This is a genomic window from Nocardia sp. NBC_01730, from assembly GCF_035920445.1.
Lineage (GTDB): Bacteria > Actinomycetota > Actinomycetes > Mycobacteriales > Mycobacteriaceae > Nocardia.
The window spans coordinates 3,907,774-3,965,444 of sequence record NZ_CP109162.1 but is presented as its reverse complement, the minus strand read 5'-3'; the positions used below and the strand labels follow the sequence as shown (position 1 = coordinate 3,965,444).

At 66.2% G+C, this 57,671-nt stretch carries 23 protein-coding genes and 1 pseudogene (2 of these 24 only partly in view); 18 read left to right on the top strand and 6 right to left on the bottom strand.

Going from position 1 to position 57,671, the window contains the following annotated elements:
- The 10 genes and pseudogenes from OHB12_RS15690 to OHB12_RS15650 form a co-directional block, all read left to right on the top strand.
- Positions 1-4,173 carry the 3' portion of an SDR family NAD(P)-dependent oxidoreductase gene (locus tag OHB12_RS15690; RefSeq protein ID WP_442800048.1) on the top strand. 2,394 nt of this gene lie to the left of the window's left edge, so 4,173 of the gene's 6,567 nt are visible here — the last part of the coding sequence; its start codon lies beyond the left edge, outside the window; its stop codon occupies positions 4,171-4,173.
- Positions 4,170-11,501: an SDR family NAD(P)-dependent oxidoreductase gene (locus OHB12_RS15685; RefSeq protein WP_327120212.1), complete on the top strand. Its 7,332-nt coding sequence runs from the start codon at positions 4,170-4,172 to the stop codon at positions 11,499-11,501. Before OHB12_RS15690 ends, OHB12_RS15685 begins: the two co-directional genes overlap by 4 nt.
- A 163-nt stretch (positions 11,502-11,664) precedes the next feature.
- Positions 11,665-29,148 carry an SDR family NAD(P)-dependent oxidoreductase gene (locus OHB12_RS15680; RefSeq protein WP_327120210.1) on the top strand — a complete coding sequence of 5,828 codons (17,484 nt, stop codon included), beginning with the start codon at positions 11,665-11,667 and terminating at the stop codon, positions 29,146-29,148.
- Positions 29,149-29,157: 9 nt separating this feature from the next.
- Positions 29,158-29,739, top strand: coding sequence for a PaaI family thioesterase (locus OHB12_RS15675; RefSeq protein WP_327120208.1), 582 nt, complete (start codon positions 29,158-29,160; stop codon positions 29,737-29,739).
- 672 nt (positions 29,740-30,411) lie between these two features.
- The gene (locus OHB12_RS15670; protein ID WP_327120206.1) at positions 30,412-30,915 is read left to right on the top strand and encodes a hypothetical protein; all 504 of its coding nucleotides are present in this window, start codon (positions 30,412-30,414) and stop codon (positions 30,913-30,915) included.
- Positions 30,916-31,006: 91 nt separating this feature from the next.
- Positions 31,007-31,315 (top strand): DUF3467 domain-containing protein, encoded by a 309-nt coding sequence (locus OHB12_RS15665; RefSeq protein ID WP_327120204.1) that lies wholly within the window; start codon positions 31,007-31,009, stop codon positions 31,313-31,315.
- Positions 31,316-31,333: 18 nt separating this feature from the next.
- Positions 31,334-31,492: a hypothetical protein gene (locus OHB12_RS15660; RefSeq protein WP_327120202.1), complete on the top strand. Its 159-nt coding sequence runs from the start codon at positions 31,334-31,336 to the stop codon at positions 31,490-31,492.
- Positions 31,493-31,651: 159 nt separating this feature from the next.
- Positions 31,652-32,404: pseudogene (locus OHB12_RS15655) on the top strand (KUP/HAK/KT family potassium transporter); the annotation flags it as partial.
- 52 nt (positions 32,405-32,456) lie between these two features.
- Positions 32,457-32,672, top strand: coding sequence for a KUP/HAK/KT family potassium transporter (locus OHB12_RS36320; protein ID WP_442800047.1), 216 nt, complete (start codon positions 32,457-32,459; stop codon positions 32,670-32,672).
- 108 nt (positions 32,673-32,780) lie between these two features.
- A complete protein-coding gene (locus tag OHB12_RS15650; RefSeq protein WP_327120200.1) occupies positions 32,781-33,857 on the top strand; it encodes a magnesium and cobalt transport protein CorA in 1,077 nt (358 codons plus the stop codon).
- A gap of 124 nt (positions 33,858-33,981) precedes the next feature.
- Here OHB12_RS15650 and OHB12_RS15645 read toward each other — a convergent pair whose 3' ends face one another.
- The 5 genes from OHB12_RS15645 to OHB12_RS15625 form a co-directional block, all read right to left on the bottom strand.
- Positions 33,982-35,205, bottom strand: a complete 1,224-nt coding sequence (locus OHB12_RS15645; protein ID WP_327120198.1) for a dihydrolipoamide acetyltransferase family protein — start codon at positions 35,203-35,205, stop codon at positions 33,982-33,984.
- 18 nt (positions 35,206-35,223) lie between these two features.
- Complete coding sequence (locus OHB12_RS15640) at positions 35,224-36,210, bottom strand: alpha-ketoacid dehydrogenase subunit beta (RefSeq protein WP_327121149.1); 987 nt, start codon at positions 36,208-36,210, stop codon at positions 35,224-35,226.
- Between the two features lie 39 nt (positions 36,211-36,249).
- A complete protein-coding gene (gene pdhA / locus OHB12_RS15635; RefSeq protein WP_327120196.1) occupies positions 36,250-37,293 on the bottom strand; it encodes a pyruvate dehydrogenase (acetyl-transferring) E1 component subunit alpha in 1,044 nt (347 codons plus the stop codon).
- Positions 37,294-37,304: 11 nt separating this feature from the next.
- A complete protein-coding gene (lpdA, locus tag OHB12_RS15630; protein WP_327120194.1) occupies positions 37,305-38,753 on the bottom strand; it encodes a dihydrolipoyl dehydrogenase in 1,449 nt (482 codons plus the stop codon).
- Between the two features lie 144 nt (positions 38,754-38,897).
- A complete protein-coding gene (locus OHB12_RS15625; RefSeq protein ID WP_327120192.1) occupies positions 38,898-40,028 on the bottom strand; it encodes a PucR family transcriptional regulator in 1,131 nt (376 codons plus the stop codon).
- A gap of 361 nt (positions 40,029-40,389) precedes the next feature.
- Here OHB12_RS15625 and OHB12_RS15620 point away from each other — a divergent pair, with 361 nt between their 5' ends.
- The 6 genes from OHB12_RS15620 (at position 40,390) to gatB (ending at position 46,098) form a co-directional block, all read left to right on the top strand.
- Positions 40,390-41,175 carry a serine hydrolase gene (locus OHB12_RS15620; RefSeq protein WP_327120190.1) on the top strand — a complete coding sequence of 262 codons (786 nt, stop codon included), beginning with the start codon at positions 40,390-40,392 and terminating at the stop codon, positions 41,173-41,175.
- 125 nt (positions 41,176-41,300) lie between these two features.
- The gene (locus tag OHB12_RS15615) at positions 41,301-42,335 is read left to right on the top strand and encodes an ATP-dependent 6-phosphofructokinase (protein ID WP_327120188.1); all 1,035 of its coding nucleotides are present in this window, start codon (positions 41,301-41,303) and stop codon (positions 42,333-42,335) included.
- A 60-nt stretch (positions 42,336-42,395) separates the two neighbouring features.
- Positions 42,396-42,653, top strand: coding sequence for a type II toxin-antitoxin system Phd/YefM family antitoxin (locus OHB12_RS15610; protein WP_327120186.1), 258 nt, complete (start codon positions 42,396-42,398; stop codon positions 42,651-42,653).
- Positions 42,643-43,050 carry a type II toxin-antitoxin system VapC family toxin gene (locus OHB12_RS15605; RefSeq protein ID WP_327120183.1) on the top strand — a complete coding sequence of 136 codons (408 nt, stop codon included), beginning with the start codon at positions 42,643-42,645 and terminating at the stop codon, positions 43,048-43,050. The genes OHB12_RS15610 and OHB12_RS15605 overlap by 11 nt, the downstream gene beginning before the upstream one ends.
- A gap of 94 nt (positions 43,051-43,144) precedes the next feature.
- Positions 43,145-44,527, top strand: coding sequence for an alpha/beta hydrolase family protein (locus tag OHB12_RS15600; RefSeq protein WP_327120182.1), 1,383 nt, complete (start codon positions 43,145-43,147; stop codon positions 44,525-44,527).
- A gap of 65 nt (positions 44,528-44,592) precedes the next feature.
- Entirely contained in the window at positions 44,593-46,098 is a 1,506-nt protein-coding gene (gatB, locus tag OHB12_RS15595; protein WP_327120180.1) for an Asp-tRNA(Asn)/Glu-tRNA(Gln) amidotransferase subunit GatB, read from the top strand.
- A 274-nt stretch (positions 46,099-46,372) separates the two neighbouring features.
- Here the strand turns inward: gatB and OHB12_RS15590 are convergent, their stop codons facing one another.
- Positions 46,373-47,479: a PQQ-dependent sugar dehydrogenase gene (locus OHB12_RS15590; protein WP_327120178.1), complete on the bottom strand. Its 1,107-nt coding sequence runs from the start codon at positions 47,477-47,479 to the stop codon at positions 46,373-46,375.
- A gap of 121 nt (positions 47,480-47,600) precedes the next feature.
- On the opposite strand from OHB12_RS15590, the gene OHB12_RS15585 reads away from it, so the two are divergent.
- Together OHB12_RS15585 and OHB12_RS15580 are read left to right on the top strand one after the other, a co-directional pair.
- Complete coding sequence (locus OHB12_RS15585; RefSeq protein ID WP_327120176.1) at positions 47,601-48,461, top strand: DoxX family protein; 861 nt, start codon at positions 47,601-47,603, stop codon at positions 48,459-48,461.
- A gap of 1,357 nt (positions 48,462-49,818) precedes the next feature.
- Positions 49,819-57,671 carry the beginning of a non-ribosomal peptide synthase/polyketide synthase gene (locus tag OHB12_RS15580; protein WP_327120174.1) on the top strand. 35,569 nt of this gene lie beyond the right edge of the window, so the window shows 7,853 of its 43,422 coding nt (coding positions 1-7,853); it begins with the start codon at positions 49,819-49,821; the stop codon falls past the right edge of the window.

Sequence of the window (57,671 nt, the reverse complement as noted above, 5' to 3'; positions counted from 1 at the left end):
TTCCGGGAGCCGCAGCTGCCGATCGTGTCGAACGTGACCGGTGTCGTGGGTGAGAAGTTCACCGACCCCGCGTACTGGGTCCGCCAGGTGCGTGCCGCGGTCCGGTTCGCACCCGGAGTCCGGTCGCTCGCGGACATGGGCGTGCGCCGGTTCCTCGAAATCGGACCCGACGCCGTGCTGACGGCCATGACCCGGCAGTGCCTCGACGGTCTGAGCGGGACCGGCGATGCTGCGGCCGGATGGCTGGTGGCCGCCGCGAGTCGTCGTGGGGTCGACGAGGCGGCTCAGATCGTGACGTTCCTGGCGCAGCTGCACGTCGCCGGGGGGAGCGTGGACTGGCGGTCGTGGTACGCGGGGAGCTCGGTTCATCGAGTTCCGTTGCCGACGTATGCGTTTCAACACCAGCGGTATTGGTTGGCGGCTGCCGCCGACACGGGAGATGTCCGGACTTCCGGCCTCGACAGCGTGGACCATCCGCTGTTGGGTGCGGCGGTGTGGCTGCCGGACTCAGAGGGGGTAACGCTGACGGGTCGGTTGTCGTTGTCGAGTCATCCGTGGTTGGCCGATCACGCCGTCGGCGGGGTGGTGTTGCTGCCCGGCACGGCATTTGTGGAGTTGGCGTTGCATGTCGGGGGGATGGTCGGCTGTGCGCGGTTGGCGGAGTTGGTGGTGTCCGCGCCGTTGGTTGTGCCTTCGGTGGGTGCGGTGGAGTTGCGGGTGATGGTGGCCGGTCCTGATGATGCGGGTTCGCGGGTGGTGTCGGTGTATTCGCGTCCGCAGGGTGACGGCGAAGCGGAGTGGGTTCGCCATGCCACCGGGACTCTTGTCGCGTCATCACCGTCGGCCCAGGTCGGGCCGACCGAGGCGAGTTGGCCGCCGGCGGGCGCGGTGCCGGTGGAGATCGGTGACGTTTACGCGGAGCTGGCCGAGCGCGGTTATGAGTACGGGCCGTTGTTCCACGGATTGACCGCGCTGTGGCGGCGCGACGGCGAGGTTTTCGCGGAGGTGGATCTGCCGGAGCAGGCGCAGTCGTCGGCGGATCGGTTCGGGATGCATCCGGCGTTGTTGGACGCGGCTTTGCACGCGATCGCTCCTGGCCTGTTGGTCGAGCCACCTGCCGTGGGTGCGGTTCTGGCGCCCTATTCGTGGGAGAACGTCGACTTGCATGCTGTCGGTGCGGGATCGGTGCGGGTTCGGCTGACCACGGCCGAGTCTGGTTCTACCGGGGCGGACAGTCGGCGGATCATGTTGACGCTCGCTGATTCTCGAGGTGTGCCGGTGGCCGAGGTCGGAGTGTTGACTCTGCGTCCGATCACGCTGAAGGCATTGGGCTCCGCCACGGCTGCTGCTACGGGTGGCGGTGTCCACCGGCTCGACTGGGTCTCATGGTCTGCGGCGAAGCGGGGCGATCTCGTCGCGGATGCGCAGTGGGTGAACACGGGCGAAGGGGAGACGGTGACGGTCGACGGCCGAGCGGTGGCGGTGATTCGCCTCGAGGATTCGTCTGCAGAGGTGGACGTGCCGGCTTCGGTTCATGGTCGGCTCGCCGATGTGGCGGCGCGGGTGGCCGAGCTGTTGGCGCGGTATGAACGTGTCGTCGTGGTGACCAGGTATGCGGTTGCCGTGGATGCGGGCGAGCCGGTGGATCTGATCGGCGCGGCGGTGTGGGGTCTGTTGCGTAGTGCTGAGAGCGAGAATCCCGGCCGTATCGCGATCGTCGATGTGGATCGTTGGGACGGCTACCGTGACGGCGTCGCCGTGGCTCTGGCCATCGTGGATGAGCCTCAGGTGGTATTGCGGCAGGGTGTGCCGTTTGTGCCGCGGTTGAGTCGCGGGGGGACGGACACCGTGGGGGCCGGTGAGCTGTTGGGTGCTCCGGCGTCGGCGTTGACTCAGCTCGGGAAGGGCACGTTGACCGGGGACAATCTTGTTCTTGCGGAGACGCCGACTGCGTTGCGGGCGTTGGGGCCTGGTGAGGTCCGGGTGGGTTTGCGTGCGGCAGGTATCAATTTCCGCGATGTGTTGATCGCGCTGGGAATGTATCCGGACGCGGACGCCGCCATCGGCGGCGAGGGCGCGGGCGTGGTGCTGGAGGTGGCACCCGATGTCACCGAGTTCTCGCCGGGTGACCGGGTTTTCGGGTTCGTTGCCGATATCGGTTCGGTTGCGGTGACGGACCGGAGGTTGCTGGCACGGGTGCCGCGAGGTTGGTCATTCGCTCAGGCCGCCGCCGTGCCGGTGGTGTTCGTCACGGCATATTACGGCCTGGTCGACTTGGCGCAGGCGCAGCGCGGCGAGACGTTGCTGCTGCATGCCGCGACCGGTGGTGTGGGTATGGCCGCGGTGCAGCTGGCGCGTCACCTACGTTTGCGTCTGTTGGTGACTGCGAGTCGACCGAAATGGGATGTGCTGCGGCGCATGGGGTTCGATGACGGGGTTATCGGGGATTCGCGCACACTCGAGTTCGAACGGACGTTCCTGGAGGTGACCAACGGTCACGGGGTCGATATTGTTCTCGATTCGTCGGCGGGTGAGTTCGTGGACGCGTCGTTGCGACTATTGCCGCGTGGTGGACGGTTCCTCGAAATAGGGTTGACCGATCGTCGCGACCCGGCCGAGGTCGCTGAGCGGCATCCTGGTGTGCATTACCGCGGTTTCCATCTCAGCGAGATAGACCCCGACCGGATGCGTGGGATTCTGAGTGTGCTCGTCGAGCTGTTCGACACCGGCATGTTGGCGCCGCTTCCGGTTACCGGATGGGATTTGCGGCAGGCGCCCGAAGCCTTCCGGTACCTCGGCCAGGCTCGGCACATCGGTAAGAACGTACTCACCATTCCGTCGGTGCCGCAGCTTGGGGGCACGGTGTTGATTACCGGCGGCACCGGTGGGTTGGGTGCGGTGGCGGCACGGCATCTGGTGGTCGAGCACGGTGTGCGGAGGCTGGTGCTCGCGGGCAGGCGCGGCCCGGACGCACCCGGCGCCGACGATCTGGTGGTCGAGTTGACCGCGCTCGGTGCAGAGGTGGACGTGGTTGCCTGCGATGTGGCCGATCGGGTGGCGCTCGACGGGTTGTTGTCGAGGATTCCGCCGGAGCATCCGTTGACCGGCGTGCTGCATGCGGCGGGGGTGTTGGCCGATGGTCTGTTCACCGACATGACCTCGCAGCAGTTCGAGACGGTGTTGCGGCCCAAGGTCGATGCCGCGTGGAATTTGCATGAGGCGACGAAGGATCTGGACCTGTCGATGTTCGTGCTCTACTCCTCCATCGCAGGCACGATCGGCAGCCCGGGCCAAGGCAACTACGCGGCCGCCAACACCTTCCTCGACGCGTTGGCTCAGTACCGGCACCGCAACGGCCTGCCCGCGACGTCCATCGCGTGGGGTCCCTGGTGTGTCGACAGCGGCATGATGAGCACCCTCAGGGAGGTCGACTTCGCGCGAATGCGACGAAACGGCCTGGTCTCCCTCGACGACCAGCACGGGATGTCGCTGTTCGACATCGCCATGGCCGCCGGTCACCCGACGAGCGTAGGCGTTCGTTTCGACACCGCTGCGCTCACTGCGCAGGCAGGCGCGGGGTTGTTGCCCAAAACGCTCAGCTCCCTGGTCACCACCACGACACGTCGTGCCGACAGCGTGATATCGCCGGCGCGGCGACTGGACCGGATCCCAGAGGCCGAGTGGGAGCAGGCTCTGCTCGACATCGTCCTCGAACAGGCCGCCACGGTGCTGGGCCACTCGTCCGCCGACGACATCAGACCGGAGAAGGGATTCGACGAAATCGGATTCGATTCGCTTGCCGGGGTGGAACTCCGGAACCGACTCGTCAAAGCCACCGGCCTCGAGCTGCCTTCCACGCTGATTTTCGACTACCCCAACGCGGTCGACATGGCGGGCTATCTGCACGAGCAGATAGGGATGTCGAGGCCGACTTCCGAACCATCCGTTGTCGCGACCGCGGCTGCCGATCTCGCTCGCTTGGAGGCGATGGTCGAACGTGTTCTCGCTGTGGCGGGCGACGATGACGCGACCGTCACCGCACTGCTCGGCATCAGTGATCGTCTTCGGTCTCATTTCGGCGATCGACAGCAGAGCGAGGGATACGACGACTTTGCCGCGCATTCCGGCAGTGAGTTGTTGGATCTGATTGATGAGGAGTTTGGTCGAGCATGAGTATCGAGGAACGACTCACCCGGTCTCTGCAGAGACTCGCCGGAGATCTACGCGCCGCCAACCGGCATATCCGGGAGTTGGAGGAGCGTGCGCGGGAACCGATCGCGATCGTCGGGATGAGCTGCCGCTATCCGGGTGGTGTGGAATCCCCCGCGCAACTGTGGGATCTGGTTGCCTCCGGCACTCACGCGGTCGGTGGGTTTCCGACCGACCGGGGGTGGGACCTGGAGCGGTTGTACAACCCGGATCCGGATGTGCCGGGCACGGTCTACACCCGTGCGGGTGGATTTCTCTATTCGGCGGGTGATTTCGATGCGGGCTTCTTCGGAATCAGTCCTCGTGAGGCCGCGGTGATGGATCCGCAGCAGCGGCTGATGTTGGAGGCGTCCTGGGAAGCGTTGGAGGACGCGGGTATCGACCCGGGGTCGCTGCGTGGCAGCGACACCGGCGTCTTCGCCGGCGTCTTCCACCAGTATTACGGTCCTCGCGTCGGCTCTCCGACGTTGACGGCCGAGGCGGAAGGCCATGCCGGCCTCGGCGTTTCGATGAGTGTGCTGTCCGGTCGGATCGCGTACACCCTTGGCTTCAAGGGCCCGGCGATTTCGGTCGACACCGCGTGCTCGTCGTCGCTGGTGGCGCTGCATCTGGCGTGTCAGGCGTTGCGGCAGGGGGATACGTCGCTCGCGTTGGCGGGTGGGGTGACCGTGATGTCGGATCCGTCCGTGCTGATCGGGTTGGCGCGCCAGCGTGCGCTGTCGTCCGATGCGCGCTGCAAGGCGTTCGCGGCGGCCGCCGACGGGACCGGCTTCTCCGAAGGCATCGGAGTGCTGGTCGTCGAACGGCTGTCGGATGCTTGGCGACTCGGCCACACTGTGTTGGCGGTGGTGCGTGGCAGCGCGGTCAATCAGGATGGCGCGAGCAAGGGTTTGACTGCGCCGAACGGTCCGTCGCAGGAACGCGTCATCAGGCAGGCGTTGGCCAATGCCGATCTGGCTCCGTCGGATATCGACGTGGTGGAGGCGCACGGCACGGGCACGATGCTCGGGGATCCGATCGAGGCGCGGGCACTGATAGGCGTCTACGGTGCGCGGCCCGAGAACACGCCGCTGCGTCTGGGATCGCTCAAGTCCAATATCGGCCATACTTCGGCCGCGGCGGGCGTCGGGGGTGTCATCAAGATGGTCCAGGCCATGCGGCACGGCGTTCTGCCGAAGACGCTGCACGTGGATGCCCCCACCCCTCATGTGGATTGGTCGGCGGGCACGGTGCAGCTGCTTCAGGAGAGCGAGCGATGGCCTGCGGGGGAACGGATCCGGCGTGCGGGAGTGTCGTCCTTCGGGGTCAGCGGTACCAACGCCCACCTGATACTCGAGGAAGCGCCCGCCGTAGAGGAGACCGGGGCTTCCGGGGGCAATTCGGCGCGGGTCGATTCCGAGGAGACGGTGTCCGCGGGGCCCAGCGTGCCTGCCCCGCAGTGTTCCCCGGGCGAAGGCATGCCGGGGCATGCTTATGCGGGGTCCGATTTCGTTCCGTTGCTGGTGTCGGCGAAATCCGAGTCGGGTTTGCGGGCGCAGGCGGATCGGTTGCGGCGGTGGGTGGTCGGTAATCCTGATGCGGATGTGTGGGATATCGCGCACTCGTTGGTGACGTCCCGTTCCCGGTTGGACTGGCGCGGAGTCGTCGTCGGTCGTGATCGGGAGCAGCTTTTGGCTGGTCTGGCGGATTTGGCGGTGGGTGTGGTGTCTTCTGGTGTTGTCGAGGGGGTGGTGGGGTCGGGTAGGACGGCGTTCCTGTTCACGGGGCAGGGTGCGCAGCGTGGTGGGATGGGTGCGGGCTTGTATGGGTCGTTCGGGGTGTTCGCGGCGGCGTTCGATGAGGTGTGTTCGGGGTTCGATCCTCTGCTTGGGCGGTCGTTGAAGGATTTGGTGTTCGATCAGGGTGGGGCGGTGTTGTTGGATCGGACGGAGTTCACTCAGCCCGCATTGTTCGCGTTCGAGGTGGCGTTGTTCCGGTTGATGGAATCGTTCGGGATCGCGGCGAACATGCTGATCGGGCATTCGATCGGTGAGCTGGCGGCTGCGTATGTGGCCGGGGTGTGGTCGATGTCGGATGCCTGCCGTCTGGTCGCGGCACGTGGTCGGTTGATGGGGGCGTTGCCTGAGGGTGGGGCGATGGTGGCGGTGGCTGTCGGGGAGGCGGACGCGGCGGGAATCATCGCCGGGTATGGGGGCAGGCTGTCGGTTGCGGCGGTGAACGGTCCGTCGTCGGTGGTGTTGTCCGGGGATGTGGATGCTGTCGACGAGGTGGAATTGCGCGTGGCTGCGGAAGGCCGGAAAACCAACCGGTTGCGGGTCGGCCACGCGTTCCATTCGGCGCGGATGGATGCGATGTTGGCTGAGTTCCGGTCGGTGGCCGAGGGAGTGACCTACCATCTGCCGAACGTTCCGATCGTGTCGAATGTCAGTGGCGCTGTTGTCGGTGTGGAGTTGACCGATCCGGGGTATTGGGTGGAGCAGGTGCGTGGTTGTGTCCGGTTCGCGCCCGGGATCGACACCCTGGTCAAGGCCGGAGTGCGGCGGTTCCTGGAGTTGGGTCCTGATGCGGTGTTGGCGGCGATGAGCTTGCAATGTCTGCCTGAGGATGTCGAGTCGAGGTCGTTGGTGGCGGCTGCGGGTCGGCGTGATGTCGATGAGGTGGGGCAGTTCCTGACGTTCCTCTCGCAGGTTCACAACGTGGGGATCGAGGTGGATTGGGGCTCGTTGTTCGTGGGCCATGACGTGCGACGAGTTGGGTTGCCGACGTATGCGTTTCAGCGGCAGCGGTTTTGGTTGGCTGCCGCTGCTGCGGGTGATGTTCGGACGTCGGGTCTGGAGGGTGTGGAGCATCCGTTGTTGGGTGCGGCGGTGTGGTTGCCGGATTCCGAGGGGGTGGTGTTGACGGGTCGGTTGTCGTTGTCGAGTCATCCGTGGTTGGCCGATCACGTGATCGGCGGGGTGGTGTTGTTGCCGGGGACGGCGTTTGTGGAGTTGGCGTTGTATGTCGGGGGGATGGTCGGCTGTGCGCGGTTGGCGGAGTTGGTGGTTTCCGCGCCGTTGGTTGTGCCGTCGGTGGGTGCGGTGGAGTTGCGGGTGATGGCGGCTGGTCCTGATGATGCGGGTTCGCGGGTGGTGTCGGTGTATTCGCGTCCGCAGGGCGATGGTGAGGGGCAGGTGGAGTGGGTGCGTCATGCGTCGGGGACTGTTGTCGGGCAGGCGCCGTCGTCGCAGGTCGTGTCGTCGGGGGTGGCGGTGGGCGGCATGAGCGTCAGGTCCGAGGCGGCAGCGGAACCCTGGACGAATGCACTCCGGGGCAGGTTCCACGATGAGGGCCGAGTGGATGCCGCAATCCAACACAGTTGGCCGCCGGTTGGGGCGCTGTTGGTGGAGGTCGGTGATGTGTATGCGGAGTTGGCTGAGCGTGGTTACGGCTACGGACCGCTCTTCCGAGGGTTGACCGCGTTGTGGCGGCGCGGTGACGAGGTGTTCGCGGAGGTGACTCTGCCGGAGCAGGTGCAGTCGTCGGCGGGGTTCGGGGTGCATCCGGCGTTGTTGGACGCGGCTTTGCATGCGGTCGCTTTCGGTGGGTTGGCCGAGCCTGCCGCGGCAGGTGAGGTTCTGGTGCCATATTCGTGGGAGAACGTCGACATACGCGCTGTCGGTGCCGCGTCGGTGCGGGTCCGGCTACGGGCCGGTGGGCCCGAAGCGGGGAATCAGCGAATCACGTTGACGCTCACCGATTCTGAGGGTGCGCCGGTTGTCGAGGTCGGGGCGTTGACTCTGCGTCCGATCCCTCTTGGCGCCCTCGGCGCGACTTCGCATCCGAACAGCGGCCTGCACCAGCTTCGTTGGGTTCCGTTGCCCGCGCCGGAGCCGAGTGACCTTGTCGCGGACGAGCATTGGGCGAGTACGGACGAGGGTGAGGCGGTGATCGTCGATGGCAGGCCCGTGACAGTGTTGCGGGTAGAGCAGACACACGTGGATGGGGATGTGCCGGGTGCGGTTCACGGTCGGGTCGTCGAGGTAGCGGCGCGGCTGCGGGAGCTGCTGGCTCAGCATGAGCGGATCGTCGCCGTGACCAGGCGTGCGGTCGCGGTGGAACTCGGCGAACCGGTGGATCTCGTTGGCGCGGCGGTGTGGGGTTTGCTGCGTAGCGGGCAGAACGAGAACCCCGGCCGGATCGCGATCGTCGACGTGGACCGCTGGCAGGACTACCGTGCCGGCGTTGTCGTCGCTTTGGCTATCGGGGATGAACCTCAGGTGGCGTTGCGGCGCGGGTTGCCGTATGCGGCGCGGTTGAGTCGTGGTGTCGGCGATCTGGTGGGTGCGAGTGATCTGGTGGGTGCTCCGGCATGGGCGTTGACTCAGCTCGGCAAGGGCACTCTGACCGGTGACAACCTCGTGCTGGTCGAGACGCCCGCGCTGGGGGCGCTCGGTCCCGGTCAGGTTCGGGTGGGCCTGCGCGCGGCAGGCGTCAACTTCCGTGACGTGCTGATCGCGTTGGGTATGTATCCGGACGCGGATGCCACCATTGGTGTCGAGGGTGCCGGGGTGGTGTTGGAGGTGGCGTCGGATGTCACTGAATTCGTGCCTGGTGATCGGGTTTTCGGGTTCGTCTCTGATATCGGTTCGGTGGTGGTGACCGACAGCAGGCTGCTTGCTCGGGTGCCGCGGGGTTGGTCGTTCGCGCAGGCGGCGGCGGTGTCGGCGGTGTTCGTGACGGCGTATTACGGTGTGGTCGATCTGGCCGGTGCGCGACCCGGAGAGACGTTGTTGTTGCATGCCGCGACTGGTGGTGTGGGTATGGCGGCTGTGCAGTTGGCGCGTTATCTGGGTTTGCGGTTGTTGGTGACGGCGAGTCGGCCGAAGTGGGATGTGTTGCGGGGTATGGGGTTCGAGGACGCGGTGATCGGTGATTCGCGCACGCTGGATTTCGAGCGGAAGTTCCTCGAGGTCACCGATGGTCGTGGTGTCGATATCGTGTTGGATTCGTTGGCTGGTGAGTTCGTGGATGCCTCGCTGCGATTGTTGCCTCGTGGTGGTCGTTTCCTGGAGATGGGGTTGACCGATCGCCGTGATCCGGCTGAGGTCGCCGAGCGGCACCCGGGTGTGCACTATCGGGGCTTCCATCTCAACGAGATCAGCCCCGACCGGCTGCACGAGATTCTGAACATCCTCGTCGACCTGTTCGACACGGGTGTGCTGGCCTTGCCCCCGATGACCGGGTGGGATGTGCGGCAGGCGCCGGAAGCGTTCCGATTTCTGAGTCAGGCCCGGCATATCGGCAAGAACGTGCTCTCTATTCCGGTGCCGTCGCGACCTGAGGGCACGGTGTTGATTACCGGTGGTACTGGTGGGTTGGGTGCGGTGGCGGCTCGTCATTTTGTTGTGCAGCGTGGTGTGCGGCGGTTGGTGTTGGCCAGTCGGCGTGGTCTGGATGCCGACGGCGCGGCCGATCTCGCGGCTGAATTGACCGCGTTGGGTGCGCATGTGGATGTGGTTGCGTGTGATGTGGCTGATCGTGCGGCGCTGGATGGGTTGTTGTCGGCGATCCCGCCCGAGTATCCGTTGACCGGTGTCGTGCATGCGGCAGGTGTGTTGGCTGATGGCTTGTTCACCGATATGACGCCGGAGCAGTTCGTGACGGTGTTGCGTCCGAAGGTCGATGCCGCGTGGAATTTGCATGAGGCCACCAAGGATCTGGATCTGTCGATGTTCGTGCTCTACTCCTCGATCGCGGGCACACTCGGCGGTCCGGGGCAGGCGAACTATGCGGCGGCCAATGTTTTCCTGGATGCGTTGGCTCACCACCGGCACCGTGCCGGGTTGCCCGCGACGTCGGTGGCGTGGGGTCTGTGGCGCCCAGCCAGTGGTATGACGAGCACTCTCACCGAGGTTGACTTCGCGCGGATGCGGCGTGAGGGTTTGATCGCGCTCAGCGAGGGCGAGGGGATGTCGCTGCTGGATGCTGCTTTCGCTGTCGGTGTCCCGGCGGTCGCTGGGATGCGTCTGGACGTGGCGGTGCTGACGGCGCAGGCTGCTTCGGGTTCGCTGCCCAGGGTGCTGAGCTCTTTGGTCACCGTTCCCGCAGCGCGTCGCGCCGGCAGCGTGGGGTCGTCTGCCGGGCGGCTCGCCGCCACACCCGGACCCGACCGTGCGGGTGTCGTGCTCGCCGTCGTCCAGGAACACGTCGCGGCAGTCCTGGGACACGAGTCCGGGGACATGATCGATCCCGCGGTGCCGTTCACGGAGTTGGGTTTCGATTCACTGACGGGCATCGAGTTCCGCAACCGGCTCGCCAAATCCACCGGACTGACACTGCCCTCCACCCTCGTCTTCGACCACCCCAACGCTCGGGCACTGGCCGACTATCTCTGTTCCCGCCTCGCGGAAACCGCGCCCGCAGTGCCGCCCGCGGAATCCGGGACTCGAGGAGGGCTCACGGATCTGGTTTCGGCCGCGCACCGGCGTGGACAGGTGGGTGCGGCGATACCGCTGCTGCTGGAGAGCGCCAAGCTCGCTGAGACCTTCACCATCGACGACGAGTTGCTCGCCGCACCAGCGCTGATGCCGTTGAGTAGAGGCACGTACGAACCCGCGCTCATCTGCGTTCCGTCATTCCTGGTCGGTACCGGACCGCACCAGTTCGCTCGGCTGGCGCGTGAGCTCGGCGCCGACCACGCGATAACCGCGGTGCGTTTGCCGGGAACCCGTTCCGGGGAACGGCTGCCCGAATCATGGGATGCGCTGCTGGATTTCCTGGCGATGACCGTGAAAGAGCTGCCAAGTCGCTCCGCAGGCTCCGCTCCCGTCGTTGGGGAGCAGCGGCCGATCGTGCTTGTCGGCTACTCGATCGGCGGTGTGATCGCACACGCTCTGGCGCACCGACTCGAGAAAAACGGGCGTGGGCCCGCAGGGGTCATTTTGCTCGACCCCTATTCGTCGGACGATGCGGACCAAGGCCGTCGGGTACTGGTGAGCGCGCTGGGCTCGGTGCTCGACCTCGGGAACGAGATGGCGCAGATCGGTGATCACGGCCTGGTCGCCATGGCGAAGTACACGCAGATATTCGACGAACGGCAACCCGCGCCGATCGCTGCGCCGACGCTCAACCTGCGGGCCTCGACGCCGTTGCCCGGGCTGGATCTCGCCGAGCGGGTGCCCGCATGGCTGCACACGGGCGAGACGGTCGAGATCGACGCGGACCACTTCTCGATCGTCGAAGCGGCGTCGTCCGCCGCGGCGGGCGAGATACGTCGCTGGCTTGCCGAGCGCAGCAGCTTGGAGCCGTGAAATCCATGAGCATGAAATCCCAATTCTTGGCATCGAATAAAGGCGCGATAGAGGAATGCCATGGTCGAATCAGCGAATGAGATCGCCATTGTCGGAATGTACCGTGAGCTTTTCGACTTCATCGACCCCCTCAGCTGAATTGATATGAGTAGGAGTTCTTTCGGTGGCTGACAACGACGAGCTACGCCGGTATTTGAAGAAGACCGCGAAGGAGCTGTACGAGACGAAACAGCAGCTGCGTGAGCTCACCGACCGGTCGCAGGAGCCGATCGCCATCGTCGGCATGGCCTGCCGGTACCCCGGTGGCGTGCGGTCACCAGAGGCTCTGTGGCGCATGACCGCGCACGGCGTGGACGCTGTCGGGGACTACCCGTCTGATCGAGGGTGGGACTTGGAGCGGCTGTTCAATCCGGATCCGGATGTGGCGGGCACGGTCTACACCCGTGCGGGCGGTTTCCTCGACTCGATCGGCGACTTCGACGCAGCCTTCTTCGGGATCGGCCCACGCGAGGCCGCGGCGATGGATCCACAGCAGCGTCTGATGTTGGAGGCGTCCTGGGAGGCGTTGGAGGATGCGGGTATCGACCCGGTGTCGTTGCGCGGCAGCGAAACCGGTGTTTTCGCTGGTGTCATTCACCAGTACTACGGTCCCCGTATCGGCTCCCCGACCATCAGCGCCGAGACGGAAGGCCATGCCTACCTCGGTGTTTCGAACAGCGTGCTGTCCGGTCGGATCGCGTACACCTTCGGTTTCAAAGGCCCGGCCATCTCGGTCGACACGGCGTGTTCGTCGTCGCTGGTGGCGTTGCATTTGGCGTGTCAGGCGTTGCGGCAGGGCGATGCCACAGTGGCTTTGGCGGGCGGTGTCACTGTGATGTCGGATCCGTCCCTGCTGATCGCGTTCGCGCGTCAGCGTGCACTGTCGTCGGATGCGCGTTGTAAGGCGTTCGCGGCGGCGGCGGATGGGACCGGTTTCTCCGAGGGGCTCGGGATGCTGGTGTTGGAGCGGTTGTCGGATGCCCGGCGGCTCGGTCATACCGTGCTGGCGGTGGTGCGTGGCAGCGCGGTGAATCAGGATGGCGCGAGTAATGGTTTGACCGCGCCGAATGGTCCGTCGCAGGAGCGGGTCATCGCGCAGGCGTTGGCGAACGCTGGACTGGATCCGTCGGATGTGGATGCGGTGGAGGCGCACGGCACGGGCACGATGTTGGGGGATCCGATCGAGGCGTCGGCGTTGATCAGCGTTTACGGGAAGCGGGGTGCGGGCGGGCCGTTGCGTTTGGGTTCGCTGAAGTCGAATGTCGGTCATACGTCGGCTGCGGCGGGTGTCGGTGGTGTGATCAAGATGGTGCAGGCTATGCGGCACGGTGTGTTGCCGAAGACGTTGCATGTGGATGCGCCGACGCCGCATGTGGATTGGTCTGCGGGTACGGTGCGGCTGCTCCAAGACAGTGAGCCGTGGCCGGTGGGGGAGCGGGTGCGTCGGGCGGGTGTGTCGTCGTTCGGGGCCAGTGGCACCAACGCTCATGTGATTCTGGAGGAGGCACCTGCCGAACCGGTCGCAGCCCAGGTGGGAGGCGAGTCCCCGGATGAGAGCACTCCGGGGCAGGCCGCCCAGGTGGGAGGCAATGCTGAGCAGGTGGCGGTTGTGGAGCCTAGCGGGGCGGATGTGGTTCCGCTGGTCTTGTCGGCCAAGTCCGCCGATGCGCTGGCAGCGCAGGCGGATCGCTTGCGGCAGTGGCTGATCGACCGACCGGATATCGATGTCGCGGATGTCGCGTATTCGTTGGTGACGTCACGGGCGTTGCTGGATCGGCGTGGGGTCGTTGTCGGGCAGGATCGAGACGAGTTGCTCGCCGGCCTGGCCGCGCTCGCGTCGGGTTCGGTGCTGCCGGGCCTCGTCGAAGGCGTGACTGCTCCGGGAAGGACGGCGTTCCTGTTCACCGGTCAAGGCGCACAACGGGTGGGTATGGGTGCGGGGTTGTATCGGGCGTTTCCGGCGTTCGCGGCGGCGTTGGACGAGGTGTGTGTCGAGTTCGATCGTCACCCGGGTGGCTCGTTGCGGGAGGTGATGTTCACCGATGTCGAGGGGGTGTTGGATCGGACGGAGTTCACGCAGTCGGCGTTGTTCGCGTTCGAGGTGGCATTGTTCCGGTTGCTGGAGTCGTTCGGTCTTGCTCCGGATGTCGTTGCGGGGCATTCGGTCGGTGAGTTGGCCGCGGCATACGTGGCGGGGGTGTGGTCGCTCGCGGATGCGTGTGTGTTGGTGGCGGCGCGTGGCCGGTTGATGGGGGTGTTGCCGGAGGGCGGGGCGATGCTCGCGGTCGCGGTGTCGGAGACCGAGGTGGCGGAGGTGATCGCCGAGTTCGGCGGTCGGGTGTCGCTTGCGGCGGTGAATGGTCCTGAGTCGGTGGTGTTGTCGGGGTATGCGGATGTCGTAGACGAGATTCGGCAACGGTTTGCCGATGTCGGCCGAAAGACCACGCAGTTGCGGGTTTCGCATGCGTTTCATTCAGTGTTGATGGAGCCGATGCTGGATGAGTTCCGTGCGGTGGCTGAAGGATTGACGTTTCGGGAGCCGTTGTTGCCGATCGTGTCGAACGTGTCGGGTGAGTTCGCCGGTGACGCGGTGATGGATCCGGGGTATTGGGTGGCGCAGGTGCGGGGTTGTGTGCGTTTCGCTCCCGGCATCGACACTCTGGTCGAGTCCGGTGTGCGGAGGTTTGTGGAGGTGGGTTCGGACGCGGTGCTGGCGGTGATGACCCGGGAGTGCTTGGCGGAGCGTCCAGAGGTCGAGTCGGTGTCGTCGGTGGCAGCGGCCACTCGTCGGTCGACTGATGAGGTGGCGCAGTTCGTGACGTCGTTGGCGCAGGTTCATGTCGCCGGTGTGGGGGTGGGTTGGGGGCCGTTGTTCGCCACACGTGGGGTGCGTCGGGTTGGGTTGCCGACGTATGCGTTCCAGCATCGCCGGTATTGGTTGCAGCCCAACAGTGACGCGTCGCAGTCATCGACGGATCATCCGACTTTGACGGGTGTCGTTGGTGTGGCGGGGACCGATGAGTGGTTGTTCACCGGCCGGTTCTCGTTGCGGACCCACCCGTGGATCGCCGATCACATGGCGCACGGTGTGGTGGTTGTGCCGGGCGTGCTGTTGCTCGAGTTCCTCCTCGCCGCGGGCCGCCGGATCGGTTGCGAAGTGGTCGAGGAAATCATTGTGCAGTCGCCGATCCGGCCCGGTGACGACGAGGTCGAGCTGCAAGTGTTGGTGCAGGCGCCCGACGAGTCCGGGCGGCGTTCGTTCGAGTGCTTCTACCGTAGGCCGTCCGACGCAGAATGGGTGCGCAACGCGACGGGTGCGCTTGCGGCGCAGTGGGACGGCGACTCGGCGTTGGCGTCGCGGCTGCGGGACGAGCAATGGCCGCCGGTCGATGCCGAACTCGTAGACGTGGACAGTGCGACGCTTCGGGAGCAGATCGCGAAGGACACCGGGCTCGAGTACGGTCCGGCGTTCATCGGTGTGCATGCTGTGTGGCAGCGGGGCGACACGGTGTTCTCGGAGGTCGTGTTGGACACCGACGCGGCGCCGGAGCCGGGGCGCTATGATCTGCATCCGGCTTTGCTGGAGCTGGTGATGCACGCCGGGCTTTCCCAGCTGATTTTCCGTCATCTGGATTCCGATGCCGACACTGGTTGGTTGTTGTTCCGGTGGGGTGGTGCGCGTTTCCACAAGCCGACGTCCGAGGCGGACGGCGGGCAGCGTATCTGGCCTGCGGTCTTGACCGCGCTTCGGGTTATCGCGGTCAAGACCGGAGCGGATACCGTGTCCGTCGCGGCCGTCGATCCGGACGGCAACCCGATCGTGTCGGTCGACGCGGTGCTGATGCGTCCGTATGACATCAAGGAATTCCGGCGCAGCCTGTCCGGTGACGAGGCCGGCTTGTATCAGGTCCGTTGGGAGTCCACCGCGGCAGCGCGGGTCGAGGGGCCGGTACCGGCTCTGGCCGTGCTCGCGGACACGACGGTGTCGGGTATCGAGGACTCTTATGCGTCGGTCGCCGATGTTGTTGTCGCCGAACGTGTTCCGGATGTGGTTGTCTGGCGGGCGACCGAGCAGGCCGTCGACGATCCGGCGGGGGTGCGGGCGCGAGTGCACGCCACGCTCGCCACGCTGAAATCGTTTCTTGCCGAGGAACGTCTGTCCGATATTCGGATGATGGTGGTCACCACCGGTGGCGCCGGGCTGCCCGGAGAGGTTCCGGATGCGGCGGCGGCTGCGGTATGGGGGTTGGTTCGCAGTGCGCAGTCGGAGAATCCGGGGCGGTTCGTTCTTGTCGATGAGGATCCGGCCCAGCCGCTGGATGTCGACCGGATCGTGGCTGTTCTGCGGGCGGACGAGCCGCAGGCCGCGGTGCGGGGTGCGCAGCTTCTGGTTCCCCGGCTTATTAGCGCATCCGTGGCGAGAGACACCGGTGCGCCGCCGTCGTTGGGGGATGGGGTGGTGTTGGTCACCGGCGGCACGGGTGGGCTGGGTGGGTTGTTCGCGCGCCATCTTGTCGCTGAGCATGGTGTGCGCAGGCTGGTGTTGACCTCGCGGCGGGGACCCGAGGCGGCCGGCTCGCAGGAGTTGGTCGCCGAACTGGCGCACGCGGGTGTCGACGCACGGGTGGTCGCCTGTGATGTCGCTGACCGTGAAGCGGTGCGGAAGCTGTTGGACACCATCGATTCCGATGGTGGGTTGGTTGGGGTGGTGCATTGCGCGGGGGTTCTCGACGACGGCACGGTGGAGTCGTTGACCGGTGAGCAGGTGGATCGGGTATTGGCACCGAAGGTGGACGGGGCCTGGTATCTGGACGAGCTGACTCGTGACCGTGGTGTGTCGGTGTTCGTGGTGTTCTCCTCGATCGCGGGGGTGCTCGGGTCCGCGGGGCAGGGAAACTATGGCGCAGCGAACGGTTTCCTGGACGCGTTGGCGCAGCGGCGCCGCGCGGCTGGGTTGCCTGCTGTGTCGCTGGCGTGGGGGCCGTGGAACCAGGGCGCCGGGATGACCAGAGGTTTGGGTGGTACCGCGATGGCGCGGTTGGGTCGGCTGGGGCTGGGCCAACTCGAGAATGCTGAAGGTGTGCGTCTTTTCGATGACGCCCTCGCCGGTGGCCTTGCTGGTGCCGATCCGTGCCTGGTGCCGGCCCGGTTCGATGCGAGTGTGCTGCGGCACGTGCCGGATCTTGATGCGGTACCCGCGGTATTGCGTGGGTTCGTGCCGGCTTCGTCCCGTCCGGCGCGGGCTGGCGGGAAGTCCTCGCCGGGCGCGGCGGGTGTGTTGGGTGCTCGGTTGGCTCAGGTGCCGCAGGCCCGGCGCGGTGAGGTGGTGTTGGCGGTGGTGTTGGCGGCGGCGGCGGCGGTGTTGGGGCATGACTCGGCCGCTGATATCCGACCCGATCAGCGCTTCGACGAGATCGGTTTCGATTCGCTGGGTGGTGTGGAGTTCCGTAACAGGCTGGCCAAAGCCACCGGTGTGCAGTTGCCCTCGACGTTGGTGTTCGACTATCCCACTCCGATGGCGGTGGCGAAACTGGTGGCCTCCCGGGTCGAACCGAAGGCGGTGGGTGGGCCGGTCAAGAAGGCGGTGCGTCGGGTTCGGGTGGACGAGCCCATCGCTATCGTGGGGATGGGTTGCCGGTTCCCCGGGGGTGTCAAGTCGCCGGATCAGCTGTGGGATCTGCTGACCGCCGGGACCGACGCGACCAGTGACTATCCGTCCGATCGTGGGTGGGATCTGGAGCGGTTGTTCGATCCCGATCCGGATAAGCCCGGCACTGTTTATGCCCGTCGGGCGGGGTTCCTGGATGACGCGGGTGATTTCGATGCCGGTTTCTTCGGTATCAGCCCGCGGGAGGCGTCGGCGATGGAGCCGCAGCAGCGTCAGTTGTTGGAGGCGTCCTGGGAGGCATTGGAGGAGGCGGGTATCGACCCGGTCTCGTTGCGTGGCAGTGACACCGGGGTGTTCGTGGGAGCATGCTACTCGACGTACTACACCCGGGTGGCCGGCGAATTGGAGAGTTATCGGCTCACCGGTTCCCAGTGCAGCGTGACCTCCGGCAGGCTGGCGTATGTCTTCGGTGTAGAAGGACCTACCGTCACGGTAGACACCGCGTGTTCGTCGTCGCTGGTCGCTTTGCATCTGGCCTGCCAAGCGTTGCGGCAGGGGGAGACCTCGCTGGCGCTGACGGGCGGTGTGACGGTTTATGCCGATCCCTTTCTCTCCGTCGAATTCGCGCGGCAGCGTGGTCTGTCGCCCGATGGACGTTGCAAGTCGTTCTCTGCCGCGGCCGACGGTGTCGCTTTCTCCGAGGGCGTTGGCGTGCTCGTGCTCGAACGCCTGTCGGACGCTCGTCGCTTGGGCCACGATGTGTTGGCGGTGGTGCGTGGTAGCGCGATCAATCAGGACGGTGCGTCGAATGGTTTGACCGCGCCGAACGGTCCGTCGCAGGAACGGGTGATCGCCGCGGCGTTGGCCAATGCCGGGTTGGAGCCCTCGGATGTGGATGCGGTGGAGGCACACGGCACCGGGACGCCGTTGGGTGATCCGATCGAGGCGCAGGCACTGATCGCCACCTACGGGCAGGACCGACCGGACCGGCCGCTGCACATCGGGTCGCTCAAGTCGAATATCGGACACACCGCCGCCGCGGCAGGCGTGGGCGGGGTGATCAAGATGGTACAGGCCCTACGACACGAAACCCTGCCCAAAACCTTGCACGTCGACGCACCGAGCCCGCGCGTGGACTGGTCGGCAGGCAACGTGCAGCTACTGACCCAGCCACAACCATGGCCAGCCAACCAACGCGTCCGCCGCGCCGGGATATCGTCCTTCGGCGTCTCCGGCACCAACGCACACGCCATCCTCGAAGAAGCGCCTGCTCGGTCTGTGCGGCCAAGCCCGGACGCGGTAGCGCAGCGTGACCACGAAGGGCTCCGCACAGACATCGGACCCCGGCGAGTCCCAACCCGGCAGCCCGCGCCGGCCGGCCGGCCGCGCCTCGCCGCGGCCGTTCCGTTGCTGGTGTCGGCGAAATCCGAGTCGGGTTTGCGGGCGCAGGCGGATCGGTTGCGGCGGTGGGTGGTCGGTAATCCTGATGCGGATGTGTGGGATATCGCGCACTCGTTGGTGACGTCCCGTTCCCGGTTGGACTGGCGCGGAGTCGTCGTCGGTCGTGATCGGGAGCAGCTTTTGGCTGGTCTGGCGGATTTGGCGGTGGGTGTGGTGTCTTCTGGTGTTGTCGAGGGGGTGGTGGGGTCGGGTAGGACGGCGTTCCTGTTCACGGGGCAGGGTGCGCAGCGTGGTGGGATGGGTGCGGGCTTGTATGGGTCGTTCGGGGTGTTCGCGGCGGCGTTCGATGAGGTGTGTTCGGGGTTCGATCCTCTGCTTGGGCGGTCGTTGAAGGATTTGGTGTTCGATCAGGGTGGGGCGGTGTTGTTGGATCGGACGGAGTTCACTCAGCCCGCATTGTTCGCGTTCGAGGTGGCGTTGTTCCGGTTGATGGAATCGTTCGGGATCGCGGCGAACATGCTGATCGGGCATTCGATCGGTGAGCTGGCGGCTGCGTATGTGGCCGGGGTGTGGTCGATGTCGGATGCCTGTCGTCTGGTCGCGGCACGTGGTCGGTTGATGGGGGCGTTGCCTGAGGGTGGGGCGATGGTGGCGGTGGCTGTCGGGGAGGCGGACGCGGCGGGAATCATCGCCGGGTATGGGGGCAGGCTGTCGGTTGCGGCGGTGAACGGTCCGTCGTCGGTGGTGTTGTCCGGGGATGTGGATGCTGTCGACGAGGTGGAATTGCGCGTGGCTGCGGAAGGCCGGAAAACCAACCGGTTGCGGGTCGGCCACGCGTTCCATTCGGCGCGGATGGATGCGATGTTGGCTGAGTTCCGGTCGGTGGCCGAGGGAGTGACCTACCATCTGCCGAACGTTCCGATCGTGTCGAATGTCAGTGGCGCTGTTGTCGGTGTGGAGTTGACCGATCCGGGGTATTGGGTGGAGCAGGTGCGTGGTTGTGTCCGGTTCGCGCCCGGGATCGACACCCTGGTCAAGGCCGGAGTGCGGCGGTTTGTGGAGATCGGGCCGGATGCCGTGCTGTCCGCGATGGCTCGGCAGTGTCTTGCCGAGACTCCGGACGTCGAGGCCCGCTCGACCGTGGTCGCGACCGCCCGACGCTCGATCGACGAGCCGACTCAGTTCGTGTCCGCACTGGCGCAGGCCCATGCGGCGGGTGTGGATATGGATTGGAAGCCACTGTTCGAGGGCCGCACTGTCTCGCGGGTTCCGCTGCCCACCTATGCATTCCAGCACCAGCGGTATTGGCTGCAGCCGATTGTCGGGACACCGTCGGCGTCGAGTCATCCGGTGTTGACCGGTGTGGTGCGGGTCGCGGGCAAGGACGAGTGGCTGTTCACCGGTCGGCTTTCGGTGGCGTCGCATCCGTGGATCGCCGATCACATGGTATTCGGCGCGATACTGCTCCCGGGAGCCGGTTTCGTGGAATTGGCGTTGGCGGTCGGTGCTCGATTGGGTATCGAGATCATCGACGAGCTGGTCCTGGAAGCACCCCTGCGATTGCACGACCGGACCGAGGTCGACGTCCAGGTCGGTGTCGAAGAGCCCGATGACGACGGGCGCAGACGCTTCGTCGTGGCGTCCAGGGTAATCGGCGAACACTCGGACAACGGATCCGGAATCACGCACGCGCGTGGCATCCTCGCTCCCAGCGCGGTGAGTGATGCCCCCGCCCATGACAGCGTCGACAGCACGGAAGCCTGCCCCGGAGTGCCTGTACCCGGGGACGATGTGACGTTTGGTGATTCGATGTACGGCCGGTTGGCCGCACGCGGACTCGGCTACGGACCCGCGTTCCAGGGGGTGACTCGCCGGTGGCGGGACGGCGGCGGTGATGTCCTGGCGGATGTGCGACTGCCGGCCGAGGGCGGCACGGATGCCGACCGGTTCCGTATCCATCCCGCGTTGCTGGACTCCGCGGTGCATGCTGCGATGGAGGAGTTGGCCGCCGGTTTTGCGGCCGACCAGGCGCCGCTGCCGTTCTCGTTCACCGGTGTGCGGCTGTACCGTCCCGGGGCGACGGCCGTGCAGGCACGAATCCGCCGCAGCGAAGCCAATAGCGGTATGAGCGTCAAGCCCGAGGCGGCAGCGGAGCTTGACCACGAGGGCCGAGCGAATGCCGCAATCCAACACAGCGGCGGTATCCGGCTCGAGCTCAGCGACGACACAGGCGCTCTGGTATTGACCGTCGAGTTAGTGCAAACGCGTTCGATGAACAGCACGGCATTGCACGATGGTCGATCTTCCGGTCGCCACCGGCTCTACGACGTGCAGTGGAGCCCAGTCGACTGTGTCGATGCACAGCCGCTCCGCTCCATCGCTTCCCATGGTGCGGATAGCCGGCGGATAGCCGTCGTAGGCTCGACGCAGGCCGATGGGCCTGCCCTGGAGTGCCCCCGGCCAAAAGACCACCGGGACAAGCTCTATCCGGGGTTTGCGGAGAGCTATCCGGACATGACCACGCTGGGCGAGGTCGCCGGGGACAACGGTCCGGATGTGCTGGTGTGGTTCGCCGATGATCTCCCCGAGGAAAGTGGGGCATTGTCGGCGGTCGTCGTGCGTGGACGTGTGCACACGGTGCTGGCGACGGTTCGCTCGTGGTTGTCTCTGGCCGCGGCCGATGCGCTACTGGTTGTGGTGACGCGCAATGGCGCGGGTCTGTCGGGCGAGAATCCCGATCTGGCCGCTGCGGCCACCTGGGGTCTGCTGCGCAGCGCTCAATCGGAGAATCCCGGGCGGATTGTCTTGCTGGACAGCGACAGCGACGGCAAGGTGACCCCGGAACTGATCTCGGTGGCCGTGGCCGCCGACGAGGCGCAGCTGGCACTGCGCGCGGGTGGGTTGCTGGCGCCGCGGCTGACCCGTCGCGACGCGCCCACGACCGGGGCGGCCATCGAGCTCGGCTCGGGTGCGGTGCTGATCACCGGCGGCACCGGCGGTTTGGGTGCGCTGGTGGCACGGCATCTCGCCGGGACGCACGGTGCGCGTGACCTGGTGTTGGTGTCCCGACGTGGTGAGCGGGCCGACGGCGTCGCCGAACTCGTGGCCGAGCTGGCCGAACTCGGGGCTCGGACGCGGGTGGTGGCTTGCGATGTGAGCGATCGCGCCGCCGTGAGGGCGATGCTCGACGACATCTCCGACGGTCCCGCGGTGACGGCCGTCATTCACGCGGCGGGTGTGCTGGCCGCCGGTACCGTCGACACGCTCACGTCCGATCAGGTCGACCGGGTGCTCGTGCCGAAGGTTGACGCGGCGCTGAACTTGCATGAGCTCACCCTGGATCGCGAGTTGTCGGCGTTCGTCATGTTCTCCTCGATCGCGGCGGTTCTCGGATCGCCGCGTCAGGGCAACTACGCGGCGGCGAACTCGGTGCTGGACGCGTTGGCGCGCCGCCGCGTCCACGCCGGCCTGGCCGCGGTCTCCGTGGCGTGGGGTCCGTGGAACCAAGACAGCGGGATGACGGCCGAACTGGGCACGGGCGCAGTGGAGCGGTTGTCGCACATGGGGTTCCGCCCGCTGGCCGAAGCCGATGGGCTCGCGCTATTCGATCTGGCGGGTGGTGTGGGCGAACCGTTCCTCGCCGCGGTCGACTTCGAGATGGCGGCACTGTCGGTTCAGGCCCGCGCGGGCCTGTTGCCCGGGCTGCTGCAGTCGCTGATGCCCGCGCCTCGCCGCGCCGACAGTGGCGGGAGGGACCTGGCGCGGCGGTTGGCGTCGGCGTCGGCGGAGAAGCACGACGCGATCGTTCTCGATTTCGTGCGGGATCAGGTTGCTGCGGTGCTGGGTCATGCCTCCGGCGAGCTGATCGACGTCGAGAAGCCGTTCAGTGACATGGGTTTCGATTCGCTGGGCGCGGTGGAGTTCCGCAACCGGCTCGCCACGACCACTGGATTGCGGCTGCCCTCCACCCTCGTCTTCGACTACCCCACCGCCCGGGCGGTGGCGACGTTCATCGAGTCCCGGATCGAGCCGAAGACGGTGGGCGAACCGGTCGAAAAAGCCGCGCGCCTGGTGCGCGCCGACGAGCCGATCGCGATCGTGGGCATGGCCTGCCGGTATCCCGGTGGTGTCGAGTCTCCGGACGAACTGTGGGATCTGGTGTTGTCGGGAACGGACGCCATCAGTGAGTTTCCGTCGGATCGCGGTTGGGCGCTGGATCGCCTGTTTCATCGGGACCCGGAACACCCGGGGACGTCCTATGTGCGGGCGGGCGGGTTCCTGAGGAATGCGGCCGATTTCGACGCGGGCTTCTTCGGCATCGGCCCTCGTGAGGCGATCGCGATGGATCCGCAGCAGCGGTTGTTGTTGGAGGTGTCGTGGGAGGCGTTGGAGCAGGCTGGGATCGATCCGACGTCGTTGCGGGGCAGCGACACCGGTGTTTACACCGGAGTGACGTACCAGGACTACGAAGCCCTGACCCGTAAGGCCGGGCCCGAGGTCGAGGGGTATATCGGAACCGGCGCCGCGGCAAGCGTGGTGTCCGGGCGGGTGGCGTATGCGTTGGGCTTGGAGGGGCCCGCGATGACGGTGGATACGGCGTGCTCGTCGTCGTTGGTGGCGTTGCATGTGGCATGTCGGGCGCTGCGTCAGGGGGAGAGTTCGTTGGCGTTGGTGGGTGGTGCGACTGTCATGGCGACACCGATGCCGTTCATAGAGTTCTCGCGGCAGCGTGGTTTGGCTCCCGACGGTCGGTGCAAGGCGTTCTCGGCGGCGGCTGATGGGGTGGCGTGGTCGGAGGGCGCGGCGGTGCTGGTGGTGGAACGGCTGTCGGACGCAAGGCGCCTCGGCCACGAAGTGTTGGCGGTGGTGCGTGGCAGTGCGGTCAATCAGGATGGTGCGAGCAATGGTTTGACAGCGCCGAATGGTCCGTCGCAGGAGCGGGTGATCGCGTCGGCGTTGGCCGACGCGGGCCTGCGCCCGGTGGATGTGGACGCGGTGGAGGCGCACGGGACGGGGACGGCGTTGGGTGATCCGATCGAGGCGCAGGCGTTGCTTGCCGTGTATGGGCAGGATCGGTCGGAGCCGCTGCGTCTGGGTTCGCTGAAGTCCAATATCGGTCACACGCAGGCGGCGGCGGGTGTGGGTGGGGTGATCAAGATGGTGCAGGCGTTGCGGCACGAAACCCTGCCCGAGACGTTGCATGTGGATGAGCCGAGCCCGCACGTGGATTGGTCGGCGGGGGCTGTCCGGTTGTTGACCGAGGCTCAGGCGTGGCCCGCGGGTGAGCGGGTGCGGCGTGCGGGGGTGTCGTCGTTCGGGATCAGCGGCACGAACGCGCACGTGATTCTCGAGGAGCCGCCGATGACGCCGGTGCCCCGTGTCGAGCCTGCGTCTGCCGGGTCGGACAGTGACATCCCTGATATCGCCGTGGTGCCGCTAGTGGTGTCGGCGAAGTCGGAGGAGGGATTGCGGGGGCAGGCGGACCGGCTGCGGGCGTGGTTGGTCGACCGTCCGGATGTGGATACTTGGGCGGTGGCGCGGGCCTTGGTGGACTCGCGGGCGTTGCTGGATCGGCGGGCAGTCGTCGTCGCGCGTGATCGGGCGGAGTTGCTGGCAGGGCTGGCCGCGCTGGCAGATTCCTCCTCGGGGTCGGCTTCCCCGGATGTAAGCACTCCGGGACAGGCGGCGTTGGTGGTCGACGGCGTTGCGGGTTCGGGAAAAGCGGCCTTCCTGTTCACCGGTCAAGGCGCACAACGGGTGGGAATGGGTGCGGGGTTGTACGAGGCGTTTCCGGCGTTCGCGGCAGCGTTGGACGAGGTATGCGCCGAGTTCGACCGGCACCGCGGCAAGGCCGACACGTCAGCAGACCACCACCCTTCGAGGAGCTTCGCGCCGTCGTTGAAGGAGGTGATGTTCACCGATGTCGAGGGTGTGTTGGATCGGACGGAGTGGACGCAGCCGGCGTTGTTCGCGTTCGAGGTGGCGATGTTCCGGTTGCTGGAGTCGTTCGGTCTCACTCCGGATGTCGTTGCGGGGCATTCGATCGGTGAGTTGGCCGCGGCATACGTGGCGGGGGTGTGGTCGCTGGCGGATGCGTGTGTGCTGGTGGCGGCGCGTGGCCGGTTGATGGGTGCGCTGCCCGCAGGCGGGGCGATGCTCGCCGTCGCCGTGGCGGAGACAGAAATGGCGGAGGTGATCGCCGAGTACGGCGGTCGCGTGTCGATCGCGGCGGTGAACGGGCCGGAGTCGGTGGTGATCTCCGGCGACGCCGACGCCGTCGACGACGTGGAGCGGTCGTTGTCGGGTCAGCGCCGTAAAACCACCCGGCTGCGGGTATCGCATGCGTTCCATTCGGTGTTGATCGAGCCCATGCTGAACGAGTTCCGTTCTGTGGCCGAGAGATTGACGTATCGGGAGCCGTTGATGCCGATCGTGTCGAACGTGTCGGGTGAGCAGGCTGGTGACGAGGTGTGTGATCCGGAGTATTGGGTGGCGCAGGTGCGTGGTTGTGTGCGGTTCGCTCCCGGGGTGGACACGTTGGTCTCCTCCGGTGTGCGCAAGTTTGTGGAGGTGGGTCCGGACGCGGTGTTGGCCGCGATGACCCGGGAGTGTTTGGCGGAGCGTTCGGAGGCGGAAACGAAGTCGTTGGTGGTGGCGTCGTCGCGGCGGTCGGTGGATGAGGCGGTCGGGTTCGTCACGTGCCTCGCGCACGCCCACGTGGTGGGTATGCCGGTGGACGTGCGGGGTTTGCTCGCCGGGCGTGGGGTGCGTCGGGTTGGGTTGCCGACGTATGCGTTTCAGCGGCAGCGGTTTTGGTTGGCTGCCGCTGCCGCGGGTGATGTTCGGACGTCGGGTCTGGAGGGTGTGGAGCATCCGTTGTTGGGTGCGGCGGTGTGGTTGCCGGATTCCGAGGGGGTGGTGTTGACGGGTCGTTTGTCGTTGTCGAGTCATCCGTGGTTGGCCGATCACGTGATCGGCGGGGTGGTGTTGTTGCCGGGGACGGCGTTTGTGGAGTTGGCGTTGCATGTCGGGGGGATGGTCGGCTGTGCGCGGTTGGCGGAGTTGGTGGTTTCCGGCCCGTTGGTTGTGCCGTCGGTGGGTGCGGTGGAGTTGCGGGTGATGGCGGCTGGTCCTGATGATGCGGGTTCGCGGGTGGTGTCGGTGTATTCGCGTCCGCAACGTGATGGTGAGTCGGATCGGGCGGAGTGGGTTCGCCATGCGTCGGGAACTGTCGTCGCGCAGTCGCAGTCGCAGTCGCAGTCGCAGTCGCAGTCGCAGTCGTCGCTGGTCGCGTCGTCGGCGAGTTGGCCGCCGGTTGGGGCGTTGCCGGTGGAGGTCGGTGATGTGTATGCGGAGTTGGCTGAGCGTGGTTACGGCTACGGACCGCTCTTCCGAGGGTTGACCGCGTTGTGGCGGCGCGGTGACGAGGTGTTCGCGGAGGTGACTCTGCCGGAGCAGGTGCAGTCGTCGGCGGGGTTCGGGGTGCATCCGGCGTTGTTGGACGCGGCTTTGCATGCGGTCGCTTTCGGTGGGTTGGCCGAGCCTGCCGCGGCAGGTGAGGTTCTGGTGCCATATTCGTGGGAGAACGTTGACGTGCATGCTGTCGGAGCTGGGTCGGTGCGGGTCCGGCTGCGGGCGGCTGGGCCTGAGGAGGGCAATCAGCGGATCGCGTTGACGCTCACTGATTCTCAGGGTGCGCCGGTTGTCGAGGTCGGGACGTTGACTCTGCGTCCGATCCCGGTCGGCGCCTTCGGTGTATCCGGCGCGCCGGGAGCGGGTAGTGGCCTGCACCGACTGCGTTGGGTTTCGTTGGCCGTGCGGGAGCCGAGTGACCTTGTCGCGGACGAGCATTGGGCGAGTACGGACGAGGGCGAGACGGTGATCGTCGATGGCAGGCCCGTGACAGTGTTGCGGGTAGAGCAGACACACGTGGATGGGGATGTGCCGGGTGCGGTTCACGGTCGGGTCGTCGAGGTAGCGGCGCGGCTGCGGGAGCTGCTGGCTCAGCATGAGCGGATCGTCGCCGTGACCAGGCGTGCGGTCGCGGTGGAACTCGGCGAACCGGTGGATCTCGTTGGCGCGGCGGTGTGGGGTTTGCTGCGTAGCGGGCAGAACGAGAACCCCGGCCGGATCGCGATCGTCGACGTGGACCGCTGGCAGGACTACCGTGCCGGCGTTGTCGTCGCTTTGGCTATCGGGGATGAACCTCAGGTGGCGTTGCGGCGCGGGTTGCCGTATGCGGCGCGGTTGAGTCGTGGTGTCGGCGATATGGTGGGTGCGAGTGATCTGGTGGGTGCTCCGGCATGGGCGTTGACTCAGCTCGGCAAGGGCACTCTGACCGGTGACAACCTCGTGCTGGTCGAGACGCCAGCCGCGCTGGAGGCGCTCGGTCCCGGTCAGGTTCGGGTGGGCCTGCGCGCGGCAGGCGTCAACTTCCGTGACGTGCTGATCGCCCTGGATATGTATTCGGACGCGGACGCCGCTATCGATGGTGCCGGGGTGGTGTTGGAGGTGGCGTCGGATGTCACTGAATTCGTGCCTGGTGATCGGGTTTTCGGGTTCGTCTCTGATATCGGTTCGGTGGTGGTGACCGACAGCAGGCTGCTTGCTCGGGTGCCGCGGGGTTGGTCGTTCGCGCAGGCGGCGGCGGTGTCGGCGGTGTTCGTGACGGCGTATTACGGTGTGGTCGATCTGGCCGGTGCGCGACCCGGAGAGACGTTGTTGTTGCATGCCGCGACTGGTGGTGTGGGTATGGCGGCTGTGCAGTTGGCGCGTTATCTGGGTTTGCGGTTGTTGGTGACGGCGAGTCGGCCGAAGTGGGATGTGTTGCGGGGTATGGGGTTCGAGGACGCGGTGATCGGTGATTCGCGCACGCTGGATTTCGAGCGGAAGTTCCTCGAGGTCACCGATGGTCGTGGTGTCGATATCGTGTTGGATTCGTTGGCTGGTGAGTTCGTGGATGCCTCGCTGCGGTTGTTGCCTCGTGGTGGTCGTTTCCTGGAGATGGGGTTGACCGATCGCCGTGATCCGGCTGAGGTCGCCGAGCGGCACCCGGGTGTGCACTATCGGGGCTTCCATCTCAACGAGATCAGCCCCGACCGGCTGCACGAGATTCTGAACATCCTCGTCGACCTGTTCGACACGGGTGTGCTGGCCTTGCCCCCGATGACCGGGTGGGATGTGCGGCAGGCGCCGGAAGCGTTCCGATTTCTGAGTCAGGCCCGGCATATCGGCAAGAACGTGCTCTCTATTCCGGTGCCGTCGCGACCTGAGGGCACGGTGTTGATTACCGGTGGTACTGGTGGGTTGGGTGCGGTGGCGGCTCGTCATTTTGTTGTGCAGCGTGGTGTGCGGCGGTTGGTGTTGGCCAGTCGGCGTGGTCTGGATGCCGACGGCGCGGCCGATCTCGCGGCTGAATTGACCGCGTTGGGTGCGCATGTGGATGTGGTTGCGTGTGATGTGGCTGATCGTGCGGCGCTGGATGGGTTGTTGTCGGCGATCCCGCCCGAGTATCCGTTGACCGGTGTCGTGCATGCGGCAGGTGTGTTGGCTGATGGCTTGTTCACCGATATGACGCCGGAGCAGTTCGTGACGGTGTTGCGTCCGAAGGTCGATGCCGCGTGGAATTTGCATGAGGCCACCAAGGATCTGGATCTGTCGATGTTCGTGCTCTACTCCTCGATCGCGGGCACACTCGGCAATCCGGGGCAGGCCAATTACGCGGCGGCGAACACGTTCCTCGACGCTGTGGCTCATCACCGGCACCGCGTCGGGTTGCCCGCGACGTCGGTGGCGTGGGGTCCGTGGTCTGGGACCAACGGTATGACCAGCACTATCACCGAGGCCGACTTCGCGCGGATGCGACGCTGGGGGCTGGTCCCGCTCGAAGAGAACTACGGGATGTCGCTGCTGGATGCCGCTTTGGCAGCTGGTCTCCCGACAAGCGTCGGCGTGCGGCTCGACGTTGCGGCGCTCACTGCGGAGGCCGCTTCGGGTTCGCTGCCCAGAGCGCTGAGCTCTTTGGTCACCGTTCCCGCGGCGCGTCGCGCCGGCAGCGTGGGGTCGTCTGCCGGGCGCCTGGCCGCCACACCCGGACCCGACCGTGCGGGTGTCGTGCTCGCCGTCGTCCAGGAACACGTCGCGGCAGTCCTGGGACACCCGTCGGCCGCTGCCATCGATCCCGAGACCCCGTTCAACGAACTGGGATTCGATTCGCTCGGGGGCGTCGAGCTGCGCAATCGGCTCACCAAGGTGACGGGCATGGAACTGCCGTCGACGCTGGTGTTCGATTATCCGACCACCACCGCCGTCGCGACATTCATGCGCTCGGAGTGGGAAGCCATGTCGACCACATCGGTGGTCGACGACCAGGTCGACAACCAGATCGCCGCGCTCCGATCGCTGTTGGCGACCATGCCGTCCGCTGGGGAGAAGACGCGCCTGGCCAAGCGGATCCGCGCGACGCTGGCCGAAGCTCTGGAGGAAAGCGAATCCACGGCCAACAGTGACCGCGTCGCCGTCGAGGACCGCGTCGCCGTCGAGGCGGCGAGTGCTGCCGAACTCTACGCACTTATCGACCAGCAGATAAACCCGCAGTAAGGGAATGTGATGACACACAGCGACCAGGCGCCGATCGAAATGTCCAATGGCGGCAAGTCTGAGGTTACGAATCAAACCCAGGCCGACTCCGCAGTGCAGACCAGGACTTACAACTGGACCGACCCGATGGCAGATCTCGCCGCGATCGCCGGGTTGGCCAAGCGCAGCGGCCTTGAGCAGATCCAGGCGATCGCGGACGGCCGGGTCGCGAAGTGTCCCGCGGCGAGTCTGATCGACGGGGGGGACATAAATGCCCGTGAGGGGTGGGTCGAGGTGACCATGCGAGCACAGAAGATCCACTACAACCCGGTCGGCACGGTGCACGGTGGCGTACTGGCCATCATGCTCGACACCGCCGCGGGCTGCGCGGTGCAGACGACGTTGAAGCCGGGCGAGGTCCACACCACGCTCGACCTCACGGTGAAGTACCTGCGCCCGGCGACCGAGGCCTCCGGCCTACTTCGGTGCGAGGCAACCGTGATCAACCGCGGCCGTCGCACCGCCCTCGCCCAGGCCCAGGTCGTTGACGAGGCAGGGCGTCTCATCGCCCACGCCACCTCGAGCTGCATGATCCTGAACCCCGACGCCTGAAGCCCGTCGAAGCCCAGCGGGCCATTCCGCGAATTGCCGTGCTTGTCCGTGCTGGCCCGCCTCCTCCCCGCGTATCGCGGCACGCGGGACATCGCGGTCCTCGGGCTGCCCTGGGGCGGATTCCCGTCGCGTGGGGTGGCGGCCGTTCTCGGCGCCCCGCTCGAACTTTCGGCGTCCGCAAGCTCGGAGCTCCACGGTGATGCCGGCAACGACGTTCGACTGCGGCAAGCCTCTTGGTAGCCGTGTGTTTGCCATATGGCGCAAAGGGTTGAACATCGCTTCGGCGTAGTGCGCTACCCGGTCGGGTGAGATGGCCGAAAGTCGCCGAGTCGACGGCTTCGGGCTCGAGCGGGGTCGGGTGGCGGGGTCAGCATTCGAGTGGTTCGGTGGTCCCGCCGTTCCTGTGGCAGTGACTGTCTGTCGTGGTCGCCAACTTTGTGGGTTCTCAGGTCTCGATCGGGCACCTCTTCGCGAGTCTGCGCAAACTTGGATGCCGGCGGCTGACCATGCGGGCTGTGGGCGCGGCGCGTGCCGGTGTCGGACCGGGGATTCGGTACGTTTCGCGGTCATTTCCAGATAGTTGCGCAAATGTTGCTGACAGCTGCTTCTGGGTCGGTAAGAATGGGTTGGTCACACGACGCTGTCCACTCAACCACTATGGAGGGAAGCTCAATGGCACAAGACACGATGAGCGATGCGAAGCGCGGCGACGTCCAGGACATCCCCCGGGACATCGATATGCTGCGGCTCGGTGTCGAAGAGGCTCGGCAGGAAGCGCAGAGCGCTCGTCAGTACGCCCAGCAGGCGCAGCACCTTGCCCGGCAGGCGCAGAACCAGACACGTCAGGTTCAGCACCAGGCGCAGATCGCGCAGCACGAGGCCAACCAGGCCAACCAGCAGGCCCAGCAGGCCCGCCAACAAGCCATCCAGGCGGGGAACCAGGCCCAACAGGCCCAGGGCGAGGCCGACCGGGCGCAGAACCAGGCCCAGCAGGCCCAGGGCGAGGCCAATCAGTCCAACCAGCGGGCTCAGTCGGCGCAGGATCAGGCCGACCAGGCCAGCCAGTTGGCCCAGCAGGCCGAGGATCAGGCCAGCCGTTCCCAGGACCGGGCCATGCAGTGGGAAATGCAGCTGAACAACCTTCGCCAGCAGGCACGCCAGATTCAATCACGCTGACCAATCTGCCGTCACTGAATGATGTGTCGACGAAAGGGGCCGCCGCCCGAATGGGTGTGCTCCTTTCGTCGACCATGAAAGGCGGTCGCGGATGAGCGAACCGACTCCAACCCCGACCAACGTCGAGGTGATCGTGCCGGAGGCAATGAGCGTCGGCGCCTACGCCAACGGGTTCACCTGCTGGTACAACCGCACCGACTTCACCCTCGACTTCCTCGTATTCCTGCCGACCGATCAGGGTGTCGACGATGCGGGTCGGCCTGTGGTGCGCCAACCGACTCAGGTGGTGTCGAGGGTGAAATTCCCCCCGGCGATGATCTTCCGCCTGATGCAGATCTTGAACGACAGCATGAGCAACTACGAACATGAGTTCGGCGCGATCGTCCACCTCGGGGAATAACCGAACAGGAGAAATGCGATGCTCGTATCCAGCCCCATCGCAATCCTCGCGAGCCCGCGGGACTGGGCCGTCGTGACCGACCCCGCCATCCGCTACCGGCCCGACAAGATCGACGGCCGCCGCTACCACCTCACCGCCACTACGCCACAACCAGCGGACAAAGCGGCAATCGGATAGTCACCCCGCGTTCCACAGCAGCGTCGACGCGGTGCGCTCCTTGCTCAGGCTCGGCAAATCCGCGACTCGGCGGCGGCCCACGGCACGATAGAGTGCGGAGCCGTCGACGAGGAGTACACCATGGGCACAGAGTCCGGAGCCGTTTCATCGATCGGTGTGATGGGTGGTCGGGAAACGGTTCGGTCCGCTGTCGTGGTCGGCGCGCTCGGCGTGGTATTCGGCGACATCGGGACCAGCCCGATTTACACCATTCAAACGGTTTTCAACCCGGCTGATCCACACCCGGTGCCGATCAGCACGGACAACGTCTACGGCGTGGTGTCGCTGATCTTCTGGTCGGTGATGATCATCGTCACGCTGACTTACGTTTCCCTGCTGATGCGCGCCGACAACGACGGCGAAGGCGGGATCATGGCGCTGATCACGCTGCTGCGGCGGCTCGGTGGGGGAGGTGGTCGGGCCGCAGCGGCGCTGGCCGGGCTCGGTATCTTCGGTGCCGCGCTGTTCTTCGGCGACAGCATAATCACTCCCGCTATTTCGGTGCTGTCCGCGGTGGAGGGCCTGAAGGTCGTCGAGCCGGGGTTCGACGGCGTGATCGTACCGATCACGGCGGTAATCATTGTCGGACTGTTCTCCGTCCAGCGCCACGGCACGGCGGCGGTCGGTCGGCTGTTCGGGCCGGTGATGATTGCTTGGTTCGTGACGATCGGTGCCTTGGGCGTGGACGGTATTGCCAAGCATCCGGAAATCTTGAAGGCACTGTCGCCAACCTATGCGCTGAGCTTCATGTTCGGGCACTTCGGTATTGCGTTTTTCGCGCTGGCCGCTGTGGTGCTGGCGGTGACGGGTGCGGAGGCGCTGTACGCCGATATGGGCCACTTCGGTCGGCGGGCGATCACTCGCGGCAGGCTGGGCTGGTGCAGCCTGCGTCATGGAAACGCCGAACATCCCCAACGCGCTGCGCATGCTCGACCCCACGGATACCGAAGGCCGGATAGCGATCGATGACGCCTCCTACTTCCTGTCGAAGATCGAGCTGAAGAAGGGTACGGCACCGACGATGGCACCATGGCGCAAGCGCCTGTTCATCGCCACCTCCCATATCACCGCCGACGCCGCCGACTACTTCGGCCTGCCAGGCGAGCGGACAGTGATCATGGGATCGAGAGTCGAGGTGTAGCAAAGACTGCAACTGGATAACTCGTGAGGTCACAGCCGCTGCTTCCGACCCGGTACCGGTGGTCTGTTCTGGGAAGCCCTCGAGTGGTTTGCGACGTAGCATCGTGCGATGCCCTCTCTTCCGCCGTTGCCTTCGTTTCGTCATTCTGGGCGGGCGGGGAGGTCTTTGCCGCATATCCGTGTTCCGACTGCTCGGGCGATTGTCGATTGCGCGGTGTACGTCGACGGGTGTCGATTGCCGGGCCGGTTCACACATGCGGCCGCGTTGACGAAGGTGCGTGAGCTGGGTGCGGGTTTCGTGTGGGTCGGGTTGCACGATCCCGACGAGGAGCAGATGGCCGATATCGCGCAGACGTTCGGGCTCCACGCACTGGCCGTCGAGGATGCGGTCAAGGCGAATCAGCGGCCGAAACTCGAGCGCTACGACGATACGCTCGTGCTGGTGATGCGCACGGTCGCCTACGTAGAGCACGAATTGCACAGTGTCAGCGAGATCGTCGAGACCGGCGAAATATTGATCTTCACCGCGCCCGATTTCGTAGTCGCGGTGCGACACGGTGAACATTCGGGACTGGCCGCCGTACGTAAGGATTTGGAGGCCGACTCGGATCGGCTGCGCCTCGGGCCAGGGGCGGTGTTGCATGCGATCGCCGACTATGTGGTGGATTCGTATATCGAGGTCACTCAGTCGGTCGAGCTCGATGTCGATGCGATGGAGGAGGAAATCTTCACCCCGCGCAGCAAGGTAGCCATCGAATCGATCTACCAGCTCAAGCGTGAGGTCGTCGAGTTACGGCGATCGGTGAATCCGCTCGCTGTTCCGCTCGAGACACTCGGCCGCGGCATCGAGTTGCCGTTGCCGAAGGAGGTCCGGCGGTATATGCGTGATGTCGCCGACCATCACACGACCGTGGCCGATCGGATCAACGATTTCGACGAGTCGCTCAGTGCGCTGATCGGAGCCGCGTTGGCCAAGACCGCGGTGCAGCAGAATACCGACATGCGCAAAATCACGGCGTATATCTCGATCGGTGCCGTGCCGACGATGGTCGCGGGGATCTACGGTATGAATTTCGAGCACATGCCGGAATTGCGGCAGGTATGGGGCTATCCGCTGGTTCTCGTCGTGATCGTGACGATCTGCACGGGCTTGTACATGAACCTGCGCCGCAATAATTGGTTGTAGCGACAATGTGATGATTCGGTGCGGCCCCCGGCGGCGAGGGAGTGACGGCACACTGTCCGGCACTCCGACTCGGCAGTCGGCACGGATGGCGGTGTCGGCCACTCGTGACGGTTACCGCGGGACCTCAGGTCACGATGCGCAGCGGGTGTTCCAGCAGGTCCTTCAGCTGCTGGAGGAAGGTCGCCGCGGTGGCTCCGTCGATGGCGCGGTGATCGGCGGAAAGGGTGACGCGGAGGATCTTGCGGGTGACGACCTCGCCGTCGATGAGGTGCACTTGGTCGGTGGCGGCACCGATGGCGAGGATGGCGGCTTCCGGTGGGTTGATGACGGCGGCGAATTGCTCGACGCCGAACATGCCGAGATTGGAGATGGTGAAGGTGCCGCCGGTCATTTCGTCCACGCGCAGTTTGCGGGCGCGGGCACGCTCGGCTTTCTCACGGCTCTCGGCGGCGATCTCCGAGATGCTTTTTCGGTCGGCGTCGCGGATGACCGGCACGACGAGACCGGCCGGGATCGCGACGGCGACGCCGAGGTGGATACCGCGGTGCCGCAGCAGCTTGTCACCGTCGAAGGAGACGTTCACCGCCGGATCGGCGCGCAGGGTGACAGCGACGGCCTTGACGATCAGGTCGTTGATGCTCACCTTTCCGGCGCCCGCCGACTGCAGTGTCTTGTTGACGTCGGTACGGAAGGCCAGCAGGTCGGTGACGTCGATCGCGCTCGTCAGATAGATGTGCGGGGCCTGCTGCTTGCTCTCGGTCAGGCGTTTGGCCGCTACCTGCTGGACGGTGGTCAGCGGCACCTCCTCGTAGTCGCCGGTGGCAGCGACCACCGGGGCGGCCGAGGGCGCGGTGACCGGGGGTTCGGTCGATGCCTGCGCGGATTCCACGTCGTGGCGGGTGATCCGCCCGCCGGGGCCGGTGCCGGTCACGCCGTTGAGGTCGATGCCCAGCTCACGTGCGATCTTGCGGGCCAGGGGAGAGGACTTCCGACGGTCGTCCGGTGCCGCGCCTGCGGTGGATGCCGATGTGGTCTGGGTCGACGGCGGGATCGACGTGGATTCGGTGGAAGTAGCCGGGACGGTAACGGCTGGGGCGGGTTTCGCCGCTGTGCTGCCGTCGCCGAGCATCGCGATAGGGCTGCCGATCGGCACTCGCGTTCCGGGCTCGGCGAGGATCTGGTCGAGCACTCCGTCGTCGTAGGCTTCCAACTCCATCAGCGCCTTGTCGGTCTCGATTTCGGCGAGAATCTCGCCCCGAGTGACCTTGTCGCCGACCTGTTTGAGCCAGGTGACGACGACGCCGTCCTCCATCGTGTCGGAGAGCCGGGGCATGGTGATCTCTGGCATGACATTGTCCTCGGGTTCTCAGCGGCGCCGGCCCACGGCCGCCAGCGTTTCCAACGCGGCGGTGTGCAGGGAGTCGGCGGACGGAAGGGCGATCTGTTCGAGTGTTTTGGCGTAGGGCAGCGGCACTTCCGCCGCGGCGACCCGCCGCACCGGAGCGTCCAGGTAGTCGAACGCTCCGTCGGAAATGGTGGCGGCGACCTCGGCACCGATCCCGTAGGTCAGCCAATCGTCTTCTGCCACAACCGCGCAGCCGGTCTTACGCACCGAGGACACGATGGTGTCCCGATCCAAGGGCCGCAGGCTGCGCAGATCGACGACCTCGGCCGAGATGCCGGATTCTGCGTGCAGTTTCTCGGCGACCTGGGTGGCGATGGTCGCCATCCGCGAGTAGCCGATGAGCGTGATATCGGTGCCTTCCCGGGTGACCGCGGCCTTGCCGATCTCGGCAGGCGGAAGTACATCGGGCACTTCGCCTTTGGTGTTGTAGAGGGCGAGGTTTTCCAGGAACAGCACGGGGTCGTCGTCTTCGATCGCGGCGCGCAGCAGGGCTCGTGCGTCGGCGGGGGTGCTCGGCGCGACCACCTTGAGCCCGGGCACGAAGGCGTAGTAGAGCTCGATGTTCTGCGAGTGGGTGGCGCCGAGTTGCTGGCCGCCGCCGCCCGGGGTGCGGATGACCAGCGGCACGCTGGTCTGGCCGCCGAACATGCCGTAGATCTTGGCGGCGTGGTTGACGATCTGATCCAGCGCGAGCAGCGAGAAATTGATCGTCATGAGCTCCACGACCGGGCGCAGCCCGAGCATCGCGGCGCCGACGGCTGCGCCGACGAAACCCTCTTCGGCGATCGGGGTGTCGCGTACGCGCTTCTCGCCGAATTCGGCGAGCAGGCCCGCGGTGATCTTGTAGGAGCCCTCGAAGACGCCGATCTCTTCCCCGATCAGGAAGACATCCTCGTCACGCCGCATTTCCTCGCGCAAGGTTTCGCGAAGTGCTTCGCGATAGGTGATGACAGGCACGGTTGTCCTTAGCAGTCTGAAACTCAGCGGTCAGAAGAGCGGATCGGCGGGCAGCCTGCGGGATTCGCCCGCGACCGGGGTGGCGTAGGTGTAGTCGAACAGGCTCGACGGGTCCGGATGCGGGCTGGCGTCCGCGAAGGCCACCGCGGCGTCGACCTCCTCCTCGACGGACCGTTCGATCTCCGCGGCGTCGGTTTCGTCCAGGACACCGGACTCGATCAGGTCCGCGCGCCACCGTGCGACCGGATCGGATTTCCGTGCGGTGGCGACATCTTCGCCGCTGCGGTACTTCGCCGGGTCGACCACGGAATGGCCCTTGAGCCGATAGCTGATGGTTTCCAGCAGCGCCGGTTTGCCCTCGTGTCGCGCTGTTTCCACCAGTTCGCTGGCGATATCGCGCACGGCGAGGACATCGGTGCCGTCGACCTGTTCGCCGCGCATCCGGTATCCGGCGGCACGCTTGTACAGGTCGGGTTCGGCGGAGGAATTCTCGACCGTGGTGCCCATGCCGAGCTGATTGTTGATCACAACGAACACGACCGGCAGATTCCACAGCGCCGCGAGGTTGAGCGACTCGTGGAAGGCACCGATATTCGTTGTGCCATCGCCCATCTGACACACCACCACGTCATCGTCGCCGCGGTAGTCGATGGCCATGGCGGCGCCGACGGCGAGCGGAAGCTGGCCCCCCACAATGCCATAACCGCCGAGCAGGCGGGACGCGGTGTCGAACATGTGCATCGAACCGCCCCAGCCCTTCGAGGTGCCGGTGGACCGTCCGTACAGCTCGGCCATGACACGGCCGGGCTCGATGCCTTTGGCGATGGCGTAGCCGTGTTCGCGGTAGTTGGTGAACAGGTAGTCGGTGGGCCGCATCGCGGCGGCGAGTCCGACCACGGTGGCCTCCTCGCCGAGATTGAGGTGGCAGTATCCGCCGATCTTGGCCTGGGTGTAGCCCTGGGCGGCGCGCTCCTCGAACCGCCGGACGAACATCATGTCGCGGAAGTAGCCGCGCAGGGTGGCTGGGTCTTCTGCGGTAAGAGTGATGGGGGTGTGCTCGATTGTTTCGGTCACGATGCTCCTCCTCAGCGCTTCCGTGGCGCGACGTGCACCGGCAGGCCGAGCGCGGAAAGCGCGGCCTCCATGCCGATCTCGCCGAGGGTGGGGTGGGCGTGGATGGTTTCGGCGAGCTCATCGAGGGTGGCCTCGAGCGTGATCGCCAAGGCCCCTTCGGTGATCAGGTCGCTGGCAGATGGGCCGATGATGTGCACACCGAGCACCTCGCCGTGGCGTTGTCCGGCCACGATCTTGACGAACCCTTCGGTGTCACCGAAGGTCTTGGCCCGTCCCAGCGCCGCGAACGGGAACCGGGCGGTGATCACCTGGTGCCCGGCTGAGCGGGCAGCAGCCTCGGTCAGACCGACGCTCGCGATCTCCGGATGGGTGAAGGTGGCCGCGGGAATCGCGGTGTAGTCGATCCGGCTGTCCTGTCCGGCAATGACATCGGCGGCCGTCAGCCCCTGATGCGAAGCGACGTGTGCGAGCAGTGCTCGCCCGGTGACATCGCCGATCGCGTAGACGTGGTCGACGCCGGTGCGCAACTGCTCGTCGACCGGGATGAATCCGCGCTCGTCCGTGCCGACTCCGGCGAGATTCAGTCCGAGGTCGGCGGTGTTGGGGCGACGGCCGACACCGACGAGCACCACATCGGCATCGAGCGTGCGGGCGTGCGGGCCCTCGACGGTGACGCGCAGCGCTTCGTCGTGGGTGATCGACGCCACGGTCGATCCGGTCAGCACGGTGATGCCGCGTTTGGCGAAGGACCGGCCGAGGGCCGCGCCGATGTCGCTGTCCTCGGCAGGTACCAGGCGATCCTGCATTTCGACGAGGGTGACCTCGCTGCCGAACGTGCCGAACAGGCTCGCCCATTCGGCGCCGACCGCGCTGCCCCCGACGATCACCAGCCGGTCCGGGACCGTGGTCAGTCCGAACGCGCCGTCGGAGGTGATCACGCCGGGCAGGTCGGCGCCCGGGACGGGCAGGCGGGCAGGTACGGATCCGGTCGCGATGATGACATCACGTGCGGTGACTTGCCGGATGGGTGTTGTGGGTGCGGCGGCATAGCGCGGGCCGTCGGGCCCGACCGGAGACGGACCCACTTCGTGCACGTCGACGGTCGTGGGGCCGGTGAAGCGGGCATGACCCTCGATCACGGTGACGCCATTGGCCGCGAGCAGACCGGCGACGCCGTCGGTGAGTTCCTTGACGATGCCGTCCTTGCGCTGGCGCACGGTGGCGAAATCGAACCGGATATTGTCGGCGTAGACGCCGTAATCGGCTGCGGCGCTGACGGTGTGGAACACTTCCGCGGAGCGCAGCATCGCCTTCGTCGGGATACAGCCCCAGTTCAGGCAGACTCCGCCCGGCCGCTCCTTCTCCACCAGGCCCACCGACAGGCCGCGCTGGGCCGCGCGGATGGCCGCGACGTAGCCGCCCGGGCCGCCCCCGACGACCAACAGATCGAATTCCGGCACTCGTGGTGCTCCTCAGTCTCGAACGAATCCGGCCACGCCGAGGTTGTGGCGTGGGCATTGCGGACGAGTCTCGTCGGCGCGGAATGCACAAACAATGTCCCGAAAGCCCAGGAATAGCGGCGCGAGAATGGGCGCTGCGCCCAATCAGACCGCGCGGTCGGGGAGTTTCAGAGCCGACAGCGCGAGCGAGAGTTCGAGGTAGGCCCGCTGCCCGTCCAGCGGACGACCGACCAGGTTGGAGATACGTTGCAGCCGGTTGAGCACGGTGTTCCGATGGCAGTGCAGGTGCAGCGCGGCGTTGGCCGCCGAGCAGTTTTCCGCCAGCCAGGCCGTGAGAGTCTGTATCAGGACGTCGCGGTCCTTGGGAGGTAACTCCAGGACCGGGCCGAGGCTGCGGGTCAGCAGCAGCCTGGTCAGGTCAGGGGAACGGACCAGCAGGGCCTCGGGGTAGCGCTCGTCCAGTGACACCAGACCGGTCGAGCTTGTGGGCAGCGTGTCCAGCGCGATCAACGCGAGCGAATGGCCCGCGCCCACCTCGGCGAGCCCCGGAACAGCGGAGGAGCACGCCGCCCTGCCGCGGGTCAGGGGGCGCAGGTGACGCAGCACCGCTGAGGCGTCGCGCTGCTCCAGCGACACCAGCCCGATCGTAGTGTCCACGCGGGTGTGCCAGACCGACCGGATCTGCAGCGAGGCAAGCACGGTTTCGGGCCCGGCGAGTGCCGATCTCCCGTCGGGGAGAGTGTCCGCGACCACCACCAGGTAGGCGCCGTGGGCCGGCAGGTTCAACTCACGCGCCGCCCGTGCGGCAAACGTCGCGTCGTGGGCTCGTCCGGCGAGAAGATCCTCGATCAGTGCGTGCCTGCGCCGCTCGTCGCGGCGTACCTGTTCGAGTTCGGTGTTGCGGTAGGACGTGGACAGTGCCGAGGACAATCCGTCGATCACCATCCACATCGCGGTGCCGGCCTCCCGGATCTCGTGCGGTTCGATATCGACGGTTTCGGCGTTGTCGAGCAATGCTTCCCACACGATTCGACCGCCGAGCCGGAATGTGCGCAGCATCGCCTCGAGCGGCACTCCCTGTTCGGCCCGGTGCCTGCCGATCGACGCCGCGACGTCGTCGGACTCCGGATCTGTCGCCTCACCGCTCAGCAATTCGAGAATCCGGGTGAGGTAACGCCGGCAACCGTCGCGCAGATCCGCGCGGGGGACCGATGTGTAGTCCGTCCATTCCGGATTGTCGGTGAAGATCGCCGCCATCAGGCGCTGGGTGAGCACCGCGACATCCGCGCGGCACATTTCGGCTGGCTTCCGTGTGCCCGCTGTGGAGAAAGGGGATCGCGGCGCTGCCATGCGCCCGACGCTACTCCCCGTAACCGACCCGGCACGCGTAGCGGGTGCGCCACGCTGCCCTTGTGCCCCGGGCCGCCGCGTTTTCCCCCACGAAGTGGGCACGAGACAAGAAGGCCAAGTACGGTGTCGAAACGCCGTATGAGATAGAGAGTGCAACGAGGTCGCTGCGAAAATGGGCCAATATATATTCACTGATCGATTCCGCAAGGCTCGAAAAGTATTGAGCTGTGCGGCGCTTGTCGCATTTCTCGTGTCGGGGTGCGGAGCCGACCGCGCCGATGATCCGGTGTCGAGCGCACCGACCATCACAGAAGCCGCCGCGCGCACCGATCAAAAGGGGCTGTCCATCACCGTGCCCGGCACGCTTGCCGCGGATTTTGCCGAGCTGGCAGCCGGTGTGCGCGGACATATCGGGATGGCGGTCATCCCGGTCGGCGGCGATCAGCTGGTTTCCTTCGGCGACTGGACCAGCGGTCCCGCGTGGTCGACGATGAAGGTGCCGTTGACCATCGCCGCGCTGCGCCGCAATCCGGGCGCCTCGACCTACGCCGCCTCGGCGGCGATCACCGCCTCCGACAACGCCGCCGCCGACGTGCTGTGGCAGTCGCTCGGCACCGGACAGGAGGCGGCCGAGGCGGTGCAGGCGGTGCTGCGGGAAGGCGGCGACACCAAGACCACCGTGCCCGCCACCCGTGCCCGTCCCGAGCATTCGGCCTTCGGCCAAGCCGAGTGGTCACTTGTCGACCAGGTGCGGTTCGCCGCGCGGCTACCCTGTCTGCCGCAGTCCGCGCGAGTGACCAGCCTGATGGAGCAGATCGTCACCAGCCAGCGCTGGGGTCTCGGCGAGTTGAGTGGCGCCGAGTTCAAGGGGGGCTGGGGACCGGACACCTCGGGCGCCTACCTGGTGCGGCAGTTCGGGATCGTCACCGCCCCGTCGGGGCGGATCGCGATCGCGATGGCGGTGCAGCCGGATTCGGGAGCGTTCAGCGACGGCATGAACGCTGTGGACAAGCTGGCCACGGTCGTCTCCCAGCACCTCGACGAGCTGTCCGGCGGCAACTGCGCGGCCTGATCCCGGGTGCCGCACCCGGAAACGCGAAGGCGGTCGTCCGTTCGGCCTCGAACCAGGCCGGTGTCCACTCGTCGTTCATGGGGTCGAGGCTGCTGGGATCGGACATAGGGGGCAAGATAGCGGCCATGCGCATCGGAGTCTTGACCGGAGGCGGAGACTGCCCAGGACTGAACGCGGTCATCCGCGCCATCGTTCGCACCGCGAACGGCCGTTACGGAGACGCGATCGTCGGCTTCGAGGACGGCTGGCGCGGCCTACTGGAAGACCGAAAGATCCAGATCCTCAACGATGACCGCACCGACCGTCTGCTGACCAAGGGCGGCACCATTCTCGGCACCGCCCGCACCAACCCCGACGTGCTGTTGGCGGGCCTCGGCCGGATCAAACAGACCCTGGACGACAACGGCATCGAAGCACTGATCCCGATCGGTGGCGAGGGCACCCTCACCGCCGCGAGCTGGTTGTCCGACGAGGGAGTCCCGGTGGTGGGCGTCCCGAAGACCATCGACAACGACATCGACTGCACCGACGTCACTTTCGGCCACGACACCGCTCTGAGCATCGCCAGCGAGGCGATCGACCGGCTGCACACCACGGCGGAATCGCACCAGCGCGTGATGCTCGTCGAGGTGATGGGCCGCCACGCGGGGTGGATCGCGATCAACGCCGGCATGGCGGCGGGCGCGCACCTGACCCTGGTGCCTGAGGTCCCGTTCGACGTGGACGAGGTGTGCGGCATGATCAAGCGGCGGTTCCAGCGCGGCGACAAGCACTTCATCTGCGTCGTCGCCGAGGGCTCGCACCCGGCGCCGGATTCCGGATTCACGTTGCGCGAGGGCGGTATCGACGAATTCGGCCACGAGCGTTTCACCGGCGTCGCCCAGCAGCTCGGCGTGGAGATCGAACGGCGCATCGGCAAGGAAGTCCGCACCACCGTGCTCGGTCATGTGCAGCGCGGCGGCAGCCCGACCCCCTACGACCGGGTGCTGGCCACCCGTTTCGGCCTGCACGCCGCCGAGGCGGTGCACGCGGGCAACTTCGGCCAGATGGTCGCGCTGCACGGCACCACCATCGATCTCGTCCCGCTGTCGGAAGCCACCAAGCAGCTCAAGCGGGTACCCACGGAGCGCTATCGCGAGGCGGAGGCGTTCTTCGGTTGAGCTCAGCGCTGTCCACATAGGCGTATAGCCTCGTATAGCATCGAGTGCTATATTTAGGCCGTGACCAGGACTATCAGCCAAGCCGAACTGCGCAATGGAAGTGCCGGTGTGATGGATGCGCTCGAGGCCGGCGAAGACTTCATCATCACCCGCAATGGACGTCCTGTGGGTGAGCTGCGGCCGTTGGCGCCGACACGTGGGATCACCACCGCCGAGTTGAAACGACGGCTCGCTCGCTTTGCCCGCGCTGGCTCGAGCGCCGAGGAACGTGCGCAGGTGGACGCGGTCTTCGGGGAGGACCGGCTCGATGACCAGTGAGCGCAGGGACTCAGGTCTCCTCGACACATGCGTGCTGATCGACTTCGATGAGATACCGGATCATCAGCTTCCGGCCGTGCCGAAAGTCAGCACCGTGACACTCGCCGAACTCGGGCTGGGGGTTGCCTCGGCGCGCGACGCTACCGTTCGGCTGTTACGCACCGAACGCCTCCAGGAGTTCGAAAGCTCCTTCGACGCATTGCCCTTCACCGCCGATGCCGCCCGACGGTTCACATTGATGGCCAGCTTGATCACGGTCGGCGGCAGAAGCCCGAAGCCGCGCAAATTCGATCTGATGATCGGCGCAATTGCTTCGATACATGGCCTGCCGCTATATACCCGCAACCCGAAAGACTTCCTTGGGCTCGAGCAGGTGCTGACCGTCGTCTCGGTGTGACCGTTTCGCTGAGTGTCACATCACGGCGGTCCGTTTGCGCCGTGTGCCACGTCAGTTCGGTGGGTGGTCGTCGGGGCGTCGGTACTGTGGCAGCATGCGTACTGGGCGACTGATCGCGTTGGCTCTGTTCGTGATTGCGGCACTGGTGGCCGGGTGCTCGGGTTCGGAGTCGAATCCACCCGAGCCGACCGCCGGCGACTGGCACGGCGCCATCCAGACCCCCGGTCAACCGCTCGAAGTCGGGGTGACCTTCACCGACAAGGGCACCGCGACCATCGACATCCCGGTGCAAGGGGTGACGGCCGCGCAGCTGAAAGACGTCACCTCCGATCGGAACTCGGTGTCGTTCGCCATCGCCGACTTCCCGGGCGACCCGGTGTTCCGCGGGAAGTACGACTCGGGATCCGACAAGATCAGTGGTGACTTCACCCAGTCCGGCCAGAGCTTCCCCCTCGTGTTGCAACGCGGCAAGGTCGCCGCGCTCGCGCGTCCGCAAGAGCCGAAGCCGCCGTTCTCGTACAAGTCCGAGGACGTCACCTACCGCAGCGGCGACATCACCATCGCGGGCACGCTGACCGAGCCCCAGGGCAACGGCCCGTTCCCCGCCATCCTGATGATTACTGGAAGCGGCCCGCAGGACCGCAATGAAGAACTCGTGGGCCACAAGCCGTTCCTGTTGCTGGCCGACACGTTCACCCGCGCGGGCTATGCCGTGCTGCGCACCGACGACCGCGGCGTCGGCGGTACCGGCGGCAAGCTGGACGACGCGAACTACACGGACCTGTCCAACGACGCCGCCGCGGGCGTGAGCTACCTGCGCTCCCGCCCTGATATCGACTCGGTCCATGTCGGACTCTTCGGCCACAGCGAGGGCGGCTACCTCGCGCCGCTTGTCGCCTCGCGTCCGGACAGCGGCGTCGCGTTCGTCGTCCTCATGGCCGGTCCTGGCGTCCCCGGCTCGGATGTGCTCGTCGAACAGACCCGCCTGATCGCCGCCGCGAACGGCAAGCCCGCCGATCAGGTCGACACCGAGGTGCGCCAGACCGGCGAGCTGGCCGCGCTACTGAAGGCGGGCGACCTCGCGGGCGCCAAGGAGCTGGCTCGCAAGCACAACGATTCCCTCCCCGCCGACCAGCGTGTGCCGGACGAGCAGGTAGGCGCGCAGATCACGCCGTACCTGGCGGCGCTCATCGCCTACGATCCCGCTCCCGCCCTCGCCGCCGTGCGCGTCCCCGTGCTCGCGTTCTTCGGCGGCAAAGACCTGCAAGTTCCCGCCGCCCAGAGCGAGCAGCCGATGCGCGACCACCTCGCCGCCGACCCGGACGCGACCGTCCACGTCTTCCCGGGACTCAACCACCTGATGCAGCCCGCCGAAACAGGTCGCCTCAGCGAGTACCGCTCGATCGAAACCACCATCTCCCCGGAGGTGCTCAGCTACGTCACCGACTGGCTCCAGCAGCAGGTTCCGACGAAATAGCGCCCCGCTCCTGGACGCCGAGAGCCCCTGCGGTGCGGCGGGAGCGCTTACCTAGACTGATGGCCATGAGCGCACCCACGGTCGACCTGATGGATTACTCGGATGTTCTCGCCCGGTTCGAGCCGGTGCTCGGCATGGAGGTCCACGTCGAGCTGTCCACCGCGACGAAGATGTTCTGCGGTTGCCCGACCGAGTTCGGCGCCGAGCCGAATACCCAGGTGTGCCCTGTGTGCCTCGGTCTGCCGGGCTCGCTGCCGGTGGTGAACGAGAAGGCCGTCGAGTCGGCGATCCGGATCGGCCTCGCGCTGAACTGCTCGATCACCCCGTGGGGCCGGTTCGCGCGCAAGAACTATTTCTACCCGGATCAGCCGAAGAACTACCAGATCAGCCAGTACGACGAGCCGATAGCCACGAACGGGCACCTGGAAGTGATACTCGACGACGGAAGCACGTTCCGTGTGGAGATCGAGCGCGCGCACATGGAGGAAGACACCGGCAAGTCGGTGCACGTCGGTGGCGCGACCGGCCGCATCCACGGCGCAAGCCACTCACTGCTGGACTACAACCGGGCGGGCGTTCCGCTGATCGAGATCGTGACCAAGCCGATCACCGGTGCGGGAGAGCGCGCTCCGGAGGTGGCGCGGGCGTACGTGACCGCTTTGCGTGATCTGCTGAAGGCGCTCGGCGTGTCCGACGTCAAGATGGAACAGGGCTCGCTGCGCTGCGACGCGAACGTCTCGCTGATGCCGGTCGGCGCAACGGAATTCGGCACCCGTACCGAGACCAAGAACGTCAACTCGCTCAAAAGCGTCGAGGTGGCGGTGCGTTTCGAAATGCGCCGCCAAGCGGCGATTCTCGCAGGCGGCGGCACGATCGTTCAGGAGACCCGGCACTTCCACGAGGCCGACGGCACCACCTCGCCCGGCCGTCGCAAGGAGACCGCCGAGGACTACCGATACTTCCCGGAGCCCGACCTGGAGCCGGTCGCGCCCGCGGCGGACTGGGTGGAACAGCTGCGCGGCACCATCCCCGAGTACCCGTGGCTGCGCCGCGCCCGCATCCAGTCCGACTGGGGTTTGTCCGACGAGGTGATGCGCGACCTGGTCAACGCGGGCGCCCTCGATCTCATCATCGCGACCGTCGACGCGGGCGCTCCGGCCAATGAGGCGCGCTCCTGGTGGGTCGCCTACCTCACCGAGAAGGCCAAGGAGCGCGACGTCGCTCTGGAGGACCTGCCGATCAGTCCGGTTCAGGTCGCCGAGGTGATCAAGCTGGTCGAGGCGAAGACAGTCAACAACAAAGTCGCCAAGCAGGTCGTCGACTACGTGCTGGCCGGAGAAGGCGACCCGGCGCAGATCGTCGAGGCCAAGGGGCTCGGCATGGTCAGCGACGACAGCGCCCTGCAGGCCGAGGTCGAAAAGGCCCTCGCCGCCAACCCCGACATCGCCGAGAAGATCCGCTCCGGCAAGGTGCAGGCGGCGGGCAAGATCGTCGGCGACGTCATGAAGGCAACCCGGGGCCAAGCCGACGCCGCCAGGGTCCGCGAGCTGGTACTCGCCTGCTGTATCTGATTTGCAGCGCCTGCGGCGCCGCGTGTTCGCGGCTGTGTTTGTTTGGCCGCGGCTGCGCCGCGGCGTGTTCGCGGCCCCTTGATGGCTCGCGTCCGAGCGGCCGCCGCTGGCGACTTCGTCGCGGACGCGGCGGCCGCTCGGACGCGAGCCGGGCCGCGAACGGGCAATGCTCGGTCTCGCTCCGCTCGGAATCGGGGGCGGGGGGCAGCGCGGTATTGATCGTCCGCGCTGTGCTTAATTTGCAGTGCCTTCGGCGCTGCAAATCAAACACAGCTCAGTCCGGTCCGCCGCCACCGGCCTGTGGTGGTGGGATGCGGACGACGCGGTCGTCGAACGGACCCGGCTGTCCGTCGGTCTTGTTGACCGTGGCCACCCAGACGGTGCCGTCGGCGCCGGCCGCCGCGCCGCCGAGCTGCCCGTACTTGTCCTGCGCCAGCAAGGTCGGCGCCGCGGTGACCGCATGGGTGTTCGGATCGGCGGCCGCGATGGCGAGGGCCTTCGCGCGGGTCAGCGAGATCGCGACACCGTCGACGGCCGCCGCGCAACCGGCGACACCGGGCCGGTCGGGCCAGGTCCACGCGGTGGTGACCGCGCCTGCGCCGTCGACCCGCTGCAGCCGGTCCTCGGTGGGGGTGCGGTCGGTGATCCAGATGCTGTCCGCACCGGCGTGGCACACGTCCCCGACGATCCCGATGCCCGAGACGGCGATCTCGGGAGCCGGCGTACGGCCTGCCGCCGGAGAGTTCACGCGCAGCAGTTTGCCCGCGAGCGAGGATGTGGATGCCGCGGCGCCCGGGTCGCCCGCGTTCCCGGTCAGCACGAGCATCTGGTCGGGCGAGGCGAACTCGATCGCGCCACGATTTCCGCTGGAGCCCTTCGGGATTCCGGTCAGAATGTCCTTCGGCGGGCCACCCTCCGCGATGCGGACCACCCGGTTGTCGCCAGCGGTGGTGATGTAGGCGTACATCAGCCCGTCTTCGCGGTAGGTGGGGGAGAGCGCGATATCGCTCAGCCCGCCGTCGGTCGAACCGTCCACGTCCAGTTCGGCGATCTCCACCGGTGGTTGCTCCGGGACCACCTTCAGGATGCGTCCGGTCCGTCGCTCGGCGACCAAGGCGCCGTCGCCGAGGGTGACCAGACCGCCGGTGGTGTCCAGGCAGGTCGCCACCACCGCAGGGTCCGGATCGATGCACGGCCCGCTCGGCCGGGTGGTCGAGGTGGGGGGCTGGCTCGGTTTCTTCGGGTCGATCTCGGCCCCGTGCAGCGTCGGTTCCGGGGTGAACGGGCTGGACGCCGAATCGTCGAACCGGGCGCAACCGGTCAGCAGGGCGGAGCCGAGCGCCAAGCTCGCCGCGACGCGGCCCACGACAACCAAACTCATAGCTCAGACGTTACGGAAATACCGGCACGCGCGCCCCCTCCGGGTGGCTGTTGCGCGCGCACTGACACGCCGTGCCGTACACACGCCCCGCGGTAGCGCCCCGCGGCATAGGGTATTGGCCGTGACCGACAAGCCGAAAGACACACCCGAACCTTCGCGGGTCGATGGCGCCACGCCGTCCACGGCCGAGCAGTCGGCGGTGTCGTCCACCGGTCGAGGAGTGAGCAGCCCGTTCGATTCGCCGACCGAGCAGTTCCCTCAGGTGGATCCGTCCAATCGCCCCACGCTCACCAAGGATGTCCCGCGCACCGACGACGAACTCGGGCTCGACCCGGAGGTTCCGACACCGGGCGAAAGCGCCAAGGCGCCCGCGTCCTACGGGTACGCGAGCATCCCGCCTGCCGCGAAGCCGCCGAACGACACCGGCAGGCTGCGTCGCCGCACCAGCGAGAACCGCCGTGGCACACTCGATCTCGGCTTGTTCCTGCTGCGGTTGGTCGTCGGCGGTACCTTCCTCTACCACGGGCTGCAGAAGCTCGCCGGCTGGTTCCACGGCCCCGGCCTGGACGGCACCCGCGACATGATGGAGCGCGGCGGCTGGGACCATCCGACGGTGTCGACCATCCTGGTCACGGCCGGCGAAGTCGGCGGCGGCGCGCTGCTCGTCCTCGGCCTGGCGACGCCGCTGGCCGCGGGCGCGGTCCTCGCGGTGATCCTGGACGCATGGGCTTGGAAGCAGGGCATGGCCCCCGGATTCCAGTACAAGGCGGGCCCCGGCTCGGTCGAGCTGGAAAGCATCCTCGCGGGCATCTCCGCCGTCATCATTCTGACCGGCCCCGGCCGCTGGTCCTTCGACCGCAACCGCGGCTGGGCTACCCGCCCCTCCGCGGGCTCCTTCGTCGTCCTCCTGCTCGCCATCGCCGCCGCGGCAGGCACCTACTGGTACCTCCACGGCGGCAATCCACTCATCGGCATCCGCTAGTCCGCCTCTCCACGTATCTTCGCGGGTCGTGAGTGCCTCGACAGTTACGATCCGGGCCGGGAGAGCTGAGCCGGGCTGTTCACAGTGAAGGCCATGGAAGCGGTGAAGAGCGTGGATGTACAGCCGTGCGCGACTCCCCGGGGTAAGAGGGGCGGAACGTTCGGAAGGTGGCGGCGGGAACCGGGGGAGGCTCTCCCCGGCCGAGACGCACTGCGAATTTTGCGTGGAAAGGCTTGTCCTATAACCGGTGTGGAGCCGGGAAATGGATCGGGTGCCGGGAGGGGATCGGAGGCGGTTGTAGTACCGATCGAGCCGACCGGACAACATAGCCGCCGCCCGAACAGATCATCCAGCCCAAGCCACCCACGCAGCCAGATCCCAGCGCACTCCTGTGATCCGGGCGGATTCGACAGCGACTCGCTATGGCGCGCTCGGCAGGGCACACCCGAACATGGCGGCGACGACCAGCGGGTTCTCGCTGGCCAGCTCGGTATCAAAGGCGATTTCGCACTGTCGGGCGGCTGATGCGGCCGGTGTGCCGCCGGGTAAATTTCGAACCCCTCAGATGCGGGTAGGGGTTCATGTCGGTTCTGTACGGCTTGGCGGCTGACCTGGAGCGCGGTGACGAAATCGCAGGACCCGAGGTTGGGGCCGAGCGCATCGGCGACGGGTAGGGTCCCTTGCACCTCGGCCGGTCCGATCTCGGTGAGCACAGTGCCAGATCGGATTCCGTTGCGGAAGTGCGTGTTCCGTGACCAGCCGGATTATTCTCTCATAACCTATGTGCTCGCGCATTTCAGCCTCGACAGCGGTTTCGAGCAGGTGCGGCCAGTCAGACCAAAGTCGGATCCGCCATTTGTCGGACGGTCCCTGTCCGGACATGCTGGGGGATTCGACGTGGACATTTGGTTGTCCAGTGGTTGCTTTCTGGTTGTCGGTGTGTTCAGTAGTCGGCCGCACTGCGGTGCGTTTTGTCGGAAATCGCGTGCAGGACAGCGATGACGGGATTGCGGCACGGCTGATGGTCCGGTGGTGGAGCGCGGTGTGCCGACCGCGCTTGTGCAGCGGTGGGAGTTGGCTGTGCGCCGGGCGGAGGGGTCGGCAAGTTCGCCGAGCACACGAAGTCTCCGAGCAGGTCGAGGGTCGGCCACGACTGCTGCATGGAACAGGTTTCACACAGTGAGTGAAGCGGACGTCGTAGTCGGGCGCAGTGCGCCGACCTGTTCCCTATCTGATCTTTCGATGCGATAGTAGATGAGGAAGGCAAGCTGTCGAGTCGGAAGAATGCAGAACGGCACCTCCGGAGTGGGGTGTCGCGCGAGTCACGAACGCTCTACCACCATGCGGGAGTGCGATAATGACTGCATCGGAATCGTTTCCGGTTTCGTCCGCGCAGAAGGCGCTGTGGCTGGCGCAGAAGTTGGTGCCAAGCCTGTCGAACAATATTTCCGGGCATTTGGATATTTCCGGCCCGATTGATCCTCTGGTTATGGATGCCGCGTTGCGGCGGACATTCGGTGAGGCGCGCACTTTGCAAGTTAATTTCGTGGACGACGTCAGTGGCCCTCGGCAGGTGGCGCGTGATTGCAGCCGGTGGAATCCGTTCTTCAGCGATGTCAGTGGCGCCGCAGACTCCGAATCCGCGGCGCGGAAATCGATGGCCGATCTAGTCGATCAACCGTTCGACCTCGAGCGGGACACGCTGTATAGGGCGGGATTGATCAAGCTCGGCGAGTCTCGATTCTTCGTGTTCTTGATGTTTCACCACATCGTGGTAGATGGGTTCGGTGCCTACATTATCGCGCGTCGAATCGGAGAAGTGTATACGGCATTGAAGAAGCGGATTCCGGTCCCGGACGCTGGATTTGGTGGACCGGAGTTGATCAGTAGTGAAGATGCGGACTACCGAAACTCTGATCTTTTCCTGGAGGACCGGGAATTCTGGCGCAACTACACGTCATCGTTGCCGGAGCCGATTCACCTGCCGGCGAGTCCGAGTTCGTCTGCTCCAGTGACTTTACATCATGGTCTGACGGTTTCGGGCGACGATACTGCTGCATGGCTGGCGGCGGCGAATGCATTAGGAGTGCCGGTGCCGGGTTTCCTGGCAGCTGCGGTAGCTGGTTTCTTTCACCGTCTGTCGGGTGCGCCGGAATTCATTCTGCGGTTCGCGGTGGCAAATCGAGTCGGCGCCGCAAGTCGTACGCCGGGCTTGGTGTCGAATGCGGTGCCGTTACGCGTGCGGGTTGCGCCGGGGTCGCGCTTCGCGGAGATCGCCGATGATGTTCGCGGCGAGATTCGCTCCATCTTGCGACATTCCCGCTATCAGGGTTCCGATATTCGGAGTGATATCCGACTCTCAGGATCTGCCAAGAATCCGTTCGGTCCGATTCTGAACATCATTCCATTCTTTGGGTCCATAGATTTCGTCGGTAGTCCCGCTTTTATTCGCGGGGTGTCATTCGGCCCGAATGATGATCTATCCATTTCGATTTACTATATCGGTAGCAGTGGCAATGGTTTGCATATCGAAATCGACGGAAATGGTCTTCTGTACAGCAGTGAGGATTTGAAGCTTTATTCCGAACAGCTGATGGCATTTTTTCAGGCAGTGGTGGCGGATCCAGGGCGGCGGCTCGATCGGCTCGCTTTGCTGGACGGGGCCGAGGGTCGGCGAGTGTTGGAGGGGTGGAACGAGACGGTGGCGCCGGTTCCGGCGGTGACGGTGCCGGAGTTGTTCGGGGAGCAGGTGGGCGCTCGGCCGGAGGCGGTGGCGTTGAGCAGTGGGGGGCAGCGGTGGACCTACCGGCAGGTCGATGCCTGGGCGAACCGGTTGGCGCGGGTGTTGATCGGGCGTGGTGTGGGTCCGGAGTCGGTGGTCGCGGTCGCGTTGCCGCGCTCGCCGGAACTGGTGATCGCGTTGCTGGCGGTCCTCAAATCCGGTGGCGCGTACCTGCCGATCGACCCGAATTATCCGAGTGAGCGGACCGGGTTCATCCTCACCGACGCCGCCCCGGTGCTGGTGTTGACCGACGCGGCGACCGCGGCCGTGCTGGCGCCCACCGACCTGGAATTGCTGTATCTGGACACGCTCGGTATCGACGGTGCTGGTGCTGGTGCTGGTGATATGGATGCTGGTGAGTTCACCGATGCGGAGCGGGTGGCCCGGCTGTGTCCGGAGCATCTGGCGTATGTGATGTATACCTCCGGGTCGACCGGGGTCCCGAAAGGGGTGGCGATCTGCCACTACAACGTGATCAACCTGGTGTTCCACGGGTGGCCGACCAGCGGGCGTGAGCGGATGCTGATGTCCTCGTCGCTGGGGTTCGACGCGTCGGCGTATGAGATGTGGACGGCGTTGCTTTCCGGTAGCGAGCTGGTGATCGCCCCGCCAGGGCCGGCGGACCCGGCGATGCTCGAGCGGCTGGTGACCGAGCATCGGGTGACGTCGCTGTTCGTGGCGACCCCCATGTTTCACCTGCTGGCGGATCCGTCCGCGGAGCACACGCAGATGTGGGACGGGGTGCAACAGGTAGTCACCGGCGGGGACGCGCTCTCCCCGGTCGCGGTGGACCGGTTCCGTCATGCTTATCCCGAGGTCGGGGTGGTCAACGCGTACGGGCCGACCGAGACCACGGTGTGCGCCACCCGATACTCGGTGCCCGAATCCGACGAGTCGGGTGGGGTGTCGGTGTCGATCGGGTCGCCGATCGGGAACGCGCGGGTGTTCGTGGTGGATGCGGGGTTGCAGCCGGTGCCGGTGGGGGTAGCGGGGGAGTTGTATATCGCTGGTTCCGGGGTGGGCCGGGGGTATCGAGGCCGTTCGGGATTGACCGCGCAGCGGTTCGTGGCCTGCCCGTTCGACGGTCGCGGCGATCGGATGTATCGGACCGGGGACCTGGTGCGGTGGGATACCGGTGGCCGGTTGGAGTTCGTGGGGCGTGTGGACGAACAGGTCAAGATCCGTGGGTTCCGAATCGAGCCGGGAGAGATCGAAGCGGTGCTGACGGCACATCCACAGGTATCGCAGGCGGTGGTGGTCGCCCGCGACAGCGGGGCCGATGGCGCGGTGCTGGACAAGCAGTTGGTGGGGTATGTGGTGCTCGACCGGGAAGCGAGCCTGGCGCGGGAAGACGCGCGGGAAACAGAGCTGGTAGGGCAATGGCGGCGAGTGTATGACGACTTGTACTCGGGGGAACAGGCTTATGTCCGAGCACAGACCGATACCGACAACGCGACCGGTTCCCACCAGAATGTGGTGGGATTCGGGGAAGACTTTTCGGGCTGGAACTCCAGCTACACCGGTCAGCCGATCCCGCTCGAGCAGATGCGGGCATGGCGGGCAGCGGCGGTAGAACGGATTCGCGGGTTGCGGCCACGGCGGGTCCTCGAGATCGGGGTCGGGTCGGGATTGTTGCTGTCTGGGCTGGCACCGGACTGCGAAGAGTATTGGGCGACGGATTTCTCGACACCGACGATCGAGGCACTGCAGGCCGGGGTGGAATATCAGCCGTGGGCGGGACGGGTGCGGTTACGGGTGCAGTCGGCGGATGTGGTCGAGGGGCTGCCACACGACTATTTCGACACGGTGGTGCTGAACTCGGTGGTGCAGTACTTCCCGAACGCGGCGTACCTGCTTGACGTGCTCGGTAAGGCACTACCGTTGCTGACCCCGGGCGGTGCCCTGTTCATCGGGGACGTGCGGAACTTGGCGTTGCTGCCAGAGTTCACCACCGGCGTGCAGTGCGCTCGCGCTGACGAGGTAGCCACCGCGGCGATGGTGCGTGAACGGGTGCGCCGAGAGGTACTCGCGCAGCGGGAGTTGATGCTGGCACCGGAGTTCTTCACCGCCCTGCCACAGCATCTTCCCGATATCGGGGCAGTGGACATCCAGCTCAAGGACATAGACGCGGTCAACGAACTCGGCCGGTACCGGTATGAGGTGGTGCTACGTAAGGCGCCGGTAATGGTGCGGTCGCTGGCCGCGGCACCGGTAAGGCCGTGGGAACAGTTCAAGGGCTTGGCAGAAGTCAGGGAGTATCTGCGTACCGAACATCCCGAACGGATCCGGATCAGCGGGATCCCGCACGCCGGGCTGGCACCCGACATCGCCGCCGCACGCGCTCTCGACCACGCCGTCGATCGCACCCCGATAAGTGACCTGCTCGACAAGACCGCCCCGACCGTGGATGCCATAGCACCACAAGACTGCCGTCTACTCGGACACGATCTGGGGTACGCGGTACTCCTGACCTGGTCCCCGGCCACAGGATCGATCGACGCGATCTACACCGACACCGACACCGACACCGACACGGCAGTGCCCGAGGTGTTCTCCGAGGTGTATCTGCCCGCCGGCCCGCTGGGTTCCCTGGCCGGATACGTCAACGATCCCGGCGCGACCAGCCGAGTGGCCCAGATGCGTGGGTTTGTGGCCGAGCGGTTGCCGGAGTACATGGTGCCTGCCGCGATCGTGGCCTTGGATCGGTTGCCGTTGACCCCGTCCGGGAAGTTGGATCGGCGGGCGTTGCCGGCACCGGAGTTCACCGGTGAGGCCTACCGGGCACCCTCGACACCGGTGGAAGAAGCCGTCGCGGCCGTGTTCGCCGAAGTCCTCGGTGTGGCACGGGTCGGTGTCGATGACAACTTCTTCGATCTGGGTGGTGATTCGTTGACCGCGACCCGGCTGGTGGCCCGGGTCAATACGGCTCTTGATACCGAGATCGGGGTGTGGACGGTATTCGAATCCCCGACGGTGGCGGGGTTGGTGGGTTGGATTGTTGGGGTTGGGGTTGGGGTTGGGGTTGGTGGTCGGCGGCGGCCGGTGTTGGTGGCGGGGCAGCGTCCGCAGCGGGTGCCGGTGTCGTGGGCCCAGCAGCGGATGTGGTTTATCAATCAGTTCGATACGACGTCCCCGGCTTACAACGTTCCGGTGGCGATCCGGTTGACCGGTGAGTTGGATGTGGCCGCGTTGGCGGCGGCTCTGGGTGATGTGCTGGCGCGGCATGAAGCACTACGCACGGTGTTCCCGGATTCCGGAGACGGCCCGGTCCAGGTGATCGTGCCGGCGGGGGAAGTGCTACCGGATCTGACACCGTGCGATGTGGTCGAGCAGACGCGGCTGGATGAGTTCCTGGTAGGGGTGGCCTCGGCCGGGTTCGATGTCACTACCGAGGTTCCGGTGCGGGCGCGGTTGTTCCGGTTGGCGCCGGATGTGCATGTGCTGGCGTTGGTGGTGCATCACATAGCGGCGGATGGGATATCGATGACACCGCTGGCGCGGGATGTGGGGGCTGCTTACGCGGCCCGCTCGGCAGGACAAGCCCCGGGGTGGACACCGTTGGCGGTGCAATACGCCGATTACACGTTGTGGCAGCGGGAATGGCTGGGTTCGGAACAAGACCCCGACAGTCCGGCAGCGCGGGAACTCGGGTACTGGCGCCGCGTTCTGGCGGGAGCACCGCAGGTGCTGGCGTTACCGACCGATCGGCCGCGCCCGGCGCAACGGTCGCTGCGTGGTGCGGTGGAGGAATTCGGTATCACCGCGCGGTGTCACCGCGGGCTGGTTTCGCTGGCCCGCGAACATCACGCGTCGTTGTTCATGACGATGCATGCAGCGTTGGCGGTGTTACTGGCGCGGTTGTCGGGCAGTGACGACATCACGATAGGGACAGCGATCGCCGGCCGGGGCGAGGCAGTACTCGATGACGTGGTGGGGATGTTCGTCAACACCCTGGTGTTACGCACCCGGGTCGAGGGCGGATCGAGTTTCTCGGATCTGCTCGAACATACACGGGAAACGGATCTGGGCGCGTTCGGTCATGCCGAAGTGCCGTTCGAGCGGGTGGTCGACGAGCTGGCTCCGGTCCGGTCCGCAGCACACGCACCGTTGTTCCAGGTGGTGTTGGAGTTCCAGAACACCGGGTCGGTGGAGTTGGAGTGGCCGGGATTGTCGGTGCAGGTAGTGGGGATCGAGGTAGGAGTCTCGAAATTCGATGTGCAGTTGAGCCTCGCCGAGGAATTCGGGAACGACGGTATCCCCACCGGCATGCACGGGGCCTTCACCTACGCCACGGATCTGTTCGACGCGGCGACGGTACACACGTTCATCGACCGGTTCCTGCGCATCCTGGACGCGGTGACCGCGGACCCGGCGGTAGCGGTGGGCGATATCGACATCCTCGAAACCACAGAGCGTCAAGCACTGACACCGGTCCGGGGGAACGCGGGTGGGTCGGTGCGGACCCTGCCGGAGATCTTCACCGATACCGCGGCGGTGGACCCGGACGCGGCAGCGGTGTCCTACCAGGGTGTGGAGGTGTCGTATCGGGAGCTGGATCAGCGTTCGAACCGGTTGGCGCGGTGGTTGATCGATCATGGTGCGGGCCCGGAATCGTTCGTCGCGATCGGGATGGCACGGTCGCTGGAATCGGTGTTGTCGGTGTGGGCGGTAGCCAAGACCGGTGCCGGGTTCCTCCCGGTCGATCCCGGCTATCCCACCGACCGGATCACCCGGATGCTCACCGATTCCGGTGCCGTGACCGGGGTCACCACCGCACGCGAGCACGACAGGCTCCCCGACACCATCGACTGGCTGATCCTCGACGACCCCGCCATACAGGACACCTACACACGATGCCCGGCCACCACGGTGACCGACACCGACCGGACCGCGCCGCTGTCGCCGGACAATGTCGCCTACCTGATCTACACCTCCGGGTCCACCGGTGTGCCCAAGGGTGTGCCCATCACCCACCGCGGAGTGGACAACTTCGCGGCCGAGCTACACGATCGCTGCACGGTCATGCCGGTCTCGCGGGTGTTGCATTTCTCCTCTCCGAGTTTCGATGCGTCGATTCTCGAGTATCTGATGGCCTTCGGTGCCGGGGCACGGTTGGTGATCGCGGCGCCGGCAATACGCGGCGGGGCGGAACTGGCCGAGGTACTGGCCACCGAACACATCACGCACGGGTTCCTCACCCCGACCGTGTTGAGCACGGTCGATCCGGCCGGTCTCGACGGGTTCGCCGATATCGTGACCGGTGGTGAAGCGTGTCCACCGGACCTGGTGACCCGCTGGGCGCCGCGACGGCGGTTGTTCGACGCGTACGGGCCGACCGAGACCACCATCATGTCCAACATCAGCGGCCCGATGACCCCCGGCGGACCGGTGACGGTCGGCGGGCCGGTCCGCGGGGTCCGCGAGGTCGTCCTGGATGGGTGGCTGCGGCCGGTACCGGTCGGGGTGGTCGGTGAGCTCTATGTTTCCGGGCCGGGTGTGGCTCGTGGCTACCACGGTCGTGCGGGATCGAGCGCGGCACGGTTCGTGGCCGATCCCTACGCGGGCTCGGGTGGGCGAATGTATCGGACAGGGGACGTGGTCCGGTGGACCCGGGACGGGGAACTGGAGTTCGTGGGACGCAACGACTTCCAAGTGAAAATACGTGGATTCCGGATCGAGCTCGGCGAGATCGATGCCGTCCTGACCACCGATCCCGCGGTCGGTTTCGCTGCCACGCTGGCGCGTACCGGCCCGTCGGGAGAAACCACACTGGTGTCGTATGTGCACCCGGACAACGGACAGATCGACGTGCCCGGCCTGAAAACCCTTCTCGGGCGCACCCTGCCCGGCTACATGATGCCAACAGCGGTGATCGTCCTCGACGAGATCCCGCTGGCCCCCACCGGGAAACTCGACCGGCAGGCGCTACCGACACCGGACTTCGGTGCGTTGAGTGGTTCGGGTCGGGCACCCTCGACGTCGGTGGAGGTGGTGTTGGCGGGGTTGTTCGCTGAGGTGTTGGGGGTCGAGTCGGTAGGGGCGGAGGACTCGTTCTTCGCGCTGGGTGGTGACAGCATCATGTCGATCCAGTTGGTGGCGCGGGCGAAAGCCGCGGGAGTGGTTTTCTCCCCGCAAGAAGTCTTCGAACGTAAGACCGTCGCCGGGCTGGCCCAGACCGCGACACAAACCAGGACCGGACCGGTCCTGGCCGAGTTGCCCGGCGGCGGGATCGGTGAGATCCCGGTGACACCGATCGTGGCATGGCTACTCGACCAGGGCAGCGGCGACGGTTTCGACCGGTTCTCACAAACAGTGCTGCTGTCACTACCGACCGGGATCGACCAAGACAGTCTGACCCGGACGATACAAGCAGTGGTCGACCGCCACGACATGCTCCGAGCCCGGCTCCACCACAGCACCGACACCGA

Coding starts and splice junctions, on each gene's coding strand:
- OHB12_RS15615 (WP_327120188.1), top strand. CDS start 41,301: ATGCGCATCGGAGTCTTGACCGGAGGCGGAGACTGCCCAGGACTGAAC.
- OHB12_RS15600 (WP_327120182.1), top strand. CDS start 43,145: ATGCGTACTGGGCGACTGATCGCGTTGGCTCTGTTCGTGATTGCGGCA.
- OHB12_RS15605 (WP_327120183.1), top strand. CDS start 42,643: ATGACCAGTGAGCGCAGGGACTCAGGTCTCCTCGACACATGCGTGCTG.
- OHB12_RS15590 (WP_327120178.1), bottom strand. CDS start 47,479: ATGAGTTTGGTTGTCGTGGGCCGCGTCGCGGCGAGCTTGGCGCTCGGC.
- OHB12_RS15645 (WP_327120198.1), bottom strand. CDS start 35,205: ATGCCAGAGATCACCATGCCCCGGCTCTCCGACACGATGGAGGACGGC.
- OHB12_RS15670 (WP_327120206.1), top strand. CDS start 30,412: ATGGCACAAGACACGATGAGCGATGCGAAGCGCGGCGACGTCCAGGAC.
- OHB12_RS15675 (WP_327120208.1), top strand. CDS start 29,158: ATGACACACAGCGACCAGGCGCCGATCGAAATGTCCAATGGCGGCAAG.
- OHB12_RS15685 (WP_327120212.1), top strand. CDS start 4,170: ATGAGTATCGAGGAACGACTCACCCGGTCTCTGCAGAGACTCGCCGGA.
- gatB (WP_327120180.1), top strand. CDS start 44,593: ATGAGCGCACCCACGGTCGACCTGATGGATTACTCGGATGTTCTCGCC.
- OHB12_RS15665 (WP_327120204.1), top strand. CDS start 31,007: ATGAGCGAACCGACTCCAACCCCGACCAACGTCGAGGTGATCGTGCCG.
- OHB12_RS15650 (WP_327120200.1), top strand. CDS start 32,781: ATGCCCTCTCTTCCGCCGTTGCCTTCGTTTCGTCATTCTGGGCGGGCG.
- OHB12_RS36320 (WP_442800047.1), top strand. CDS start 32,457: ATGCTCGACCCCACGGATACCGAAGGCCGGATAGCGATCGATGACGCC.
- OHB12_RS15660 (WP_327120202.1), top strand. CDS start 31,334: ATGCTCGTATCCAGCCCCATCGCAATCCTCGCGAGCCCGCGGGACTGG.